Source organism: Psychrobacter sp. A3 (assembly GCF_028823565.1).
Taxonomy (GTDB): domain Bacteria; phylum Pseudomonadota; class Gammaproteobacteria; order Pseudomonadales; family Moraxellaceae; genus Psychrobacter; species Psychrobacter celer.
In genome coordinates, this window is sequence record NZ_JAPEHS010000004.1 from 1 (window position 1) to 57,671 (window position 57,671).

At 47.7% G+C, this 57,671-nt stretch carries 41 protein-coding genes (1 of these 41 running past the window's edge); 28 read left to right on the top strand and 13 right to left on the bottom strand.

Translation table 11 applies throughout. From position 1 onward, the window contains the following. Positions 1-114: 114 nt before the first annotated feature. A complete protein-coding gene (locus NK638_RS01405) occupies positions 115-1,596 on the bottom strand; it encodes an ATP-binding protein (RefSeq protein WP_274631638.1) in 1,482 nt (493 codons plus the stop codon). Then, the gene (locus tag NK638_RS01410; RefSeq protein WP_274631672.1) at positions 1,593-2,303 is read right to left on the bottom strand and encodes a heavy metal response regulator transcription factor; all 711 of its coding nucleotides are present in this window, start codon (positions 2,301-2,303) and stop codon (positions 1,593-1,595) included. Before NK638_RS01410 ends, NK638_RS01405 begins: the two co-directional genes overlap by 4 nt. A 264-nt stretch (positions 2,304-2,567) precedes the next feature. Between NK638_RS01410 and NK638_RS01415 the strand changes: the two genes are divergently transcribed. From NK638_RS01415 to NK638_RS01435, 5 genes are all read left to right on the top strand, one after another. Next, entirely contained in the window at positions 2,568-3,167 is a 600-nt protein-coding gene (locus NK638_RS01415; RefSeq protein ID WP_274631639.1) for a DUF411 domain-containing protein, read from the top strand. Positions 3,168-3,292: 125 nt separating this feature from the next. Next, positions 3,293-4,996 (top strand): copper resistance system multicopper oxidase, encoded by a 1,704-nt coding sequence (locus tag NK638_RS01420; protein ID WP_274631640.1) that lies wholly within the window; start codon positions 3,293-3,295, stop codon positions 4,994-4,996. Between the two features lie 24 nt (positions 4,997-5,020). Next, complete coding sequence (locus NK638_RS01425; RefSeq protein WP_274631641.1) at positions 5,021-5,968, top strand: copper resistance protein B; 948 nt, start codon at positions 5,021-5,023, stop codon at positions 5,966-5,968. 126 nt (positions 5,969-6,094) lie between these two features. Further along, entirely contained in the window at positions 6,095-6,565 is a 471-nt protein-coding gene (locus NK638_RS01430) for a DUF305 domain-containing protein (protein ID WP_226940946.1), read from the top strand. A 106-nt stretch (positions 6,566-6,671) separates the two neighbouring features. After that, the gene (locus tag NK638_RS01435) at positions 6,672-7,412 is read left to right on the top strand and encodes a MauE/DoxX family redox-associated membrane protein (RefSeq protein ID WP_274631642.1); all 741 of its coding nucleotides are present in this window, start codon (positions 6,672-6,674) and stop codon (positions 7,410-7,412) included. A gap of 326 nt (positions 7,413-7,738) precedes the next feature. Here the strand turns inward: NK638_RS01435 and NK638_RS01440 are convergent, their stop codons facing one another. Both NK638_RS01440 and lptD read right to left on the bottom strand, forming a co-directional pair. After that, positions 7,739-9,124, bottom strand: coding sequence for a peptidylprolyl isomerase (locus NK638_RS01440; RefSeq protein WP_274631643.1), 1,386 nt, complete (start codon positions 9,122-9,124; stop codon positions 7,739-7,741). Between the two features lie 174 nt (positions 9,125-9,298). Further along, complete coding sequence (gene lptD / locus NK638_RS01445) at positions 9,299-12,553, bottom strand: LPS-assembly protein LptD (protein ID WP_274631644.1); 3,255 nt, start codon at positions 12,551-12,553, stop codon at positions 9,299-9,301. A 398-nt stretch (positions 12,554-12,951) separates the two neighbouring features. On the opposite strand from lptD, the gene NK638_RS01450 reads away from it, so the two are divergent. Both NK638_RS01450 and murU read left to right on the top strand, forming a co-directional pair. Continuing rightward, positions 12,952-14,034 (top strand): aminoglycoside phosphotransferase family protein, encoded by a 1,083-nt coding sequence (locus NK638_RS01450; protein ID WP_274631645.1) that lies wholly within the window; start codon positions 12,952-12,954, stop codon positions 14,032-14,034. A 102-nt stretch (positions 14,035-14,136) separates the two neighbouring features. Beyond that, a complete protein-coding gene (gene murU / locus NK638_RS01455; RefSeq protein WP_274631646.1) occupies positions 14,137-14,880 on the top strand; it encodes an N-acetylmuramate alpha-1-phosphate uridylyltransferase MurU in 744 nt (247 codons plus the stop codon). 116 nt (positions 14,881-14,996) lie between these two features. Here murU and NK638_RS12485 read toward each other — a convergent pair whose 3' ends face one another. From NK638_RS12485 to NK638_RS01485, 7 genes are all read right to left on the bottom strand, one after another. Continuing rightward, entirely contained in the window at positions 14,997-15,113 is a 117-nt protein-coding gene (locus tag NK638_RS12485; RefSeq protein ID WP_372046312.1) for a DUF2474 domain-containing protein, read from the bottom strand. 280 nt (positions 15,114-15,393) lie between these two features. After that, positions 15,394-16,410, bottom strand: a complete 1,017-nt coding sequence (cydB, locus tag NK638_RS01460) for a cytochrome d ubiquinol oxidase subunit II (RefSeq protein WP_274631647.1) — start codon at positions 16,408-16,410, stop codon at positions 15,394-15,396. Then, positions 16,410-17,906, bottom strand: coding sequence for a cytochrome ubiquinol oxidase subunit I (locus NK638_RS01465; RefSeq protein ID WP_446739793.1), 1,497 nt, complete (start codon positions 17,904-17,906; stop codon positions 16,410-16,412). Before NK638_RS01465 ends, cydB begins: the two co-directional genes overlap by 1 nt. Before the next feature lie 509 nt (positions 17,907-18,415). Then, a complete protein-coding gene (locus NK638_RS01470; RefSeq protein ID WP_274631648.1) occupies positions 18,416-20,881 on the bottom strand; it encodes an esterase/lipase family protein in 2,466 nt (821 codons plus the stop codon). A 178-nt stretch (positions 20,882-21,059) separates the two neighbouring features. Next, positions 21,060-22,232: a hypothetical protein gene (locus tag NK638_RS01475; protein ID WP_274631649.1), complete on the bottom strand. Its 1,173-nt coding sequence runs from the start codon at positions 22,230-22,232 to the stop codon at positions 21,060-21,062. Between the two features lie 230 nt (positions 22,233-22,462). Next, a complete protein-coding gene (gene coq7, locus NK638_RS01480; protein WP_192993828.1) occupies positions 22,463-23,107 on the bottom strand; it encodes a 2-polyprenyl-3-methyl-6-methoxy-1,4-benzoquinone monooxygenase in 645 nt (214 codons plus the stop codon). Between the two features lie 115 nt (positions 23,108-23,222). After that, positions 23,223-24,554: an MFS transporter gene (locus NK638_RS01485; RefSeq protein ID WP_274631650.1), complete on the bottom strand. Its 1,332-nt coding sequence runs from the start codon at positions 24,552-24,554 to the stop codon at positions 23,223-23,225. 331 nt (positions 24,555-24,885) lie between these two features. Between NK638_RS01485 and NK638_RS01490 the strand changes: the two genes are divergently transcribed. Both NK638_RS01490 and NK638_RS01495 read left to right on the top strand, forming a co-directional pair. Next, positions 24,886-28,503, top strand: coding sequence for a BamA/TamA family outer membrane protein (locus NK638_RS01490; protein WP_274631651.1), 3,618 nt, complete (start codon positions 24,886-24,888; stop codon positions 28,501-28,503). A 67-nt stretch (positions 28,504-28,570) separates the two neighbouring features. Continuing rightward, on the top strand, positions 28,571-33,565 hold the full coding sequence (locus NK638_RS01495; protein WP_274631652.1) for a translocation/assembly module TamB domain-containing protein: 4,995 nt from the start codon (positions 28,571-28,573) through the stop codon (positions 33,563-33,565). A 193-nt stretch (positions 33,566-33,758) separates the two neighbouring features. Here the strand turns inward: NK638_RS01495 and hemP are convergent, their stop codons facing one another. Beyond that, positions 33,759-33,917, bottom strand: coding sequence for a hemin uptake protein HemP (hemP, locus tag NK638_RS01500; RefSeq protein ID WP_227672156.1), 159 nt, complete (start codon positions 33,915-33,917; stop codon positions 33,759-33,761). Positions 33,918-34,240: 323 nt separating this feature from the next. Between hemP and NK638_RS01505 the strand changes: the two genes are divergently transcribed. From NK638_RS01505 to NK638_RS01595, 19 genes are all read left to right on the top strand, one after another. Continuing rightward, positions 34,241-35,392: an NUDIX domain-containing protein gene (locus tag NK638_RS01505; protein WP_274631653.1), complete on the top strand. Its 1,152-nt coding sequence runs from the start codon at positions 34,241-34,243 to the stop codon at positions 35,390-35,392. A 525-nt stretch (positions 35,393-35,917) separates the two neighbouring features. Next, complete coding sequence (locus tag NK638_RS01510; RefSeq protein WP_274631654.1) at positions 35,918-37,150, top strand: lipocalin family protein; 1,233 nt, start codon at positions 35,918-35,920, stop codon at positions 37,148-37,150. Positions 37,151-37,342: 192 nt separating this feature from the next. Next, positions 37,343-38,788 (top strand): glyceraldehyde-3-phosphate dehydrogenase, encoded by a 1,446-nt coding sequence (locus NK638_RS01515; RefSeq protein WP_274631655.1) that lies wholly within the window; start codon positions 37,343-37,345, stop codon positions 38,786-38,788. A gap of 247 nt (positions 38,789-39,035) precedes the next feature. Further along, on the top strand, positions 39,036-40,244 hold the full coding sequence (gene cgtA, locus NK638_RS01520; RefSeq protein ID WP_198336484.1) for an Obg family GTPase CgtA: 1,209 nt from the start codon (positions 39,036-39,038) through the stop codon (positions 40,242-40,244). Positions 40,245-40,322: 78 nt separating this feature from the next. Further along, entirely contained in the window at positions 40,323-41,495 is a 1,173-nt protein-coding gene (gene proB / locus NK638_RS01525) for a glutamate 5-kinase (RefSeq protein WP_201584713.1), read from the top strand. A 264-nt stretch (positions 41,496-41,759) separates the two neighbouring features. Next, positions 41,760-42,896, top strand: a complete 1,137-nt coding sequence (gene hemE, locus NK638_RS01530) for a uroporphyrinogen decarboxylase (RefSeq protein ID WP_274631656.1) — start codon at positions 41,760-41,762, stop codon at positions 42,894-42,896. Between the two features lie 180 nt (positions 42,897-43,076). After that, on the top strand, positions 43,077-44,144 hold the full coding sequence (gene argC / locus NK638_RS01535; protein ID WP_274631657.1) for an N-acetyl-gamma-glutamyl-phosphate reductase: 1,068 nt from the start codon (positions 43,077-43,079) through the stop codon (positions 44,142-44,144). A gap of 221 nt (positions 44,145-44,365) precedes the next feature. Then, a complete protein-coding gene (locus tag NK638_RS01540) occupies positions 44,366-45,133 on the top strand; it encodes a hypothetical protein (protein WP_274631658.1) in 768 nt (255 codons plus the stop codon). Positions 45,134-45,259: 126 nt separating this feature from the next. Then, positions 45,260-45,658, top strand: a complete 399-nt coding sequence (locus NK638_RS01545; protein WP_201584720.1) for an ATP-dependent Clp protease adaptor ClpS — start codon at positions 45,260-45,262, stop codon at positions 45,656-45,658. Between the two features lie 649 nt (positions 45,659-46,307). Beyond that, positions 46,308-48,863, top strand: coding sequence for an ATP-dependent Clp protease ATP-binding subunit ClpA (gene clpA / locus NK638_RS01550; RefSeq protein ID WP_274631659.1), 2,556 nt, complete (start codon positions 46,308-46,310; stop codon positions 48,861-48,863). A 224-nt stretch (positions 48,864-49,087) separates the two neighbouring features. Continuing rightward, positions 49,088-49,825: a uracil-DNA glycosylase gene (locus NK638_RS01555; RefSeq protein WP_274631660.1), complete on the top strand. Its 738-nt coding sequence runs from the start codon at positions 49,088-49,090 to the stop codon at positions 49,823-49,825. 6 nt (positions 49,826-49,831) lie between these two features. Further along, entirely contained in the window at positions 49,832-50,476 is a 645-nt protein-coding gene (gene tadA / locus NK638_RS01560; protein ID WP_274631661.1) for a tRNA adenosine(34) deaminase TadA, read from the top strand. Between the two features lie 202 nt (positions 50,477-50,678). After that, the gene (gene cmk / locus NK638_RS01565; RefSeq protein WP_274631674.1) at positions 50,679-51,458 is read left to right on the top strand and encodes a (d)CMP kinase; all 780 of its coding nucleotides are present in this window, start codon (positions 50,679-50,681) and stop codon (positions 51,456-51,458) included. A 293-nt stretch (positions 51,459-51,751) separates the two neighbouring features. After that, the gene (rpsA, locus tag NK638_RS01570; protein WP_274631675.1) at positions 51,752-53,434 is read left to right on the top strand and encodes a 30S ribosomal protein S1; all 1,683 of its coding nucleotides are present in this window, start codon (positions 51,752-51,754) and stop codon (positions 53,432-53,434) included. Between the two features lie 340 nt (positions 53,435-53,774). Further along, complete coding sequence (locus NK638_RS01575; RefSeq protein WP_075100701.1) at positions 53,775-54,080, top strand: integration host factor subunit beta; 306 nt, start codon at positions 53,775-53,777, stop codon at positions 54,078-54,080. Positions 54,081-54,214: 134 nt separating this feature from the next. Further along, a complete protein-coding gene (locus tag NK638_RS01580; RefSeq protein WP_274631662.1) occupies positions 54,215-54,619 on the top strand; it encodes a lipopolysaccharide assembly protein LapA domain-containing protein in 405 nt (134 codons plus the stop codon). Positions 54,620-54,748: 129 nt separating this feature from the next. Next, positions 54,749-55,447 (top strand): orotidine-5'-phosphate decarboxylase, encoded by a 699-nt coding sequence (pyrF, locus tag NK638_RS01585; protein WP_274631663.1) that lies wholly within the window; start codon positions 54,749-54,751, stop codon positions 55,445-55,447. Positions 55,448-55,630: 183 nt separating this feature from the next. After that, positions 55,631-56,428 (top strand): metallophosphoesterase, encoded by a 798-nt coding sequence (locus tag NK638_RS01590; protein ID WP_274631664.1) that lies wholly within the window; start codon positions 55,631-55,633, stop codon positions 56,426-56,428. 126 nt (positions 56,429-56,554) lie between these two features. Then, complete coding sequence (locus tag NK638_RS01595; protein WP_198336506.1) at positions 56,555-57,391, top strand: histidine phosphatase family protein; 837 nt, start codon at positions 56,555-56,557, stop codon at positions 57,389-57,391. A 199-nt stretch (positions 57,392-57,590) separates the two neighbouring features. On the opposite strand, the gene rpsT is transcribed toward NK638_RS01595, so the two are convergent. Continuing rightward, positions 57,591-57,671 carry the 3' end of a 30S ribosomal protein S20 gene (gene rpsT / locus NK638_RS01600; protein WP_105243814.1) on the bottom strand. The gene runs 186 nt beyond the window's last position, so the window shows 81 of its 267 coding nt (coding positions 187-267); the start codon falls outside the window, past its right edge; its stop codon occupies positions 57,591-57,593.

Here is a 57,671-nt window from a genome sequence, read left to right on the forward strand (position 1 = left end):
ACGATTAAGTTTAAGCAAGTTTCGCCTCAAACATTAGATTGTTTGAGGTTTTTTTGTGTCTGCAAAATCTGTTGGTAAAAGACAAGTATCCATAGCTGATGTGTTTGGACTCCACTATACTTGTGCCAGATACAGCTTAACACTCACGGCAAAGTACTCATGATCTCTGATGCGAATGCTGACAGTACCGTCATGGGCTTGGGCGATGGCTTGTACGATAGATAGCCCCAGCCCTGATCCAGCATGCATGTTGGTAGTGGTATGATGACGATGAAAGCGCTCGAACAGCTTGTCTGCTTCTGCTTGACTGATAGGCTGCGCCATGCGATTGGTAATGGTAATGATGAGCGCTGACCGATGAGCTATACTGATGTTAGAGGGTTTGGTAGGTTGCAGCTCCGATGGGTCTTCGATGGCAGCGTCGACGCTAATGACGCTGTCACTGGCGGCGTAATGTATGGCGTTTGACATAAGGTTGGCAAACAGTCTTTGTAGCAGACCTTCATCGCCCAATACCACCTCAAAACTGCCTGTTTTTTTAAAGAGTAAGTGGCGGTCTTCGGCTATCAACTCAAAATAATCCAGTAGTTTTATGATCAACTCCTCAGTATTTACTGGCGCAAGCTGTGAGTCATTTAGCCCTTTTTGGGTTTTGGCAAGCAGCAGCATATTATTGATGAGACTTGATAGCTGCTGGAGTGTGTCGTGCTGATGGTGTAGCTGCTCGATGTATTCTTCCGTATCTCGGGTCTTACTCAGCATGACTTGGGTCTGTGTGCCAAGGGTGGCCAGCGGTGTGCGCAGCTCGTGGGCGATATTGTCCGAAAACCGCAGTAATGAAGCAAAATTACCCTCAAGTTTACTCATCATGAGGTTGTAAGACTCGGCCAAAGGCCGTAGCTCGCGCGGCATGTCACTGACGCTCACTCTTTCATCCAAGCGCTCTGGATTGATGCCTTGCATCTTTTGTACAATGGTGGATAAAGGCGCAAATCCCCAATAGACACTTAGGGCCGCAACAGAAACCAGTAACAACGTAATCGCAAGTAAAATCAGGCTTAGCTGACGATTGAACTGTAAAAGGTACTGATGATGGACATCGATTGGTAAGGCAATCAAGGCGAGGATCTGCTCGTCTTTGATGAGCACTGCGCGGTAGTTTCGGTCGTTGATTTTGGTGACAAATTGCTGCTCGTGATGCGTTTGCCATAATGACCAAAGGTCAAAGTCCGCGGGCAGCTCATGGCTAAAGCCACTTGGCGCACTGGACAGTCGATGCCCTTGTCTGTCAATCACTAGGATTTTTAGATTATAGTCTGACCATGAGGCGTGCAGGTCATCAGGATAAAGTGGCGCTGAAGGCGTAGAGGACAATGGCAAAGTCGCCGTCGTGCGTTCATTGAAATAATCGGCACGTTTGCGCAAATTAAAGGCAGCATGTGTGATGATCTCTGAGTCCATTTGCTCAAAGTGGCCGCTGACCGAGCGTTGTACCCAAATATAAATAACGATTTGGGAGATGACGACAACGATCGTCAATAAAAAAATCGTACGCCATAATAGTGGTAAGCGCCGATTATCAAAGCGGTATTTCATCGCGCGTTATCCGTCTCTGCTATGGTAGTATCTGTCGCATCTAAGCGATATCCCATGCCGCGCACGGTGTGAATCAGCTTGGTCTCATAGTCATCATCGATTTTGAGCCGTAGGCGTCTGATGGCCACATCGATGACATTGGTATCACTATCAAAATTCATGTCCCATACTTGTGAGGCGATGACAGAGCGCGGGAGCACCTCACCTCGGCGCTCTAATAAAAACTGCAACAAAGCAAACTCTTTGGCCGTCAGCTTAATGGCTGTATCGCCTCTATGCACAGTGCGCTTGGCGATATCAATCTGTAGGTCTGCTATCTGTAATATCGTGCTGTTATAGTCTGCTTGATTGGCGCGGCGCAAGAGGCTTTTTATACGCACGATCAGCTCGGCAAAGGCAAAAGGTTTGGTCAAATAATCATCGCCGCCGATCTCGATGCCTTTGACTCTATCGCTTAACTCGTCTTTTGCGGTCAAAAACAGCACAGGCGTCTGCTTGCCGGCAGCGCGATAATTGCGTATCAGCTCAAAACCGCTGATATCAGGCAACATGACATCCATCAGCACCACGCTATACTCATCGGTCATGAGTGCATGATAGCCATCTAGACCCGTCGTATGATGCTCAACGACAAACCCCGATTCTGTCAGTCCTTTTTTTATATACTCACCAAGTTTGATCTCGTCTTCTACCAATAATACCTTCATCATCCCACCTCGCAGATTAGGTTCATAGCATAAGGCCATACTAAAGGATTCTGTCTGCTATGAACATCGAGGGTGGCAAAGATGACAGGATTGTCATCTGCATGTCATCTGCCGGTCAGAATGGGGTCGCTAGTATATAGGCTATGAACGGCATCGGCGGCCGCTGCCTTTATAACGGCTGTTGACTTAGTAAAAGGCCGCCCGCTTTACAGTATTATCTGATACAAGGCAATAGGATAAAAAAGGATAAAAAAGGATAAAAACATGAGGTTTAATACAGACCATAAGTGGTTGGGTGGCGTTGTTTTATTGACGGCGAGCGTTGGGCTGATGGCTTGTAGTCAGCCAGATGTCGATGCAGCTGATAAGCAAACGACGGCGAGCACACAAGTACCAGTAGAGGCTATAAGCCCAGCGTCAAACACAAAGGCATCAGACCTGCAGCCGTCATCCACCATTTTACAAAACGTCTCGGCCACCGTCTACAAAGATGCCAATTGTGGCTGCTGTAAAGAATGGATCGGTCATGCCGAGGATCATGGTATGACGGCAGATGGTCAAGACGTCACCGACTTAGCGGTATTTAAACAGCGCTACGGTGTACCTAATAATATGCGCTCTTGCCATACTACAGTGACGAGTGATGGTTATGTGTTTGAAGGTCATGTACCAGCCAAGTACATGGCACAGTTCCTAAAAAATCCGCCAAGCGAGGCGATTGGTCTTGCGGTGCCGGGTATGCCTATGGGCAGTCCAGGTATGGAGTATCAAAACAGATTTGATCCGTATCGAATCATGCAAATTAACAAAGACGGTAGCAGCACGGTTTATGCACAAATTGAGTCGCCGCAGCAGCAACTATAGTTTGAAGCGTTTTTAGAGATTTTAGTATTTATTAATTCCTTATTACGAGTCATCTTATGAATAATAAAAATACGCTCAACCGTCGTCATATTGTATTTTATTAATTCCTTATTACGAGTCATCTTATGAATAATAAAAATACGCTCAACCGTCGTCATTTTTTGACAGGATCGTCTGCCTTGGTAGGGGCGTCCATGTTATCTAGCCTGCCAACGATGGCAAATAGTGCGCTTGCAGGCTCGCAAAGCAAGGCGGTCATTAATAGCGATAGACCCGATCATCAAGTGCCTATCTTGTCGGGTGATGAGTTCGATCTGTATATCAGCAAAAAGTCTGTTATCGTCAATGGTAAGTCGAGTATAGCGACGCTGATTAATGATTCCTTACCGGCGCCAACGCTGAAGATGCAAGAGGGCGATACAGTCATCATCCGCGTGCACAATCAGATGGGTGAGCCGACTTCTATTCATTGGCATGGTCTGCTCGTACCTTTTGAGATGGACGGTGTGCCGGGTATTAGCTTCGATGGCATCCCTGCCAATAGTACCTTTACTTATAAGTTCAAACTCAAACAATCAGGGACTTATTGGTATCACTCGCATACAGGCTTTCAGGAGCAAACGGGTATGCGCGGCGCGATCGTCATCGAGCCAAAAGGAGCGGAGCGCTATCCGGTGGCAGAAGATCATGTGATTTTGCTCAGTGATTGGACGCATCGCGATCCGCATACGTTACTCAAACTACTCAAGCAGCGCGCTGACTTTGATAATTATCATCTACCCGATTTTAAAAAGCTCCTCTCGGATATCGCTGCCACCGATTTAGAGGCGGCCTTTGATAAGCGCAAGATGTGGAATCAGATGCGTATGATGCCGACTGATTTTAGTGATTTATCGGGTGAGAAAACCTTTACTTATCTGATCAATGGTAAAACCACTGTCGCTAATTGGGCGCAGCTTGTCAAAGCAGGACAGCCGGTCAAGCTACGCTTTATCAATGCTTCTGCGCAGACGATATTTGATGTGCGCATACCCGGTCTTAAGATAAAAGTCGTCGGTACGGATGGCAATGATGTCGCGGCAGTAGAAGTCGATGATTTTCGTATTGGCGTTGCTGAGACTTACGATGTCATCGTCACGCCAACTAATGAAGCCCATACTATCTTTGCGCAAAACATCGATCGCACCGATTATGTGACCGCAACATTAGCCACTAAAAAAGGCGGGCGCGCTGCCACGCCTAAGATGGACAGCATTGAGTGGCTGACGATGGCCGATATGATGGGGGCGATGGGTGACAAGGGTTATGACGCGCACCATGCCAAGACCGAGTATGATTTTAAGACCGATATGCGCGTCGATAGTGCGCGCATGAATCTCGATGATCCTGGGATTAATCTGCGTAACATCGATAGAGAGGTGCTGACGTATAGCCAGCTGCGTTCTGTCGGCAATGAGATAATGAGTGAGCAGCGCACACCTACGCGTGAGATTGAGATTCATCTAACAGGCAACATGGAGCGCTATATCTGGGCGCTCGATGGCATCATGTTTAAGGATGCGCCGCCTGTCAATATTAGGCCGGGTGAGCGCGTGCGTATTACCTTAGTCAATGACACCATGATGAGTCACCCGATGCATCTGCACGGTATGTGGAGTGATTTGCGCGCGCCTAATGGCGACTTTCAAGTACGCAAGCATACTATCTTAGTGCATCCTGCGCAAAAGGTGAGCTTTGATGTGACGGGCGAGGCAGGACGCTGGGCTTGGCATTGCCATCTGCTTTATCACATGGAAGCAGGTATGTTTAGAGAAGTTGCTGTCGTTTAATGAATTGTGGAATGTGAGTTTGTTATGAAAACAATTAAAAAAAGTCTGCCATTCATTGGCGTGTCATCATTCGCATTGCTAGCGTCACCCTTAGTATCAGCCGAAATGAACATGTCAGATATGGAGCACAGCAGTATGGACATGTCGAATATGAACCATAGCGGTATGGATATGACAGATGATATGGCGGATATGGATCATGGTGATATGGACATGTCAGGTATGGATCACAACAGTATGGATATGTCAGGTATGCAAGGTGGCGAGCCGGCTGCTGATGCGCGTAGCCCTGATTACTCCAATGGCATAGGCTATGGCGAGCATGGTAAGCCGGTGATGATGGGTAGTTTGCCGACTTGGGGTATATCGGTAGATAATTTGGGCTATCAGTTTGAAGAGGATGTCGTCAACTTTGAGATCGAAGGCTGGCATGGTGACGATAGTCATCGGGTAAGGTTGCGTACCGAGGGTAGCGCCAAGACCAAAGACGATAAAGCCATCGATAGCCTAAGCTCGCTGGCTTATTGGCAACCGCTTGGTGTCTTTTGGAATGGCGAAGCGGGCATCGCTTATAATACTGAAAATGACAAAGCGGCGCTAATGGCGGGTATCGTCGGCACTGCGCCTTACTTTATTGAGACGGATGCTAGAGCCTATATTTATACCGACGGTCAAGTCCAGCTTGATCTTGGTGCAGAGTATGAATGGCGCTTGGATCAGCATTGGGTGGTCATACCTGAAGCTGGGTTAACGGTATTTAGCAAGGATGATACTGACAATAACATTACCAAAGGCTTTAATGAGTTAGAAGCTGAAGTTCGGCTCACCTATGAGATGCTCAGTCGTCAGCTGTCCCCTTATGTGGGTTTTAGCTACGAGACAGCATTATCAGATGCAAGAAACTTACGTCGCCAAAACAACGAAGATGTTGATACCAGTAGCGTCACGGCAGGGGTAAAATTTTGGTTTTGATTTAGACTCGTACTTCAGTCTTAGTCTATCAGTTTTGTAAAGACGTGCTTACTAACTGCCTTAAGATTAATATAACGATCATTACTGGCATTTATCCATATAGGTGTCATTTATGGAGATAATCACATGGATATGAATAATAATAAATCGCAAATGAACCCGTATCTGAAGTTTTTTTTGATGATACTTACCTCGACCATCGTCATGTACATCATGATGTACTTTAATACGTATAAATGGGATCACGTCTATTTTAGTGAGACCCGTGCTTATATGGCGCTATATATGGGTGCGATGATGGCCGTTATCATGCTTGCTTTTATGGGTAATATGTACAAAAAAACCAAAGTCAATTTGATGATTTATGGCTTAAGTGTCGTGCTATTTGCCTTTGGTCTTTGGGGCGTGCGCTCACAACAAACCGTCGATCAAGTCGATTGGATGCAAGCGATGATACCGCACCATTCAATCGCTATTTTGACCAGTGAGCGTGCCGATATCGATGACCCGCGTGTTCGTCAATTGGCAGATGACATCATCAAAGCTCAAAAGCGCGAAATCGGTGAGATGCAGCAGCTGATAAAAGAGCTAGAGTAGCCGAGCAAAGGCGGCGGGTTTGACCGCTAATGTGTCCATATTCGTACTGACTACAACGTTTGCACACTGAGCTATCGGTGAGAATAAAGTGAAGGGAGTATTGAGCATGAAAACAGCAACCGTCTACCGTCTGGTAAAAGCCGATCACGTTTGCCCCTTTGGATTAAAGGCGCTCGATTTATTGCAGCGTAAAGGCTATGAGATTGAGGACAAACCTTTAAACAATGATGCTGAGACGCAAGCGGTCAAAGACAAATTCAATGTCACTACCACCCCGCAAATACTTATTAATGGCGAGCGCGTAGGTGGCTATGATGACCTGCAAGCCTACTTTGGTAAAAAGGTTGCTCAAAAGGAGGGCTTTAGCTACACGCCGGTGATTGCCATATTTGCTACCACCGCGCTGGCCAGCCTTTCGCTGACTTGGGGCATGAGCGATACGCTATTGACGATACAAACGCTTATTTGGTTTATCGCCTTATCGATGATTGTGCTTGCCATTCAAAAGCTACAAGATTTAGAAAGCTTTACCAATCAGTTTTTGGGCTATGATTTATTAGCACGCAAAGTTGTACGCTATGCGTATGTTTATCCTTTCGCCGAGGCTTTTGTCGGTATTGCCATGCTCGCAGGTGTGGCATGGCTGAGTATCATAGCGGCTGTCGTTGCGATAGTTATCGGCGGTATCAATGGCGTCTCGGTGTTCAAAGCAGTGTATATAGACAAGCGTGAGCTTAAATGTGCTTGCGTGGGCGGTAACTCAAATGTACCGCTTGGTTTTGTGTCGTTGACCGAAAACATCATGATGGTCGCTATGGGGATTTATATGCTGGTTAGGTTTTTATAATCGTGTTTGTAATCGATTGAATTGATAATAGAAATACAAGCGTTAGGTGTGTTTCTTACGATAATCTGCCGCCTACTAAGCAACAAAAAAGGGTACAAGCGCTGGCATATACCCTTTTTTTTTGACAGTGGTGTTTTTGTCGATGTTTATACGACAGCTTATGTTTATATAGTCGATTCTAAATAAAACAGATACATTATATATCAACGTGGAACTGGTATAAATTTTCCTTGCGTGCTTTGCCTGCGCCGACAGAGGCTGCGTAAAATTTATCCCAGTCCCACTGTATCGTTTTTATACTGAACTCACTATATACCGATAGCCACTTAGCCAAGCACTTGGATATAAGCGCCCGCGCGTAGCTCTTGGAGCCAGTCTTCTTTTGCTTGCGGCGCTAGGCGTTGATACAGGGCTTGACGTGCCATATTGCGGCGATATTCGTCGCTGACGTCTTGCTGACGCTTGCCTTCGACTTGCAGGATATGCCAGCCAAACTGCGTTTTAAAAGGAGCAGAGTAGTCGCCCACGGTGGTGTTTTTCATCATGGCTTCAAATGGGCCTATCATATCGCCTTCACTAACCCAGTCCAAATCGCCGCCGCGTCCGGCAGAGCCTGGATCATCTGAGTAGGTCGAGGCTAAGCTTGCAAAGTCAGCACCACCGCGTAGCTGCTCATATAGGTCATTGATTTTTTGTTCGGCGAGGGCGTCTGTCTGCAGCTCATCGACTTTGACGAGGATATGACGAGTATGCCACTGCGGTACCAGCATGGTGTCACTGGCTTTTTTGTCAGCCAGTTTAATGATATCGATACCCTCTGGTGTGATGAGCGGTGCACTGACGGCGCCTACATCGAGTTTGGTAATCTCGCTAGATAGTTCTGTCGGTAGAGATGCTGCTTTATGGAAGCCCATATCGCCACCTTGCAGCGGGATAGGGTAGCTGCCTTGACTGGCGGCGATGGCCTCTGTGACATCGACATTTGGCGTAAGCAGGCGCGTACGTAGGGCTTGAGCGACTTTTAGTGCTTCTTCGCGCTGCACCTCGGATAGACGGCTATAATCGTCCATATAAGGCACGCGCACATGAATGGTTTGGTACTCACTTTGGTTTAGACGTTTGGCTTCAGGTGAGGCCAAAAACGCATCGATGTCTTGCTCACTGATGCGTACGCGGCTACTGATTTGGCGCTGCTGCAGTGCCTGAATAGCGGCGTCTTCGATCAGTTGCGCGCGCAGAGCAGCATAGCTACCAGGTTGGGCGGCATCTAGGCGCTGTTGCAAGGCTGCGATACTATCTAAGCCTTCAGCCTGTGCGATTTGGCCAAGACGCTGATTGATAGCCGCGTCATCGGGCGTCAGGCCGATGCGTTTGACCATCGATAGTTGTAACTCACGCAAGATAAGGGCGTTTAGTACTTCAGACTGTAGCTGTGCTGAGTTGGCTATCGGCTCGCCCGCGGCTTGGGCGCGCGCCTGAGTTTGCTGAATGGCCTCAACCAACTCGCTTTTTAAGATAGCGTTTTCATTGACCAAAGCGATGATGCCGTCGGTACTGTTTGCTGGTGTTAAACGACTGGTGCTGGTTGGGTCAGCAGCTTGGACGCTCGCAGGCTTGACGGTTGCCGCTTGAGCACTCAAAATGAGCGCAAGGCTGGCACCCGTAGATAGCAGTACCGCGCGGCTGGTCTGACGTACAGAAAAAAATCTCATGATGCTCCTCATCAATGTCATCGCATCGGATGGTAGTCGGTTAACTCTACCCAATACACTTAATAATCAAATAATAGACAGGGTTGTCCCTAAAAGCCTAAAAATACAGGGTTATAAATATCGGTACTATAGCCCTACAGTATCATTGCTGCGTCACATAGTACCTATCATGTCTTAGTCTTTCCAAGCGTTTTGTACAGGCTCAAAACCTAAGATTTTGTCAGAGAGCAGGCGGGTCAAACGGCTGCTACCACTGCCCAAACCATTTAGTCTAATCTCAGCCATCACCGCTTGGGTTGGTTCGTCCTTTACATTGAGGTCATTATAGTAACGACGACCATAAACTGCAAAACCAAAACAGCAGTCTTCGTAATCGACACCGACTAAAGAGTCGAGCATTTTATCACGGTTATAATCGTATTGACCCTGTGCCAATACTCGCCAATTGTTGTTGATAGGAAAAATGGCGGAGGCGGTAAAGGCAGACAATGGCAGTTGATCGGTGTTTTCGTCACGTTGACGCTTGACAAACCCGACGTTAAACAAACTATTGTCCGACGGCTGATAACGAAGCTCAGTGGTCACATAGTTTAGGTCATAGTCATTGGTCAAAGCACCGCTGACATCGACCCAAAAGTTGTTATAAGGCTGCGTACTGGTATTCCACACCATCCCAGAAGACGAAGAGGTAAAGACTGGCTGCTCATTCTCTAAGGTTACGCGTCCATTGTCGATATAAAACTGCTCTGCAATGCTACCATCAAAACGTGTCACACCCGTTGCATCGATGTAACGATAATTTATACCTGGCGTGATGGCGTGCAAATCTTGCAGACGATCGTGACCTAAAAACCAACTGTCAGAAAATAACTGTTCATAGTTGATAGAGGCAATACGGGTGTTGAAGTTTGGGATGTCGTTTTGATCTTTGTATGGCGAGTAGGTGTACTTTAAGCGTGGGCTGAGCAAACGGTAACCGCCCATGGTCTCATCAAACGCGCCAAATGGTGAGCCTGCTTGATAGAAGTTCAGTCCAGCGTCGATACTGGCCTGCGGTACAAAGACTGACTGGCTACCATCTTCTTTACTCAGCTGATTGTCTGCCAAGCTGTCTTCGTCATAAGACGTATACAGGTGCTGGAGGCTGAGCTTGGGCTTGACATAGCCCCATGAGCTTTCGATAGGGTAGACGGCGCTGATTTTATTATAAAGACGTGTGCCACTTTTTTCGTTTTCTGAGCCATCATCGATGGATTTTTTGAAATAAGCGGAGTCATGGACACCAGTTATATCAAAATTATTAGCAGTGGGCAGGCGATAGTTTACGCTTAGCTGAGGTAAGCGTGAGTATGGCTTGTCCTTATCTTGCAACGCCTCGCCATCACCATTGAACGCATCGAGCGTCTGAAAAGTCTCAACTTTTAGCTCGCCACTGACATAGTCGTTATAGTAGTTTAGGCGCGCCCGTCTTGGTAAGTTTACTGTACTATCAGATAAGCCGAGGGTATCAAAATCATCGAGATAATCTGAGTCTGACACGTAGCTGTATTTGGCATCGCCACTCAACCGCGGAATGCTCTTAGAAGACCATGCATGATCATAAAAAAAGCTACTGCGATCTTCATCACCATACTCTCGATCGCTTGGCAAATAAGAGCCATTAAAGATACCTTCGCCGTAGTTTTCGGTCAAATAACGAAACTCACCTGATAGCATAGGATTGCGATCGGTATAGATGTGCGTGTTGAGCGTGGCATCATAGTTGGGCGCTAAGTTAAAATAATAAGGCACATCAACTTCTAAGCCGTTTTCACTACTGACACTGGCGCTGGGTAACAAAAACCCGCTGCTACGCCGACTGTCGATCGGGAAGTTAAAATAAGGCAAGTAAAATACGGGCACATCGGCGACACGAAAAGTCGTGTTATACGCCTCGCCGCGACCGGTATTGGTATCTAAATCGATGTTTTTAGCGTCAAATTGCCATTTGCGATTGGTCGGTGGACAGGTGCTAAACATCACCTCATCGAGCTCATACTGCGTCTCATTGGGTCTGTTTAGCTGCTTGGCATAGCCATGAGCTTGTAATTCGACACTGGCAAACGCCACGTCTTTGGCAGTGGATTGGCCTGTTTCGGTGTTGTAATTGAGGCTATCGGCCACCCCGATGAGGCCGCCTTGCGTCGCTTTGTCTGTCAAATTGACTTGGGTTTGGTTTGCCTTGCGCTGCGCTGCTCGCCTGCCAGTTGCCTTGTCCGTAAACATGACTTTGCCTTGCGCTGCCGCCACACCGCTGCCCAAATCCAGCAATACTTTGTCAGCTTCGATATGCTGGCTGCCTTGGTTGATAATGACATTGCCTGATAGCTCAGCATAGTCGACGTTGTCATAATAGCCGTAGTCTGACTCTGAAAATAGCGGCGCTTGCTGGTTTGGTATCTCACTGACATTCGGTGCGGTTTGTCCATTGATGCCGCCTGCTTCATTGACTGCCCGCTGATAATTGGGGTTGCGTTTAGGATAGACCCATTGACCCTCACAGCGCTGGGCACTATCGATTGCTCTAGGTAGCAGCTCTAGATTGCGACCAACCTTTGGAATGGTTTGTGCACTCGGCATGAGCGCCTCTGGTAGCGCATTTGTCCCATCGTCTGGCAGACTCATGCTGCTATTGGTGTTTGGTGCCGCTGCCTCAGTCTCAGGTGTAAGCTCATAAAACTCAGCCAACCGTTTGAGGCTGTCTTGAATACTCTCGTCGCTGTTAGTGATATCAGTACCATTATTATCGTTATGGGTATCAGCGCCAGCGTTGTTGTGGATACTGTTACTGGTATCAACCTCAGGATTGACATGATGATCTCTAGTGGCTGTGGTATCGATATCTAGAGTGCTGACCGCTTGCTCAGGCGTTTGCATGGAGGCATTGTCGGTATTGTTGGTGCCGGTAGGCTCATCAAAAAAAGTGTCGCCGCCATACTGCGCATCGAGCGTGTCGGGTATTGCAGGGGCTGGCACAAATGCTGGCGGCAAGACAGAGCCTGAGACGCTACTGTCGTCATTGCTATTGCCGTGGTTATTGATCGCTGTTGTCCCAAGTGACGGGCTTGGCGTACTGTCGCTATCACTCGATGCACGGGCATTGTTTGCATGGGTATGGTTTACAGTTGGATTTTTTGCGCTGGGTGGCACGGTGCTTTGAGGATAAAGGATATCTTGGTCAAAAGCATGGTGGGTGTCTTTTGCCACACGACTGGCAGACTGATTTGCTGCCAGATAAGCAGGACGGTGCGCGCTATCTGCAGACAGGGGCTTGGTCGTTTGTGTCTGTGGTTCTGCCTCGCTGAGTGTGGCATTGACCGCAAGGCTCGATAAACCTAACGCGCCAAATAAGATCAAACGAATGCTTTGGTAGAGCGAAGAATATAGCAAGGGCACACCTATGATTGCAGAGCCGGTTAGATTGCGATACGTAATTGAGTAGCTGTATCTTTTAGATACTGTTATACATCAGCGCCGACAGATTGACCTTATTATGCTAAATGGTGCCAACAGTCAGGCGGTTTTACATATAATGACGACTAATCATAGTCAAAAAAAACCAAATCAGCTACACTATTTACCAAAAATTATAAGATGAGCACAGGCTGCTGCATTTATGCTCAGTAATAGCCATCGCGCCACACACGCGCTTATCTACCGATAAAAGCGATGATGACCAAGATAGGCGTCACTATTTTAGCAAGGTTTTGCCAGACTTATCACTACTTTAGTTGTTGATCACCGACATTTACTTTTTTATACCTGATAATACGATTTTAGAGAGCCCTATGACCCAGCCGCTACCCAACAGCCGCCAGCAGCAATTGCACGACTGGCTACAAACAGTCTTTACAGAGCAGACCTTTGATTTACAGAGTCTGCCAGGAGATGCCAGCGCGCGTCAGTATCATCGCCTGCAGCTGACAACAGAGCCTCAATCGCAAGCGGCACGTTATATTGTCATGGATTCGGCTGATGAGCAAGACGCTATGCGTCAGTTTATCAATGTCGCCAAATTGATGGCACCTGTGATCAATGTACCAACGCTGATCGCGCAGGATGTGGCAAAAGGCTTTTTGGTGTTACAAGACTTTGGTACGGTAGAGTTTGCTCATTTGCTGGTTAAAGCCACACCCGAGCAAGTCGATCGCCAGTATCAGCTGGCCATGCAGACGTTGGTCGCATTACAAACACTCTCTGTTGAACAAGCAAAATCTGAGCATCAGCTGCCTGATTATGACAGTGCACTGCTAGACCGAGAGATGGATTTGTTTAGTGAATGGTTTATGCCATATATCGGCGTGGCAGTTGATCCAAAGCTGTGGCGGGCCCTAAAAGCGGTATTGATACAAGAGATTTTGCAGCAGCCAGCAGTCGTCGTCCATCGCGATTATCACAGCCGTAACTTGATGCAAGATCAAGCCGATCACTCACGCTTGGGGGTGATTGATTTTCAAGATGCGGTGATTGGCGCTTATACTTATGATTTGGTATCGCTGCTGCGAGATGCTTATGTGGAGTGGTCTGAGCCGCAGATATCTGCATGGACACGTGATTTTTGGCAATTACAAAAGCAAGCAGGTGTGAGCACAGCTGCCGATATCGCGCAGTTTGAAAACGATATGAATGTCATGGGTGTCCAGCGCCATCTAAAGGTGCTGGGAATCTTTGTCCGCCTATCGCAGCGCGATGGCAAAGACCGCTATTTGGCCGATATTCCGAAAGTGATGCGCGATTTTATGGTTGAGCTAGAATGGTTGGAGGCGCATGGCAGCCTGCAGATGCAGCAAGCGGTGGCACCTTTTAATGACTATCTAAGAGAGCACATATTGCCAGCGTATCAGCGTCAGTTTGTGCAGCAATATATTTAGGCCATTTTTAGCCCATTTAGATAATTATCGAGTGAATTGAAGGCACACCCTAGGCAGTATTTAGCAGTATTAAAAAAGCAATAACAAAAACACGGAGCGCACATGTCTGAGACCAACCAAGCAACGATTACCCAAGCAATGATTTTGGCAGCTGGCAAGGGTACGCGTCTGCGGCCGCTGACTCTTGAGACACCAAAACCACTCGTTGAAGTCGGTGGACAGCCTTTGATCGTCTGGCATATCAAGGCACTACGAGCGGCTGGTATTACCGACATCACCATCAACGCCTCATGGCTTGCCGATACCCTGATAGAGAGGTTGGGTGACGGGGCACAATATGGCGTGACCCTGCATTGGTCGGTCGAAAGCGATGAGCCACTGGAGACGGCAGGAGGGATATTTCAGGCGCTGCAGGCAGCCAAACTACGAGATGAGCCGTTTATTTTAGTCAACTCGGATGTGTGGACGACTTACGATTTTTCGCAATTGATTGATTATAAGCTGGGGGCGGACCAGCGCGCGCATCTATTGCTGATTGATAATCCAGAGCATAATAGTGGCGGAGATTTCGCCATTAACAATGGTCTTGCCAGCGAGCAGCCGATTGATAATGCGGACAAATATACCTTTGCTGGTATCAGCGTGATGTCGCCAAGACTGGTCGATGGGTTGGCCTCAGGTCAGCCAGCGGCACTGGCACCGCTGCTCAAGCAGGCGATGATGAAGTTTCAAATCACCGCCGAGGTGATAGCAGATAACTGGATAGACGTTGGCACACCTGAACGTCTGACGCAAGTCAATGAGTTTATCGATGATAAAGGAGCCGCCAGTCATCAAGGCGCTTAGCGCTCACTGTTTATAGGACAATAAAAAAGCAGCGACCATTTGTGGCGCTGCTTTTTCGTTTGCTAAGGCACGATAAGCCATAAAGGGTGGGTTACCCAACGCTAGGCAACTATGAGCTAGACACCCATAGCCAGCTTAATCAATTGGGCAATGGTAAAAATCACCAAAAAACCCGCGATATATAGACCAATAAACCATGCCCATTGTGATTGCTTTTTACTGAGCTTTTTCATATTCGTCTCCTACCTTTTTATAGATACGCCATACGAGCGGGCGTAGTGACCGCCACCTTTTGCAGTGGCCTGTCACTTTTTAGCTGTCATTTTTCTGGTGCTACTTGTTTCTCATACTACTTGTTTCTCATACTACTTGTTTCTCATACTTGCTACTTGTTTCTCATACTACTTGTTTCTCATACTACTTGTTTCTCATACTACTTGTTTCTCATGCTACTTGTTTCTCATGCTACTTGTTTCTCATGCTACTTGTGCTGACTTAGCACATATACTACGCCTAGTACATATGCTCATGATCTGTCTTGCCCTTAAAAGTATAGTAGGCAAAAGCGGTATAACTTAAGATAATCGGTAGCATGATAGCGGCCCCAATCAGCATAAAGGATAGCGAGGTGTCCGCTGCTGCTGCTTCATAAATCGTCATTTCATACGGGACGATATAAGGGAAAACGGCAAAACAGACCCCGATATAACCCATCAAAAATAACGCCACCGTCAAGAGAAATGGGCGGTATTCACGCTCCGTCTTTAAATCTTTACGCATCAAAAAGAACAATAGAAGCGCGATAATCGGCATGGGTGCCAAATATAGCAAGCCTGGGAAGCTAAACCAGCCCTCAAGCGCCTTGATATCAGAAAAATACATAAAGCCTGTGACGACGACCATTGCGATGATCAGTGCCAATAGCATCCAGCCTGAAACCTTGCGTGCCCATACTTGTAAAGTGTGCTCGGTTTTGATAATGAGCCACGTAGAGCCAAGTAGCGCATAGCCGATAATCATGGCAATACCGCAAATGATAGAAAAAGGTGTGAACCAATCAAAAGGCCCGCCTGTATAGAGACGATTGCTTGCCTCAATCCCTTGTATCAACGCGCCCAACATCAGCCCTTGGCAAAAAGTCGCCACCACGGAGCCGATGAAGAAAAAACTGTCCCATACGTGACGACGTGAAGAGGCTTTAAAACGAAACTCAAACGCCACGCCGCGCATGATCAGGCCAAACAGCATAAAGATGACCGGCAGATACAAGCCTGTCATGATAATGCCATAAGCGACTGGGAAGGCTGCGAATAAACCGCCACCGCCCAGTACCAGCCACGTCTCGTTGCCATCCCAAAAAGGCGCGATAGAGTTCATCATGCGGCTACGGTTTTTGTCTGAGCCTGCAAAAGGAAATAAAATCCCGCAGCCCAAATCAAAACCATCAAGCAACACATAAATAAAGACAGATAAGGCAATCAAGCCGCCCCAGATCAAAGGTAAGTCTAATACATCACCGTAGTTAAACATTAGCGTAACCCTCCATCATCGACATCATCAGCAGGTGTATCGATATTTTCTTTTGTACTTTGATCAGGACTGCTATCACCGCTTAGTGTCCGTCCCTGACTTTCTGTGACTGAGTGCTCATAGAAGTTGTCCTCAGCGGGATCTTCAAACGGTTTTGGCCCCTGCGCGATCAGTCGCAAGATATAAAAACTCCCTGCGCCAAAGACAAACACATAAAGCACAATAAAACCAATCAGTGTCGTGGCGACTTGCTGAGCGGCGAGGGGTGACATACTCTCAGCTGTACGTATCACGCCATATACCGTCCATGGCTGACGTCCTGTTTCGGTGACAAACCAACCAGCCAGCAGTGCGATAAAACCAAGCGGCGTCATCATCATCCAAGCACGGTGAAACCAGACACTTTGGGGGTCATACTGTTGTTTTTTAAAGTATTTATACAGACTAAATAAGCCGGCCAACACCATCAGCGTGCCAATACCGACCATAATACGAAATGCCCAAAATACAATAGCCACAGGGGGCTGATCTTCAGGTGCCCAGTTTTTGAGACCCTTAACCTCACCATCAAACGAATGGGTGAGAATCAAGCCTGAAACATAAGGGATGGCTACCTCGTACTTATTGGTTTGGTTTTCTTGATCAGGCAACGCAAACAAGCGCAGAGCCGCGCCGCGCTCATCTTCCCAGATGCCTTCCATAGCAGCGACTTTGGCTGGCTGATGCTCTAAGGTGTTAAGACCGTGCTCATCACCAATCAACACCTGTGCTGGCGCGACAAATATCGCCATAATCATCGCCATACCTAACATGACACGGCCATGCTGACGGTGCTCTTTGTGCTTTTTAGATTGCAGGTAGTAAGCACCGATGCCGCCAACGACAAAGGCGGTGGTCAAAAACGCCGCCGTCATCATATGGGCATAACGGTAAGGAAAGGAGGGGTTAAAGATAATCTCAAACCAGTTGGTAGGATATAAGATGCCATCCGCGCCCAGCATAAAGCCCTGCGGCGTCTGCATAAAGCTGTTGGCAGACAAAATCCAAAATCCTGAAATTAGCGTACCGATGGCAACGATGGCTGTCGAAGCAAAGTGCATCCGCTTACTCACGCGGCCCCAGCCAAACAGCATAATCCCCAAAAAGGACGCCTCTAAGAAAAACGCGGTCAATACCTCATAGGCAAGTAGGGGACCTAAAACGTTACCAGCCTTGTCCGAAAACACCGCCCAGTTGGTACCGAACTGGTAGGACATCACCACGCCCGAGACCACCCCCATACCAAAGACCACGGCAAATATTTTGACCCAATGCTTATAGACTTCAGCATAAATAGGCTCGCCGGTCTTTAACCAACGGAACTCAAGCACCGTAAGCCAGCTGGCCAGACCAATAGAAAAGGCGGGGAAAACAATATGAAATGAGATAACAAAAGCGAATTGGATACGCGCCAGCATCAGCGCATCGAGCTGGTCAATCATAAACGTAGCGAACATAAACGGTTACCCTTATCTGTTAGCTGAATAGCGCAGGCTTCCCTCAAACGCTCAAATAACAGTCTGCATACTGTCTTTATTTATATATAGGCAATAGGCAGATTGTGTTTCAGTATGGATTAGCGCGCGACCTAAATGATACATGGTGGCTAAGCTAACGACTGTTTAGCTGAATTAAGTAATTTACATCCTTATAAATTAATACATGACTGTTATGTGCTTTCAATATATTATGCGCCTCCCTCGGTACACACGCAAGCGATGCAGCACCCTGATGGCCTACCTAGTAGTCACGAGTATTTGTGCTAAAAAAACAGACAATTTCTTTAAAATAACAGTAAAAACAATTAGTTGTTATAAAGTTTCTCACTACTATCAGGGCGGCTATTATGCCTGTCTATCATCGAGTGAGGTACAAATCTGCAACATGTTATCAGTTTGTAGCGCTTCTACATTTCCTTACAATCAGCACAATCAGCTGCTCATTATCTGCGGCAACGGCTTGAGTGTTATTCTTGTAATTGCTTATGCAAGATCCGCCGTAGCGTCAAGATGGTCTGGGGGTTGCTCTGAATACTATGACCCCCATTTATAATGGTCTCAGAAGCTGCACCGTCTAAGTGCGCACTGGTATAAGGTACGATGCCGTCTGATAGACGTTCAGTCAACGCTTGACTGATGTTTTTATCGACGGTGACTGCGGCCACCAGCGGCTGTGTTGATGCTTTATCGTTAGCAGCGTCGGCGGTACTGTCTTTCTCGTCTTTTATGGCTTGTGACAAGTCGATTTTGGCATTGCCTGGCTGCATCTGTGCCAGCCCTTTGGTGATATCTGAATCGTTATTAGCGATAATGGAGTGATAGGTAATACGATCGTTAATAGAGATATCTTTGGTTAGTTGGATAAATGAGGATTTGTCACTCAATTGGCTGGCACCGTTTTGTAGGTATAAAGCGCCAAGTGGGTTTTGTGCCAAGTCGCCTTGGGTGGCAATGGTCGCCAGATTGTCTGTGACCGTCTTGACCAGCCCAACGGGCAGATACACAATGCGGCGTAGCGCACGGGTAAACCAGCGGTCTGCATAATCGGTGCCGCGAAACGGTGCTGATAAAAACACCGCTGTATCCACTTGCGGTAAGGTTGTGAGCTCAAAGCGCTCTTTGAGCTCGGTCTCACCAAATGAGGCTTTAAGAGCATCGCGAATTTGCCGCTTTTCGCTATTAGAGAGCAGGTTTTGATCGTCTAAGCTGTCTAAATCGTCGACCAGATTGTCGTCTGATAGCATCATACGGGCGATGACAGCGCCCATGCTGTGGCTGATAATCACGCTATTTTTACTGGCGCGGTTCTGTCCTTGTGGGTCGGTTTGGGCATAAGTGCTATTGATCAGGCGCTGAATTTGATAGCGGTTTTCTAAAATCGGTAGATTGGTGGGATAAAATATCTGCCAGACTTGATAGTTATCACGCAGCTTATCATCGTTTAAGATATCGTTGGTCAAATTGACCCACGTTGCAGGACTAGAGGCGAGGCCGTGCAGCATAATCAGCACGCGCTTATCAGGGTCATAGGGCTCGAGCATAAACAGCTTGGGCAGTCGGGCTTCAGGCTGGCGAGTGATGAGATTAAGATAACCGACACCATCCAGCTGGTTTTCTGCCAACCAAAGACCATAGCCTGCTGAAAAATTGGCTGCGATGGGGTGGTTATCACCCAAGATATTGACATGCTCTGTTTGATACGGGTTATAAAGATGGATATCGAGCGTGCGGCTGCTCAGCGTGTCTAAAACGCTATTGCCGCTGGGCTTGATAAGACCGGTCAATAACAAATGGCCTGTAGGATAGATACGCGAGCTTGGGTCGCTCTCATTCTCATTGACGCTGTCGCTGTTTTGCTCAGAGGACAAGCGCCCCGCCAACGACGACGCCAATAGTTGCCGAATCGTTGTGGTATAACGATCATCTAACGATGCCACTAGGCTGATGCCCAGCCCCGGACGTTTGCTGATAGAGTTTAGGCCAGAGAGGCGCAGCTCGTAAGTGGAGACTAGGTCAGCAAGTGCTGAGGCTTGCTTGTGCGCATTTTGTAAGTAGCTGGTTTCGTTTGGCAGATAGACGCCAAGCTGATAGTCATCGACGGCTATTTTCATCACTTTGATTTGGTCAGTGGGTTTGCCTGTGAGCGGTGATAAATTGGCGATGGCTGCTTGCTCGCTGCTATCACGCTTGCCTGAGGTGATGGGGAGGTATTCTATCTGTGCCTCGCCCATCAGTTTGTCCGTGCCATCAGCGGACTTGTACAGCTGAGTGATGATATCGTTGCTGGCCGCGTTATATATGTCTTGGGTCTGAATATCCGTATCATTGGGAATACGGTTTTGTTGCTGCGACTGTCCGCTGGCCTTATCCGCTCCCTCAAAATCGTGTACGAGCGCGTCATAAAATAAATAGGTGTAGCTCGATTTTACTGCATCAAATAGCCGCTCTTGATAATCATTGAGACAGCGACTGGTGTTTTGTTGCTGGGCTTTGGCGTCTTCTACACTTAGCGGCGCATTGGCATAGTAGGGATCAAGCGGCGGACGAGACAAGGCGTCGCGGCAAGCTTGCGAGCGTGCCAACTGACGGGCTTTGGCATAGTGTAGCTCGGCAAAAATCGCTAAAGCAGGGCGGTAGTGTTTATTTAGTATGCTATCGGTCAGCTGCGTCAAGCACAGATCAAACTGCTGAATACAGGCTTGCTCGTTTAGCCCTGCAGATAGCAGCGCTGAGGCGGTGTCACTACTCAGTTTTTTGTCAGTGACGATATTGCCGCGCTGGTCGGTGATGGTCTTTGCGGAGGTTTGTTTGTTGACAGAAACCGTGCTGCAGGCAGGCAGTAGCGCTACTGCGGCAAGCAAGACTGCTAGGGTCGTCGACCGCATTTTTTGGTTGGTGTGCATCATCGGTTTGATAAGGCTAAGCGGTGTCATAAGTCAATCCCAAAAACGAGTGTCAAAAAGGCGAACGAGTGCCGGCAGGCGTGCAGATAAGTGTAGCGTAACTTTTGTGATTAGACTATTTATTATCCAACAAAAAACGCCTTCATTTTTAGTGAGAAAATGAAGGCGCTATAGGGGCTATCGGTCAAACAGGCTGATGTACAGCAGATTAGACGCTTGGTTTGACATTGATGTCAGGGGCAGGAATATCCCAGATATAAAACTTACCTTCTTCGATAAGTTTGATTTGCTGAGGAATAATGTCGTTGTCGGGGTTCTGACTTTCGAGGCGACGCAGACGCTCCAAGGCTTTGTCACGGCGATCGCTAAGAAGGTCTGATTGTGCCAAGCTTTGCTCTGCTTCGGTGTAGCCCAACGAGACGGCACGGTCTAAGTACTTTTGACCTTCTTTAAACCCGCCACCTTCTGAGAGCATCATGCCATACAAGAAGTTGGCTTCGCCGCTGTCTGGCTGAATTTTGATGGCGCGATCTACATACTGCCCACCGCGGATGGTATAGTCCGAGCCTAAGTCTAGGTTGCGGCCCATGCCATTGAGCTTCGCTGCTCGAATCAGTACATCATAAGACGCGTTTGGCTCTTTGGCGTAAGGCTCAATCCACTCTGCCAACACCTTGATTTTTTCGCGGGTGTAGTGACGCTGTGAGCGGTTGGGGAAGTTGGGTGGGTAATGACGAGCGTTGGGTGAGACATCTTTGATAAAGTCATCGAGTAGGCTGACATCAAGCTTGTCATTATTATCGCCCGTCTGCTGCGGAATCAGTACCGTTGGTACAAAGCTGACATCAGACAGTTGTGCTTGCGGCGTGGGGATGTTGGTCAGCTGACCACTACGAAGGTCGATGCCAGTGGCATTCATCGGACCTGGATCGTAGACACGTGTGGTACCAGTGAATTCAGGCGTCGCTGGTGGCCTGACGTCTTGTGGCTGCAACGTACTCATCGGCGGGCGGTTTTGTACGGTGGGTGGCTGCGGGGCGGTGACGGTTTGCGGCGCGGTAGCTTGAGGGGCTGGTGCATTGTTTGTGCTAGCCGCGTCGGTGACGGTTTGCGGCGCGGTAGCTTGAGGGGCTGGTGCATTGTTTGTGCTAGCCGCGTTATCCGCCTTTGGCTGAGCCAGACGAATGACACGTTTGCTTGAGTCGATGGCGCTCGGTACAGAGGCGGCGTTAGTGGCATCAGTCGCGCTGCTCGCAGCTTGTGCTTCGGCTGCATGAGCAGGCGCAGAGAGCATCATGGCGCAAGCGGCAGCAACGGCTGTCAAAGTTGCCAGCGCTGGCGCCTTGGGAGATACGCTGGTCGATAATGTAGTGGTTTTCATAAAAATAAATACCTTATTAGTAAGTCAATATTAGTAAGTTAGTGTTTATTAGTATTCATAGGTCGGTTGTTGTATGATTTTATAATGTAGCTGCTGAGCAGTATTTACTCATCTGAAGATACCAGATACCAGATACCTGGGACATCTCAGGGCAAAAGCGTACAAATTTTTTATACCCTAGCAAATTAAACTGAGCGCTATCAGTAGTAGGATTGTTAATACGATAGCTTTTATAAGTGGTAAGCGGTGGCCTTCATACGGTTGGCCATCCAGCGCATCGTCTGGCGTACAGCAGGTGACAGCGCCGCACCCCCATTTTCGAGCGCCAGCTCACGGTGATGCAGCTCTTCGATATCCATTTGTGCCAATATCTCTTTTGAGCGCTGGTCTTGCTCTGGTAGCTGGGTGATATGATCTTGTAAATGCTCGCTGACTTGCGCTTCTGTCTCGGCGACAAACCCCAAGCTAAACTCATTGGAGATAGCACCTGCCACTGCACCCAGACCAAAAGACATGCCGTACCACAGCGGCGTAAAAATACTGGCATGGCTACCCAGCTCGTCTAGCCGAGTCTCACACCATACCAGATGGTCGACTTCTTCTTCGGCAGACTGCTGCATGGCTTGTTTGACACCGTCGTCTTTTGCGCTAAAGGCTTGACCGTGATACAGGCCTTGCGCGCATACTTCGCCTGTGTGATTGATGCGCATCAGCCCTGCGACATGACGTGCCTCGGTGATGCTCAGCTCAGGAATCTCATCACTACTCACCGGTAAGGGGCGCGTGCTAGGATTTGAATGTGGGACGACAGCTCGTAACGCCTTATCGACCCCAACTAACAACTGGTCGACTTTGGATAAAGGACGCGGGGCCATAATTCACTCCTCATGACTTATAATCAAAAACAACAAACATTACTATAGCAAACAATCCAAAATATCAGCACCACTATTTATTATGCACGTGCCTACATATCGTCTGCGAAATGTATTATAAAACGCTCGCATCATGGGTTTGGATGACCGCCGCTTTGATATGTTTATGCAGCTTGATATACAAAAACACGCCAAAGACGATATTTAGCAGGCCTGTCACCAAAAACAACTGCGGTAGCGTCAAACCCAAGGTGTTTAAAATAACAATCGAAAAAATCGCTGAGGTGACCATAAATATCGCATTAAAGATATTATTGGCACCCACGATACGAGCACGATGGCTTTTTGGCGCATATGCCTGCATCGACGCATACAGTGGCACGATGTATAAGCCGCCACTAAACCCCAAAAAGAATAAGTCGGCAAAGACGCGCCACGTGCCACTCATCCCAACCAACTCACCAATACCCAGCAGTGTGCCATCAGCGACAGCCATATTTAGGCTAGATAAGGACCAATATAAATCGACAGCAAAAATACTCAAACCTGCGATACCAAACGGCAGTAGCCGCAAGCTGACTTGGTTTTTGGTCAGTGATTTACATAGTAGCGAACCGATCGATACGCCAACTGAAAACAGCGTTAATAAAAAAATCACCACCGACTCATCGCCGTGCAAGATGATCTTGCTAAACTCTGGCGTCTGCGTCAAAAACGTCGCGCCATAAAACCAAAACCAGCTGTTGCCAAGAACGACAAAAAACAAAAACGGCAAGGAGTATAGATAGCGTACTGTACTCAAACTGGTGGTAAAGATATTCCAGTTGATTGTCAGCGCCGGCTGCATTGCAGGCATCAGCGGGATAAAGCGTGCGGCCAAATAGCCGAGCATAGCCACCAACAGCACCGTCGCACTGATCCAATAAAGCGATGCGGAGAGCTGCGTCAATACCCCAGCGACGATCATCCCCAGTAAAATCGCCAGTGAAGTGCCCATCTGAAACAAGCCATTAGCGCCGACCAGCTCATTTTCTTTCATCGCTTGTGGCAGATAAGCGTACTTGATCGGCCCAAAAAACGTCGAATGCGTGCCCATCAAAAACAGCGCCACAAACAGCAAACCATACCATTCAAAGACAAAACCCACGGCTGCCACCGCCATAATCACCAGCTCAAGCAATTTAATAAACTGCGTCAGCTTGGATTTTTCAAACTTATCAGCGATTTGGCCTGCCAATGCTGAAAATAAAAAATAGGGCAAAATAAACAGCATGGCGGCCAAGTTGTTTAAGATACTGACTTCCATACCCAGCTGGCTTGCCGCCGTATACGTCAGTACCAATATCAGCGCTTGCTTAAAAATATTGTCATTAAAGGCGCCCAAAAACTGCGTAAAAAACATGGCGCTAAAACGGCGATGCTTAAATAATTGAAACTGATTTGCCATGAAAATTCCTACCGATGGGTCGCGGTTGCTGAGTAAAAAACCGTCAAATAAAACAGTCGGATGATTTTGATTGTTATTAATATCAATAGCTTATAAAAATATAGCATAGGGTTTGTAGCTGTTAAGCCGTATAATAGCAAGGCTTTGCCAAAAATACATGCGTACAACGCTATGATTTCATAATTATCTAAGTTATGATTTGTAAATTTATATGGCTATATTGACAAATATAGTGATAATTCAGACCACTGCGATAAGTTTATTCACCGGTAATGCTAAACAATGGCCATCGTTGTTGATACGGTACCGCGTGAGCTGATAGGAACCAATCATGAAGCACCAGCCATCAACTCTAACGCACAACGTATCGCTGACGCCGCAGGATACCTATACTCATAGCGTGAGTAGTCATAGCGCGAGTGCCAGTACGGCTATCTGTTCTGATAACAGCGCTCGACCTCACGCCGTGTGCGCGCACTTTACACGCTCAGCATTATTTACCGCGCTGACGACCAGCTTGGTGGGTTTTGGGGTAGCGCCTACGGTATGGGCTGATGCGCCGCCTACGGTCATGGTCAAAGCTCCTGCCACTCAGTCTGCTAACAGTCGTGCAAGCGCTAGCTCAGCGCCGCGTGAGCCGTTAGAGGACGGCTCGCAAGTAGATGCTGCACTAGACGCGCTACGCCTAAAAAAAGCGGTGGAGCAAGGTATTGTCGATCAATCTGTGCTCGATGAGTATAGTGAGCAAAGTCTAGGTCTCAAAAAATCAAACGTTAAAAAATCAAACACTGAAACGTCAAATGCTGTAAATAATAACTCTTCAATTAACGACCCCTCAAACCGATCGAATAACCAGACGAATAACACAAATGGCGCTGACCGTCATCAAATAAATCAGGCCAGCATGATAGATGGTGTCGACAACGATGCGCTGAATAACAACTCAATTAACGACAATTCACCTAACGACAATGCCCTAAATAATGATGCGCTGGCTAGTGATATGTCTAATACAGGCGCGAACGACAATCTGTTGCAGCAGGCCGCTGAGGTACAGCAGCAGGGTTATCAGATGATGACGCCTGAGCAGATAGAGCGTGAGCTGGCAGCTATTAATCGTCAAAACAGTGCCATGCTAGAGAGTAATAGCACGGTGACTGGCAATAGCAATGTCAGCCCCCTTGACGGTGTTGGCCGCTATGACAGAGACTTTGACGCTCCGATTGCCAGTTTGGACGATACCACTCCGCCTGTGGGTTTGGATATGGCGCTGGATGCCACCAATTTGCCAACCCCAAGTAACTTGGAGACGCTGGGTAAAAATGAGAAAGATGAGCGCGCGGCAACACAAGCGCAGACAGACGAAGTGATGTCGCGTCCGATCGATGTTAGTGATTCGGTCAGCAGTGGCCGCACTAATGAAGCGACTGATAGCGAGATTGTGGCCAATACCAGCGCCGCTAATGGAGAAAGTGCCGCAGCACAAGACATCAATCCTGATGACTATTTGCCAGATTATCAAACCGATACGCAGGCGGTCAGCCAAAGTATCGAGCAAGCTGATGAAAAAAGACCGCTAGCCCGTAACAATGGTAATATCATCAAGCGGCTTTATAATCGCCTGTTTAATGGGGGAATGAGGGCGTTGCCGCATGTCGACACCACTGTCTATCTACAGCAGGCAGCAGATACAGGCGATGGCAAACCAAAGCTCAAAAAAGCCGATGACGATACCCAACCGATAAAAAACATCAAAGCGGCGCTGGATGATACGACAGTTCAGTCGGTCGTTGACTTTACCGCAGCTTTGCCTCGCCTGCGTCAGACGGCATTAGATGCGGCAAAAGCGGTGGGGTATTATGATGTGACTTTGCGCTTGCGTCAGCCTAACAGCGATAGGATTGATGTCATCATCGAAAATCTGGGAGAGCCGGTGCGTGTGGACAGCCGCATCGTCGAGATTCGCGGTGAGGGCGGTGAGCAGCCGGAGTTTGCTGCGCTCGAAACGGACTTGCCACCACAAGAGGGCGATATCTTTAACCACCGCGTCTACAAAAACAGCAAAGCGGCTTTGGAGTCGTTGAGTAACACTTATGGTTATTTTGATGAGTATTGGCTAAACAAATCGGTTGATATCATCTTGCCAGACAACACCGCCGACGTCGCTTTGGTTTATAACACAGGCGATCGTTACGAGTTTGATGACGTGGTGTTTTTTACTTATGATGAAGCGACCAACACCCTGACACGAGACCCTGACAAGCTGCCTGTTGAGATGTCATTGTTACAGCAGCTCATCGGCTTTGAGCCGGGCGACAAGTTTTATCGGCCAGCGGTGACCAAATTTAGTAACGATTTGTCGGCGACCCGTTATTTTAACACCGTCAACGTAGAGTCCATTTTGCCACCTGATGAGAGTAGTGAGGCGAGCACGTTGGCTTTTGACAATGCGCCTACTGCCAATAGCGATGAGGTGTTGGACAACGATGTCAATGACAATGATGTCAATAATGGTGCGATCAACAATACCGCTACGGCAGCCAGCACAGTCAGTAATGACGGGCGTATGAGTGCAGGAAACGGCGGTGTCGCAAGCGAAAGCTCGGCCAGTAATAGCGGTGCGACGGTCGACCCTGCCGATATCGCGACCATCGAGTTTGAGGCAGACGAAGCCACGCTGGATAAGCTACAAGCCATCAAACAAAAAGCTGAGCGTTTAAGCCGCTTGCCAAACGATCGCGTACTCGATGAAAAAGACCAAGAGGCGGACAGCATCTTGGGTAAAATCAGTGACTCCATCAGTAATGTGGCACAAAAGATATTTCCAGATGAAAAAAACTTACTGGCCGACGAAAACTTTGTACCGCCCACGCTGGCAGGACGTAAAACCCCGCAAGACGTGGCTGAAAGCAAAAAAGTACCGCTGTATGTTTTTGTGTCCTCCAACAAGCCGCGTGATGCGCAAGTCGGTCTAGGTTATGGGACAGACACAGGTGTCAGGGCCACTGCCAAAATAGATTATAATTTGCTCAATCGTCAAGGCTATCAAGCGGGCGCAGAGACTGAGGTTTCGAGAATCACGAAAAATGTCGCTGTCTATGGCAGCAGGCCTTGGAAACATCCGCTCAATGATAAGTTAGATGGGCGTCTGACCTATGAAGAAGAGGTTATTGATCAAGGCGAAGGTAACTTTGATTTGTCCACCAAAACGCTAAAAGCGGCCATTGCCCGTAACATCCGCCGCGACAGTGGCTGGAACCGCAGCTACTCTATGCGTTATCGCTTAGATGAGCTAGAGACGGGCGTAGATGAGACAGAGCTTGATGATCTGCCCATTCGCTTTACGTCTTCTAAACCCAAACAGCGAGCATTACTGTTTGGCTATGGCATGAACAAAACCGACGTGGACAGTACGACCAACCCGACTCGCGGTATCCGCCAGTATTACTCGCTCGAAGCTGGGACTGATAAAGCGCTGAGCGACACCGATTTGGCCGTCGTTCGCGCTGGTGTCAGTGGTATTTATAGCTTTGGTGACGATAAAAAACATCAGGTATTAGGCAGTCTCAATACAGGCTATATTTGGGCAGATGATTTTTATGATGTGCCTTATAAGCTGCGTTTTTTTGCAGGCGGCGACCAAAGCATTCGCGGCTACGACTATGAGAGTTTATCCCCGCTAGATAAGGGCTACTTGACAGGCGGGCAGGTGCTGGCAGTCGGTAGCGCTGAGTATAACTATGAGTTTAGACCAGGGTTTCGCGGTGCTTTCTTTACGGACGTGGGTAATGCCTACGACAAAGACTTTGAGACAGATACCAAGGTCGGCGTCGGTGTCGGTATCCGCTGGGCTTCCCCCGTCGGTGTGGTACGGGTGGATGTCGCCGCGGGTGTGACAGAGGAGAGTATTCCGGTTAGACTGCACTTCTTTATTGGTTCGCCCTTATAGCTTTATTGTCATTTTTCGTATTTATCGTGCCATTGCTGGTCATCATTTTTTAACGTAGTTGAGTGTCATGCTGACAAAAAACACCCCGCCCAATAACGCACCAGATGAAGACCCAGCACAGCGCGATGCTCGTGCTGTCAGGCGTTGGTATCCGCTGTCTTTTTTGCTCAAACTGCTGGTGCTCATCACCATCGTCTTGGCGATTATGTTGGTGGCGTTTTTTTATGCTGCAGGTACCGAGTCGGGCACGAAGTTTATTTTAGAAAAAATCAGCGCTGAGACAGGCATTGATTTCAAATATGGCCGTGGCAATCTGCGCGATGGTATTTGGGTCAGCGATATCGATATCAACGCGACTGACGACCTTGAGATTTTGGTCGATAAGGCGTATGTCAAAATAGGCTGGCGTGCGGTGTTTGCCAAAGAAGTGCATCTGCGCGATGCAGACATTCATACCATTGAGATCATCAACAACCAGCCGCCAACGGGCGAGCCATTTGATTATAAAACCCTGCAACTACCAGTGAACCTGCGTTTTGATCAGGCCAAAATAAAAAACATCATTTATAAACAAGTGACCAAAGAACCTATCGTGGTGCATGATATCGCCGCCCGTGATTTGACGTGGGTTGGTACGCAGGTCGCTTTGGGTCGCGGCGACTTGCAGTATGCTGATATCGTCAACGTCAGCGCATTGCAAGGTGAGATTGAGTTGCAGGGTGATTACCCGCTAGATTTGAGCGCTATCGTAGAGGTCAGCGCGCTAGAAAAAGCCTATATCGATCCGCTCAATGTCACGGCCACAGGTACGCTAAAACGCACCGTTGGTAAAGTGCGTAGCCGCTATAACGACAGCGACGTCAGCGGTAGTTTTGTCGCTCAGGGCTTAGATGACGGCTCGCCGTTTCAGGCAAAGCTGCAATGGGATGATATTTTGATTCCGTATGCTGAGAGCCAAAACATCCGCCTACAAAGCGGTACGGCGACAGCCACAGGGGTCATCTCCGAAATACGTCTGCGCATCAATACCGAGCTGACTGCCAAAGATATCCCATCAGGACATTATCAAGGCCGCGGTATCATTGCCAATAGTCAGCTGCGCGTCGATCGCTTAGATGCTCAAGTACCCGCGGGTAATCTTGTATTACAAGGCATCTTGGACTGGCAAGACAGCTTTGATGCCAAAGTGCGCGCCACTGGCAGTAACTTTGATATTCGCCGTGCCATTCCAGATGACTACGCCGACTTTAAAGCATATGCACCGCAAAAACTAAATGGCAGACTGTCAGTCCATTATCAGCAGCAAGACAGTAATGGTAATCTACAGATAGATGCTGATTTGCGCCAGCGTGATGGCGAGCATGTCAACGCCAATATCGCGCGTGGTAAAGTATCGGCCAAATCCACACAAGCCGCGCCTTGGTATATCGATGCCAATTGGCAAAACCTCATCCGCCGTGATGTACCAAGCATCGGCAATATCGACAGCCCACGTGGGCAAGCAGACGTCATCATTCGCGGCTCGCGTCTGTCGGTCGATGCCAATGCCACCATCAATGAGCTAAACGCTACCCCTAAAGGCAATTATGATGTACGCGTGCGTAAAACTGGCGACGTCATTGATATCAATCGCCTCAACTACAATGGTGTGGTGGGCGACTTGTCTGGCACCGGCCAGATCCAATTGGCGCGCAAAAACCGTCCGCTGACATGGCAGATAGATGCACGTACCAATGGCTTGCTACCAAAAGCGTATCGTAGCGACTTGCCGCTAGAGCGCCTGACTGGCAGTATCAGCGCGCGCGGTCGTTTGCTCAATATCAATAAGGGCGGCGCGCGCGGCCAGCGTCATATCGTCACCCTAAACAATACTGACTTACAAGCAGCGCTCGATACCACACAAGACGGCCGTCGTATTGGACTGGCAGGCACAGGCGATGCCAGTGTCGATATCGTCGGAGGTGAGCTGTCGGTGTTTGACGCTCGTTTTGCTGGTCAAGTCGATACCACTGATGTACCAAAAGGTCGCCTCTCAATTGACGCAGCGGGCACGCCAAAACTCATCAGTATTCGAAACGTAACCTATAACGGTGAAGCAGGGGCGGTCAATGCCAAGGGTGTCATCGACCTGCGCAACCATATCGGCTGGACAGTAGATGGTCGTTTTGACAAGTTTAATGTGGGGTATTTTTTACCCAATAATGCAGCGATTGTCACAGGCGACTTGACCACCAGCGGTGCGTGGCAAACGGCTGCCAAAAACAACCCCAACGCCTCAGGAAAGCTGCAGAGCTTTGCCATAAACTTCGATGGTGTGTTAGACGCCGAGCAGCTGCCAGCGGGTCAGCTGACGATAGATGCCAGCGGCGATGCTCAGTTGATTCGTATCAAGCGTCTGCGTCATATAGGCGCTGCGGGTAGTATCGATGCGACAGGTACGGTTGATGTACGTCAAGGCATCGCGTGGGATATCAAGGCGGTCATGGATCGTTTTAATATCGGATACTTCCTAAAAGATACGCCAAGCCTCATCACTGGTACGATCGATACGGATGGCCGCTGGGGTGACAATCAGCAAACCGTCAATATCAGACAGGTAGATCTAAGTGGTCGACTAAAAGGCCAGCCGCTTAGTGCCAAAGGCAGCTTGACGGCGAAAATGCGGTTGCCAAAAGATCTAGCAAGCTACTTTAAGCGCTTACAAACGCAGGATGCGCAAGCGCAATATAAACAAGTCAATGCGCTAATCGATAGCTTAAATGCCGATAATTTGGTGCTACGCTGGGGCGACAACTACGTCACTGCTGATGGCAACGCCCAGCAGCTACAAACCAAAATCAATATCACAAGCCTTGATCAGCTATCAGACAAACTTGCGGGTAAAGTCACAGGCGGCGCAACCTTATCGCAGCCAGCAGGACAGGCACTGCCCACCATTTATATCGATTTGGTCGGTGAGCGCATCGCGCTGCCAGGATTTATCCTGCGTCAAGGTGGCGTGCGCGGCAAGCTTGTCAATTTAGCAAACAGTCCAAGCCAGCTTATCGTGACAGCAGAAGGTCTGGATGCAGCAGGGCAAAGCTTTAAAAGTGTCAAAGCGTCCTTTAATGGTACCGAGCAGGCCCATGTAGTCGATCTGGATGTGGCTAATGAGCAGCTCGATATTGGTGCCAGACTCAAAGGCGGCTTTAATCGTGACAAGCTTGTCTGGTCAGGGGTCATCGGTAAAGGGCGTATAAAGTCTAAATACGCTACCCTAAACCAGCTGCAGCCTGCTCAGCTGATTGTCAACTTGCCTCATGAGCAAAACGGCAGTCGCAACGACTTTAAAGTACAGCTGGCCGCACACTGCTGGCAAGCGTCTGACCAAAGTGGCAAGCTGTGCCTACGCGACAACTTAATTGCCTCACCAGACAAAGGCGAAGTCAATATTGCCTTACAAAACCTTGATACCACGCTGTTTTCAGTATTTTTGCCCAAAGATATTGAATGGCATGGCAAGATAAATGGTAAGGCCATCGTCGGCTGGCAGCGTGGTCGTCCACCGACCATCAATACCACGCTATACTCGGACAATGGCAAAATCGGCTTGATTCAAGATGGTGATAGTGCGCCAGTGACATTACCGTACAAACGCGTGTCCCTGATTGCGTTGTCGGTGCCTGAAGGTATCAAGCTACGCACAGATATCAATACAGGGCGCGGCGCCCGTGGCTATGCTGAGGTGATTGTAGACCCCTATAAGACACCCAAGCCAATCTCTGGCGCGCTGGTACTCAATGAGCTGAATTTAGCGATATTTAAGCCGTTTTTCCCCGGCATGCGAGTATTGGAGGGCAATGTCACGATGGCAGGTGGTCTGGGCGGTACATTGGATAAACCGCAGTTTTATGGCGATGTCAAACTGGCAGATGGCCGTATTGCCATGCTTGATTTGCCCGTCAATCTGACCAATGTCAATACTGAGGCTAAAATCCGCGGTACACAGGCAACCATCGATGGTACCTTTAATAGTGGTTCGGGCACAGGTACTTTGACAGGCACGGTGAATTGGCAGCAAAAACTGCAAGCCAAGCTCAGTGTCGTGGGTGAGCGCTTGGTCATCACCCAGCCGCCTTTGCTCGTCGCTGAGATCAACCCTGACATCGATATCATCGTGCGTCCAGGCGATCGTTATGTCGATATCAAAGGGGCTGTGAGCGTGCCGTCAGCGACCATCCGTCCGCCAGAGGCCAGCGAAGATATCATCACTCAGACAGAAGATGCCGTCGTTCTTGACCGCCGCTTGATTGGCAATATCGATGAGGTATTAGCAGTCTCCAAGCCTTGGTCGATCAATGCCGATATCGGTGTCGACTTGGGTGACGATATCAACTTCCGTGGCTTTGGTGCGGTCATTCCTTTGGCTGGGGCGATTAATATCAATCAAACTGGCACTGGTATCATGCGCGCAAAAGGGGTAGTGCAGGTGTCACGTCGCACCAATATCAACGCTTTTGGTCAAAGTCTGGAGCTAAATTATGGGCAAGTACGCTTTAATGGCGATGTGATGAAGCCCAACCTTAGTATCGAGGCGGTCAAAACCATCAGTGGTAAGACGGTGGGCTTACGGGTTAAGGGTAATACAGAAAACCCAAATATCATCGTCTTTAATAATGCAGGACTCACCCAGCAGCAAGCGATGAATGCTCTGGTCACCGGTCGAATCAATAACAAGAGCGCCACCCAAATCAGTGAGCAAGGCTTTAAGTCGCAGGTCACCAACAACTTGGCGGCGGCCGGCTTGAGCTTTGGCCTTAGCGGCACGCGCAGCTTGACCAACCAGATAGGTCAGGTGTTTGGTTTGCAAAGTCTGACCGTAGATGCCTCAGGCAGTAGTGAAGACACCAACGTCAATGTCACAGGTTATGTGACACCGGATCTGTATATTCGCTATGGCGTGGGGGTGTTTAATGCCCAAAACAGCTTGTCTATTCGTTATCAGCTGACACGGCGCATCTACGTCGAGGCTACCTCAGCTGCAGAAAACGCGGTGGATGTGGTGTATAGTTGGCAGTTCTAAAAGGGATATGGTTAGTTGAACATAAAACAGTTATAGATTGAGCGTCGCGGCTGGTATACATTTTCCTTATTTGGCTGCAATCTATCTTACTGCTATCCCTGTTTGTAAAACAGGGGCACGCTGCAATAAAAAACGCCTTTGATACAAGGCGTTTTTTATTATCGGGGATGTCTGATAACAGACAGATATCAATTTATTTGGTCAAAATCAAACGGTTATTACGAGTTAGGCGTAGGCGATACTCTTCGCCTTCATGTTCGATACGGACTTCTTTGGTTAAGGCAAATAGGTGCTGCGACTGCAAAGTAGGCAGACGATTTTCGCGACAGTTTAAGTAACGAGAGATGACCATGCTCATAATAAATTCCTTTTGATAAAGTGATGAAACAGTAAGTGGCAATAGAACTACTACCTTTAACGATAATAATTATCATTTAGATTTAATAATTTTGCAAGCCAATTGATAAAATAAAATGCAATTATTATGTAAACTTATATAAATCCCTTGCTATCAACCACTTTTTTGTGCTCACTGAATATCAAAAACCAGCCGTTTGCTAAAATCAGCGCACCGCTAAAGGCAGTCAGAGCGCAGTTAATATTTCGTCATTAATATCATCCATCACTACTATCATTACTATTTCCAAGTAGCTATTAATGCCCTCAAGGACCCTCATGACCCACACAAACCATCCTTCGCTCATTACCAACACTGCCCACAGGCCTGTCAGCACCAAAGCCAATGCTAGCGCCAACGTTGTCAATGTTGCCGTGGCTGTCATTTATTATAAAAACTGCTATCTCCTTGGGTTTCGTCATGCCGCGCAGCATCAGGGCAGTCTTTATGAGTTTGTCGGTGGCAAGATCGAAGCACAGGAGGGTGCCGAGCGGGCGTTAATACGAGAAGTCGCCGAAGAGACAGGCATCAACGTCGATAATAACTTAATAGTCAAGCTTGGCCGTATCCATCACGACTATGGTGATAAGCAGGTCAGCTTGCAGGTATATCAAGTTGAGCTGACAGCAGGGCAATACGAGCAGCATAAACTGGCTGAGTATGGTCTAGAGGGGCAGGCGCTCAAGTGGGTGGATAAGCGAGCGTTACTGGCAGGTGAGTACCCATTGCCAGCGGCCAATCGTACGATTTTACAGTGGCTGCAGCTGCCACCTGCTATCGCCATCACTTATCCCTTAGCACATTTTGGCGGCCACACCGATCCAGCGGCAGCATGGCTGGCCTACCACCAGCAGCACCTTTTGCCCAGTGCGTGGGTGTATGTGCGGCTCAAAGACGCAAGTGTGTCACGCGCTGACCGCACAATTGCCCAGCTCATGCAGAGGCGACCAGATATTCAGGCTATTTTGCCATTGACTAATGATGGCTCTAGTAGCGCTGAGATCAGGGAGGCGCCCACCTCTCAGGCGCTAATGGCACACCAGCCCATCAGCGCATACCATCTGACTCACACGGAGCTGCTGCGCTGGCAACATAGCCAATATGGTCAGACGGCAGCTGCCGACTCAATACCCGCAGGGCAACCACTTATCGTCAGCTGTCATGATGCCGAGAGCATCGCCGCCGCCAATCAGCTGGCACGCATGCGCATCCAGCAGCAACTGCCGCCCGTCATCGGTATTTTTGTATCGCCCGTCCTGTCTACCCAAACCCATCCTGATACTGCGCCACTTGGCTGGCAGGCATGGTCTGCACTGACCAAACTGGCTGACATGCCCGTCATTGGTTTGGGTGGATTATCGCCGTCAATGATCGATAAGGCCAAGCAATACGGCGGCGTCAGTGTGGCGGGTATTCGTCAGTTTTTATAGGCCCAAAACCGCAAAAACACAACAAATATTAAGTCGGCTAAGACACTGATTTTTTAGCATATTTATCTGCTTGGTAAACATGTATTTATATTGCATCATAAACACATATCTACTTACAAACCGTTGCGTTTCCCTACATTGCGACACTGTTTTTGTGGGGTGGCTGGTCTTAATATATACCGTCTAACAAAGTCAATTAAATACCGATTAAAACGCCCCTAAGCAGCTGACTATTTATCGCTTATCCAAACGATACCTTATTATAAAAATAGTATGGCAGACACAGCATTTAGTAAATAGCGTTTAGTAAAAAAGCGCGCTGATACTTACTGATATTCTTATGTGTTTATACCAGTCCCACGTTGACATATAGTGTATCTGCTTTATTTAGAATCGACGATAGCGCCATTATAGGCTTAGGTTAAGACGTAAGACCATGACTACACCCATTAGGTGTTATCTACAATGTATAAAATTGACAATGTATCAAGCATATTTAACAGACATAATAAATACGGTATATCTATGAAAACCAATAAGTTACCTAAATCAGCTTGGTCTGATTCACAGGAAGCTGGTTCTCAATCTCAGCAGAGCAGTTCATTTAGCGACTGCTATTTACACAGTGAATTGACCAAAAGCAGCGCACAGCAAACAGACAATGTCAGTCATGCTGCCAGCAATGATGCCAGCTATCGTGATGATCTGGTAGATGAGATAGCGAGCAGCAGGTATTCGCAGCCAGCGCCCACTCAGGTGTCTTTACAAGACAATTATTTTGGTTATAAAAAGGTGAACAAAAAACCTGCCAAAATAGAAGACTCTGCCATGATAGATGACATCCAAGCAACCTCGCTGCCAAAAGATAAGCACACAACGTCAAAGTGCCTGACGGGTCATGGACAAACGCCTGCGGACAATACTGTGCAGCAAGACGCTATTAATACCTACGACAAGTCTAAGAAAGTAGGCGCGTCATCAAAGCCTAACTCATCAATAGCTGATGGACAGACATCCTACGTCTCTACGTCTTATACAGACTCATACAGCGAAATACCGGAGCGCGTATTTATGAATGGATTGATCAAGCACACAGGCATAGCATTAGCGATTATCATACCTCTGGCGGCGTTTTCTGCTTATGCTGCATCGCCTGAGACAACCACAGCGGCAAAATCAAGCACAGTGGCAAAGACCAGCAGCGCTGAAATGACAGAGACATTAGCTGTGCAGCCAAGTGATATCATCCATAAATCTGCGACCACGCCGACCACAGTTGATAGTGTGGATCTAAACAAATACGCGGGGACGTGGTATGAGATAGGTCGTTTGCCGATGTATTTTCAGCGTAACTGTGCAGGCGATGTGACGGCCAACTATACGCAAAAAACGGATGGCTCGGGCGTTATCGTCACCAACAAGTGCTTGGATAGTGACGGCGCAGAGATTGTTGCTGACGGTTTGGCCAAGCCTGCCGATGCCACTGGTAGTAAACTCAAGGTTACGTTTTTGCCATCGTGGATACGCTGGCTGCCAGTGGGCCGTGCCGACTATTGGGTGCTGGCACGTGATGGCGATTATAAAACTGCCTTGGTAGGGACGCCTGACAAAGACTATCTTTGGTTGCTGGCACGCTCACCAGATATCGCTCAAGAAACGTACGCCAAATATCGTCAAATTGCCCAGCAACAAGGCTACGATTTAAAAGAATTTAAGCTGACACCGCAGTCCAAACAAACGGTCAACTTGGTCCCATAATCCTGTTCGCGTGGTTAATGACTGGCAAAATAGGGCGTTTTAGGCTAAAATCTAGGCGCTCTACATACTCTAACGCAAATAACCAAAATCGAGAGTCTTGATGACTCCATAAGTGTCAACGCTTAGAGCCTATACTGCCCATCTATTTATTTTTCTTCACACTTTACTGATCATACATTACTGACCATAAGGATGTTTCTCGTGAGCAACGCTGATACCTTACGCCAATTACATCAAGACCACTTGAGCAACTACAACACCCAAGAACAACAAGCCATTGAGCTAATGGGGCTGCTAAATAAGCTTTATAATGAGCAAGACGTACAAGTGACTTTGTTCGGCGAAACGCTAGATACCAGCTCAGTGGGTCAAATATTGGCACTGCATCAAAAAGTAGCATTGCGTGAGCAAGGCGCAAAGACCATCCAGGTCGCTGACACCTTGGCCATGGTAAAAACTTTGGCAGAAAATGAAGGCATTCAAGCCGCTCGTATCGATGTCGGCCAGCTAATCGCCTCTGATACTGACGTACAGGCTGCCCTGCAAGCCGTCAATCACGAGCAAGGGGCGATGAACAGCGCCACTGATGTGGTACTATACGGTTTTGGCCGTATCGGTCGTATTTTGACTCGCCTATTGTTATCGCAAGCATCTAGTGCCAAAGGCTTGCAGCTAAAAGCCATCGTCGTACGTCCTGCAAAAGCAGGCGATCTGGCCAAGCGTGCGTCGTTGTTAGAGCGCGACTCTATCCATGGTAGTTTTGCTGGCGGCGTGACGGTTGATGAAGACAACAACGGCCTGATCATCAATGGTCGCTTTGTACAAGTGATTTATGCCAATGACCCAAGCACCATCGATTATACCGCTTATGGCATCGCTGATGCATTGGTGATCGACAACACAGGTATCTGGAAAGACGAAGATGGCCTTGGTAAGCACTTACAATCTACTGGTGTCAAAAAAGTACTCCTAACCGCACCAGCAGGCGGTGATATCAAAAACGTCGTGTATGGTGTCAACAATGACACAGTCGGCGATGATACTATCGTTAGTGCAGCCAGCTGTACCACCAACGCTATTACCCCAACGCTAAAAGTACTAAACGATGAGTACGGTATCGAAAATGGTCACGTCGAGACCATTCACTCATTTACCAATGATCAAAACCTAATTGATAATTATCACAAATCAGACCGCCGTGGCCGTAGTGCCGTATTGAACATGGTCATCACCAGCACAGGCGCTGCAAAAGCAGTCGGTAAAGCATTACCGGAGCTCAGTGGTAAGCTAACTGGCAACGCCATCCGCGTTCCGACCCCCAACGTGAGTCTTGCGATTTTGAACTTAAATCTAAAAACCGCGCCAGAGAGTGCTGATGCGTTAAATGCGTTTATGCGCAAAATCGCCAACAGTCACACTTGGCAGTCGCAAATCGCTTATACAGACTCGACTGAAGCGGTATCGACCGACTTTGTTGGGACCACTCATGTCGGTATCGTCGATGCGCAAGCAACTATTTTGACTGATAATCATGCCATCGTATATATCTGGTATGACAACGAAGTAGGCTATAGTACTCAGGTCTTGCGTTTGGCTACCCAGATGGCTGGCATTAGCTATACGCAAATTCCTGCATAAAACGTAAGCTAAGCGCTGCAAACTCAAATATAATATAAAGCACCCGATAGTCCGATTGGTTATCGGGTGTTATTGTCATCATGAAGGCTAAGTACCAAATGCTAAGTGCTAAGCGCTCACTACTCAGTGCTAAGCACCAACAATGGGACTTTGGCAGTCGTTATGACAATACCCCCTAGCAAAAACCTAAAATACAGCCGCTGGTTGTAGCCAGTTATAGACTGGATTGTAAATTAAGGAACGTAAGATGCGATTTATTGATGAAGCCGTCGTAACGGTAAAAGCAGGTGACGGTGGTAACGGAATCGCCAGTTTTCGCCGAGAAAAATATGTCCCACGTGGTGGCCCTGATGGCGGTGATGGTGGTAGCGGCGGTGATGTCTATGTCATTGCTGATGACAACACCAACACCCTAGTGGACTATCGCTATACGCGCCGCTATGATGCAAAACGCGGTGAAAATGGACAAAGTAAAAACTGTTCAGGCAAAGGCTCAGAGGATATTTATCTGCCTGTGCCGGTCGGTACGACGGTGGTCGATACCGAGACGGACGAAGTATTAGGAGATTTGGTCGAAATTGGTCAGACGCTATTGGTTGCTAAGGGCGGCGATGGTGGTCTGGGCAATACCCATTTCAAAAGCTCGACCAACCAAGCACCGCGCAAGGCGACTTCAGGTTTTGAGGGCGAATTAAAAGTACTTAAGTTTGAGTTAAAAGTCGTCGCTGATGTGGGATTAGTCGGTTTGCCCAATGCGGGCAAATCCACCTTTATCCGTCAGGTCTCGGCTGCCAAACCAAAGGTGGCGGATTATCCCTTTACCACGTTGGTGCCAAACTTAGGCGTCGTCGATATCGGTCGCCATCGCTCGTTTGTCATGGCAGATATCCCAGGCTTGATCGAAGGCGCATCCGAAGGGGCTGGGCTGGGTATTCGCTTTTTAAAGCACGTGGCTCGTACGCGTCGTTTGCTACACTTAGTCGATGTCAAGCCCGTCGACGGCAGTGATCCGGTAGAAAACGCCCGCGTGATCTTAAATGAGCTTGAGCGTTTTTCTCCTGAGCTGGCCAACCTCCCGCAGATTTTGGTACTCAACAAAATCGATCAGGTCAATGATGAAGACTTAAACGAGCTGTGTACGCATATCGTGGCTGAGCTTGGCTGGACAGGTATGGTCTTTCGCACCTCTACCTTGACTGGGGAGGGGGTAGACGCGGTCAAATACCACCTGATGAACGATATTGAGCGTGAGCGCGAGCGTGAGATAGAAGACCCTATCTTTGCTGAAGCACAAAAAGAGCGTTTCGCGCGTTTAGAAGAAGAAGTTCGCCTAAATACCGAAGCCCAGCGCGAAGCATATAGAGCCGCTCGCCGAGCTGCGCGTGAAGGCATAGATAACAGCGATGATCGCTTAGATGACGACGAAGATGGCGTTGAGGTGGTTTATGTGCCTTAAGCTATGATGCTTAAGCTGATATACTTAAATGTTTAGAGCAACCCCCGTAATCAATTGACACAAGACACAGGAGTTTATATGGCAGATGACATAGCAAATACGACCGAAGAAGCAAGGTTTATTAAGCAAACTCGCAACTTTGATATTCAGCGCGTTATTGTCAAGATTGGCTCATCGTTATTAACCAATAACGGCCGAGGGCTGGATCGAACTGCCATTTACGAATGGGCCAAGCAAATTGCAAAGCTGCATAAGCAAGGCGTGGAAGTGCTGCTGGTGTCCTCTGGTGCAGTTGCCGAAGGTGTGGTACGTATGAACCTTGAGGAGCGCCCACGGAAGCTTGCCGCCTTGCAAGCGTGTGCATCTATTGGTCAGATGGGTTTAATTGAGACCTGGTGGTCGGCTTTGATTCAACACGGTATCCAAAGCTCACAGCTTTTGCTGACACACGATGATTTATCCAACCGTAGTCGTTATCTAAATACCACTGGTGCCTTGACCCAATTGTTGGACTGGCGCGTCCTGCCGGTCATCAATGAAAATGATACCATCACTATTGATGAGATTAAGTTTGGTGACAATGACACATTGGGCGCGATGGCAGCGGCGATGGTCAATGCAGATTTGTATATTATCCTCACAGACCAAGAAGGCGTCTTTACAGACAACCCGCGTGACAACCCCAATGCCAAGATGATTCGCCAAGAGCGTGCGATGGCAGATTATTTGTTTGATATCGCAGGTGATGGTGGCAAGCTTGGGCGCGGCGGTATGCTGACTAAGATCCGCGCCGGTCGCCTTGCTGCTATGGGCGGCTGTCCGACGGTGATTGTCAGTGGTGCGATCGATGATGTCATCACGCGAGTGGTCTCAGGCGAGGCGGTGGGTACGCTATTGACCACCAATGATGAAGACAAAATCATCGCCCGCAAACAGTGGCTGGCTGCCCATCTACGCATGTCAGGCACCCTGATCGTCGATGCTGGAGCGGCCAAGGCGGTGGTCGAGCATAATAAGAGCTTATTGCCTGTCGGGGTGGTAGAGGTACGCGGCGATTTTGATGAAGGCGATGTGGTAGAAGTGGTGCACCAAGACACAGGCGAGCGTATCGCGGTCGGCCAAGTCAACTTTTCATCTCGTGATGCGCACCGTGTGGCTCGTGAGCGAACTGAGGAGTTTGATAAGATACTTGGCAATCATGAAGAGCGCGTGGTCATGGTGCACCGAGACAATCTAGCACTGACCGTCTGATCCTATTTAGCGGTCTGATCGCTATTTTCAATGACCAAGGCGTGTCCTTATTTTTATCGATAGATATTTGATTGAGGACACGTCCTAATAATAAATGGCATTTAAGCTTAAGCTTTGGGCGCTCCTATCAACTCATGAGACGGTTTTTAGTATTTATATGCCGCCATCTATACGTTATCAGCGTTTATCATTTTTTATTCACTTTATTTATCCAGTACAGTATACAAAGAGATATAAATACTGTGCGGTTTTGGAGATTTGTACATGAGTGCTTCAGACAATAATCATTCGGTTCAGCAAACGTTTGCGCCGTTAAAAAACGATAGATTGCTACGTGCCTTACGCTTTGAGCCTGTTGATACCACCCCTGTTTGGATGATGCGTCAAGCTGGCCGTTATTTACCAGAATATAAAGCCACGCGGGCAGAGGCTGGCGATTTTATGAGCTTGTGTAAAGACACTGCGCGTGCCACCGAGGTCACCTTGCAGCCACTGCGTCGTTATGATTTAGATGCGGCGATTTTATTTAGCGATATTTTGACTATTCCTGATGCGATGGGTTTGGGTTTGTACTTTGAGACAGGCGAAGGCCCAAAGTTTAAGTACCCGATTCGTCAGCAGGCAGACCTTGATAGACTGCCAGTGCTGGATATGAATGACTCGCTTGATTATGTCATGCGTGCGGTAACCAGTATTCGTCAGGCGCTAAATGGCCAAGTACCTTTATTTGGGTTTTCTGGTAGCCCTTGGACACTAGCCACTTATATGATCGAAGGCGGCAGCTCAAAGGACTATCGTTATACCAAAGGTTTTTTGTATAGCAATCCTGAGTTTTTGCATCAGTTATTGGATAAGTTGGCTAGCGCAGTGGTGGATTATTTGGATGCTCAAGTGGTCGCTGGTGCTCAGATTTTACAGATATTTGATAGCTGGGGCGGCACGCTTGGTCATCGTCAGTTCGTTGACTTCTCTCATGCCTATAATAAGCGTATCGTCGCTGAGCTAAAGATTCGTCACCCGCAGATCCCAGTGGTGCTATTTACCAAAGGCGGTGGCCTGTGGCTCGATGTGCAAGCAGACAGTCAGGCGGACGCACTCGGGCTAGACTGGACCATGCCGCTAGATCGCGCGCGCCAAGTGCTCAATGAGAGCCAGCGTCAATTGACCAAGCAGCACAAAAAACTACAAAGCAGCAAAGCACTACAAGGCAACTTAGATCCAGCAACCTTGTACGGCTCGCCTGCCACCATCCGCGCAGAAGTAACGGCGATGCTCGATAGAGCCTATGCAGATGGCGAAAAAACAGGCTACGTGGCAAACTTAGGTCACGGTATCACGCAGTGGGTCAACCCTGACAATGCCAAGTTATTTATTGATGCGGTTCATGACTATAAACTTTAGTTTATAGCGTATGAGCCATGCTTTGATGTGAGAGCAAATGCTTATCGCCAGTCGAATCCCGCGACGGGTACTATCAGCGAGCTTGATGAGAGTAGAGCGATACTTGCGTTTGTTTTCTGGCTACTTTATTTTTAGGCATGATGTTACTCAAGTAAAAAAACAAGTAAAAAAGGATATCTTATGATTTCAGCAGCTATTGTCGGCGGTACAGGCTATACAGGTATTGAGCTTATTCGCTTATTGTCTGCCCACCCCAACGTGTCTCTTGATTTACTAACGTCACGTAGCGAGGCGGGTACGCGCGCTGATGAGATATTTCCAAGCTTACGCGGTATATCAGACATCGTTTTTAGTGATTTGGGTGAAGATACACTTGGGGCGTTACAAAAGTGCGATGTGGTGTTTTTCGCGACCCCTCATGGGGTGGCGATGAAGCAGGCCGAGGCGCTCACGCAAGTGGGCGTTAAGGTCATCGATTTGGCTGCTGATTTTCGTTTGCAGTCCTTGACGGATTTTGAGCACTGGTATCAGCAGTCGCATGCTTGCCCTGAGCTGCTAAAAACGGCTGTTTATGGCTTACCTGAGGTCAATCGTGCCAAGCTTGCCGAGGCGCTGGTCGTGGGCAACCCTGGTTGCTATCCTACCACGGCGATTTTAGGTCTCAAGCCTATTATCGAAAAACAAAACACCCAAGCAGATAGGTTGATCGAGCCGCGAATCGTCATTGATGCAAAATCTGGTGTCTCAGGCGCTGGACGTCAGGCAAAACTTGCGCTCAATTATGCCGAAACGACAGATAATTTTAAGGCTTATAGCGTTGAGGGGCATCGTCACCTGCCTGAGATCGAGCAGGGTGTGGCACAGTTACTAGGCAGTCAGTTTACGCATCGCATTCGTTTTTTACCGCATTTGGTGCCGATGATACGCGGTATGCTCAGCTCTATTCATATGGAGATGACAGAGGCTGGGACGGCTATTGACTGGCAGCAAGCCTTCGAGAATGCTTATGCAAGTGAGCCATTTATCGATGTCATGCCCAAAGGCAATTATCCAGATACCCGCAGTGTCCGCGCCAGTAACCGTCTGCGTATAGCGATACATCAAGACAACGAGCGCGCTGAGCTGACAGTGATCGTGGTACAGGACAACCTCGTAAAAGGAGCAGCAGGACAAGCGGTACAAAATATGAATGTCATGTTTGGGCTTGATGAGTCATTGGGATTGAGTTTTGCACCCATTGTCCCTTAAGGTGTTGTTTTGTTCGCTTTTTTCTCACCTTATCATTCACATTTATGGTGCTAGGTATTGATTATAAATTCCGTTATACTAACTTGCCCTTACTATTAAGAGATACTGTCTAAATGCGTATTCAGATTGCACTACGCCTTAGCCCACAGCCAGCATGTGTATCATGCCAAACCTTTGCTCCATGTGATATAGAGCAAAGGAAGCAGTCTTTTAAAAACAGCGTGGCGAGTAATATCGGGCGCACGCAGCAAGGCGCTTCGTCGTTGGTGTTGGCTTTGTTTGTGGTGGTGATTCTGGTCACCGCGATTGTGGGGCTGGTGTTTGGTCACAAACTTGGCTATCAGCGCGGTACTCACTCGATGCAAAACGAAGCCAAGCAGGCGATCATTGATAGAAAAGAGGCTAGTAAAGAGCTGGAGGATTTGCGTCTGAGTAATAAGGTTGCGACCAATCAAGCCGCCACTGCTAAGCAAGAGCTGGCTATTAGCTTAGCAAACTTACATGAACTGCGTGAAAACCAGCAAGCGCTGACAGTAGAAAATCGCCAACTGACGCAGCTAAATGAGGTGTATGCAGAGGCACTCACTGAAAAAGGCGGCATGCCACTAAAAGTACTGGGGGCTAAGATTGAGCCACTACCTGAGAATGCTTTTGAGTATGGGTTTGATATTGGTATGCTCAGTGCGGATGGCTCAGCCAAACGTCTAAGACCAACTTTGACCTTGCTCAATGATGGCGAGCTGGTCGAAGTGCCACTTGAGCCGGCAAACCATATGATAGAAGGTATCGTACGTATTCGTGGTCGCTTTATGATGCCATCAGGCTTTAAACCTCTACAAGTCAAACTCAGCTTGCAAGCAGGCAATCAGCAAGTAGAGCAGCTGTATGACTGGAAGCTGGGCGACAGGGTGGACAATATGCCGCTGTCTTTATTGGATCTGCCTGAGGTGGATGAAAGTCCGATTGAACCAAAGAGTGCGACAGACTAGCGGCCGTCTGTCTGTTCAGATCGGCATCAATAATAGACGATAATAGTCTGCCTGCTTGTTATCACCTTTATCACTTCTATAACTTCAAACTTACCTTATAATTATACTTTGATTATGATAAAACAAATGACACTACAAGATGCGCCAATGGTATGCGATTGGCACTTTCCAAACCTGCCCGCCCACCGTGCCCAAGATGGTGATACAGAAGAGGAAACCTCACCGCAAGCAGACGTACTGGTGGCTGAGCCAGAAATCGCCAAGCCGCCGATGTATGCGGTGGTCATGTACAACGACAACTACACACCGATGGAGTTTGTGGTGTATGTCCTGCAGTCGGAGTTTCGTCATAGTATGGATGCTGCTGTGGAGATTATGCTGACCATTCATAATAGTAGCAAAGGTATCGCGGGCATCTACCCAAAAGATATTGCTGAAACTAAGGCCAAAAAAGTCAACAGTCTGGCTCACCGCGAAGGGTATCCGTTATTGACCCAAATCGAACCACATCAAGGGGAAGGGTAATAAAGGATAATAGCGACGTCTGATGCCAACACCTTTACGTAAGCCTCAAATTAATACGTTTGGTTTTTGATAGTGTTTATCAGTCACTCCCCATCACTCAATCACCATAGTCAAATCCAAGTAACTCAAATATAGGGCTATCAAGTCGCTCAATAAAACAGTGAAAAAATGAAGCAGTGAGATAAAAAAATAGATGTTTTATCTCGCTGTACTGTTTTTATAACCAATTTGCTATCACGTTCCCATTCTTCACCTTACTTCTGTATCTCTGCCTTCTTGTGGTTTGCTTTCTTATCTTGCCTGTTTGTCTATCTTGTTATCTTGCTGTCTTGACGCAATATGCTTCGATACATTTTAGTCGATGTTAATAGATTGACTATGGGTAAATATCGTGTTGAGATAAAGAAAAGCGAATATGAGTCATAATGCCCTGTACTCGACTGCTCGGCGCAGGCTTAATCGTCGATAGATGACTCTTTTTATCGGTAAGGGTATCCAAAACAGGGAGGTTATGGTCCGCATTATTGATTGATATCAAACAATTATGCCGCCATTGCCCTTGAACAATCCATCTATCGCCCTGATTTACTTACTAACTCATTCATAAAGCTATCAGTTATAAAGATAGGTACAACCGTAGGAAGTCCTTATGTTAAGTCGTCATCTTGAAGTTTCTTTGCGTTTAGCAATGACGCTTGCGCGCCAAAAATCGCATGAGTATCTCACTGTTGAGCATCTATTGTTGGCGCTACTAGAAAACACTCATGCCGCCAACACCCTAACCGCTTGTAATGCCAATGTTTCAGCACTACGCACCGAGCTTGAGGCTTATATTAATAAGCACACGCCGACGGTGGATGCTGATACCGAGCAATCCCCGCAGCCGACCCAAAGCTTTGATCGCATCTTGCAGCGTGCTATCTTTCACGTACAGTCTATCGGCGGCGGCCGTCTGGTAGAAGGCTCGGATATTCTTGTGTCGATGTTTTCAGAGCACGACACCTATGCAGTATATTTGCTCAAAAAGCAAGGCATCAGCCGTCTAGAGCTGACGCAGTATCTCTCGCATGGTCAAGATAAAGATGAACCATCAGAGCCACGTGCATCGATGACAGGTGAGCGCCGCGGTGCCTCAGAAAAGACCAGCAAAGATCCGCTAGTCGAGTTCGCGACCAATCTAAACCAGCGTGCCGCGGAAGGTAAGACCGATCCGCTTATCGGCCGCGCGTCTGAGATTGAGCGGGCGGCACAAGTGCTATGCCGTCGCCGCAAAAACAACCCACTATTGGTGGGCGAGCCAGGCGTAGGTAAGACCTCTATCGCTGAAGGTTTGGCGTGGCTTATCATCAACGAAAAAGCGCCAAAGCCATTGAATGGCTGTGTGATTTATAGTCTGGATATCGGCGCGCTTATCGCTGGCACCAAGTATCGCGGTGATTTTGAGAAGCGCATGAAATCCTTGCTTGATGCGCTAAAGAAAAAACCCAATGCGATTTTGTTTATTGATGAGATTCATATGATTATCGGTGCAGGGTCATCGATGAGTAGCAATATGGATGTCTCAAACCTGATCAAGCCGGCCCTTGCCAATGGCGAGCTGCGCTGTATCGGCTCGACCACCTTTACCGAGTATCGTCAGTTGTTTGAAAAGGATCATGCTCTTTCTCGTCGTTTCCAAAAAATCGACGTAAAAGAGCCAAGTGTCGACGATACTATCGATATTTTACGCGGGCTTAAACCGCGTTACGAAGAGTTTCATAATGTTGAGTATAGTGATGAAGCATTGGTCACAGCAGTTCAATTGTCAGCCAAGCACATCCATGAGCGTTTTTTGCCAGACAAGGCGATAGATGTCATCGATGAGGCAGGTGCCTATAAGCGTTTGGGTGTCGTCCCTGATGCTGATGATGTCGCAGCAGAAGAAAGCTTCATCGCTGATTTAGAGCAGGATTTTGATACACCAGTTGCAGCAACGGACGATGCTGAGACAGACTATAGCAGCGAGATGCAAGCGGAGGCAAACACTGCCAAAGCCGATGATCAAACCCACGCGAATGAGAAGTCTGATGAGGACTCTCAAGCCACTGAGGTGAAAAAAGCACCGATGAAAATCGATGTGGCAGATATCGAAGCCATCATTGCTAAGCTTGCCCGTATTCCGCCCAAGTCGGTGTCCAGTGATGATAAGAGTATCTTGGAGCACTTGGATCGTGACCTCAAGCACTTGGTGTTTGGTCAGGATGAAGCCATCACGACTTTGGCAGATGCCATCAAGCTGTCGCGAGCTGGGCTCAAAGCACCAGATAAGCCAATTGGCTCGTTTATGTTTGCCGGCCCAACAGGGGTAGGTAAGACAGAAGTATCACGTCAATTGGCCAACCTGCTCGGCGTGGAGCTGGTACGTTTTGATATGTCAGAATACATGGAAGCGCACACCGCATCACGTTTGATTGGCGCGCCTCCTGGCTATGTTGGCTACGATCAAGGCGGTTTGCTGACCGAAAAAATCAATCAGCATCCGCATTGTGTGCTGCTACTAGATGAGATCGAAAAAGCCCACCCTGATGTCTTTAACTTGCTACTACAGGTGATGGACCATGGTACGTTGACGGATAATAATGGCCGCGTTGCTGTCTTTAAGCAGGTGATTATCATCATGACGACCAACGTCGGTGCGGAGAGTATCAGCCGCTCGTCCATGGGCTTTACCCAGCAAGATCATAGCCGTGACAATACTGAGGCGTTAAAACGGGTCTTTACCCCTGAGTTCCGTAACCGTTTGGATGCGATTATTCAGTTCAACCCATTAGATACCTCGGTCGTGGTATCAGTGGTCGATAAGTTCTTGGTTGAGCTACAAGTACAGCTCGATGACAAACAAGTGACATTAGAGATCGACGATGACGTACGTGACTATCTGGCGGACAAAGGCTATGATCGTCTAATGGGGGCGCGTCCGATGCAGCGCTTGATACAGGATGAAATCAAAAAGCCGCTTGCGAGTATGATTTTGTTTGGTGACTTGGTCAATGGCGGGGTCGTACATCTGACCTTGGCACCTGAGGCACAAGATGAAACAGACGAAAACGCTGTCGCATTAGAAAAAGATCAGAGCGCCAATACAGGCTCGGCAGACAGTCGTATCGTGCTGACGGTGGTGGAGACGCACGAGCCACACCCAGACTCTGAGTCATTAGCCAGCTAAGGCTTTGCTACTAAGATAATAAGAACGGTTACCATATTCGTGCGGTAGCCGTTTTTTTATTGTTATAATTCATCAACTCATTTTTATTTATGTTGATTGATTTTACTAAAAGTAAGGGTCTTGTAGGTAGTAGCCAGCCAACTTTCATAGATAGTGAACCCATTTAGATAACTATCGATTGAATTGAAGACACGCCCTATATAACAACTAAAAAAGGACACAGTATGGAATCTCTCGATGCAAAGGCGCCAAAAACAGCCGCACAAAAAAAAGCCATCTTAGACAAAGTACGTTTGCCAGAAGACTGGAAGATGGCCTTGGCAGATGAGCTGACTTCTGAGAATATGGACAACCTACGGGCTTTTTTAAAGGAAGCTTATCAGTCGCCAGATAACATCTATCCACCAGCGCCACTAATGTTTAATGCTTTTAATCTCACGCCATTATCTCGCGTTAAAGTGGTCATCTTAGGGCAAGACCCTTATCATCGCCCAGGTCAGGCCATGGGGTTGTCGTTTTCGGTACCCAAAGCCATTCCAAAACCGCCGTCACTCAATAACTTGCTAAAAGAGATGGCCGATGATATCGGTGTCCAGCCATCAGCGCATGGGGACTTGACTTACTGGGCGCAGCAAGGTGTATTACTGCTAAACAGTGCGTTGACTGTGAGAGAAGGTGAGCCAAACAGTCATCAAAATCAAGGCTGGGAGCAATTTACCGATGCAGTGATCGATGTGATCAACGAACAAACAGAGCATACGGTGTTTATTTTGTGGGGTAGTAAAGCCCAGAAAAAAGGCAAATACATCCATGCTGATAAACATTTAATTTTAACCGCTGTCCACCCATCGCCGCTGGCGGCAAACCGTGGCGGATTTTTTGGCACCAAGCCGTTTTCGAAGACCAATGATTATCTCCGGCAGCATGGCCGTACCCCCATTGATTGGCAGTTGCCACAGTAGTTATCTATGACCATTCCTTTTTTTGCCGCAGAGACACTGCAGGCACATCATTGTTGTCTGCCTGATGGTATTAGTTACCACTCAAGCCCTGATAGCTTGTCTGTGGACGTTGCTGGTAGCCGTGCTCGACATCAGCTTGAGCTGAGCACCCAGCAGTTTTGGACGCTAGAAGATGTACAGTGGATGTATCAAGCATTGGCATTGGCTCAGCGTGGCGCTGAGCTGGGCGAGGTGCCAGTTGGCGCGATACTGGTACATGAGCAGCAGATGATTGGTAAAGGCTTTAATGAGCCAATCGGTCGCCATGATGCCACCGCTCATGCCGAGATAGTCGCTCTAAGAGATGCCTGTAGCCACCTAAAAAACTACCGCCTACCATCAAACACCACCTTGTACGTGACCTTAGAGCCTTGCACCATGTGTATGGGCGCGCTAATCCATGCGCGAGTGGCGCGGCTGGTGTATGCGGCAAATGAGCCGCGAGCTGGCATGGTGGGTAGTCAGATGGATCTATCGGCACAAGATTTTTATAATCATATCATTACCGTACAACGGGGTTTGTGCAGTGAGTATAGCAGTCAGCTACTTAAGCGGTTTTTTCGAGCGCGTCGTCAGCTGGCCAAGCAAAAAAAATCAGATGTTAAAAAATAAGGGCTTTTGCGTCGCTACAAAACATACTGCCTGCAAATATAAGCATCAGTTATGGTGATGATAGGGTTTTCTTGCTATAATATCGCCCTATTTGGCGCTGCGATTATCAGATGGCTGTTAAGCATTTGATAAGGTGGTGAATATCGCGCTGTCCTTGCTAGCAGTGGGCGATATATGTTGTTTCTATAATTGAGTAAACATGATGACTGTCTCTACACCTGACTTTACGCCTGATAATGCTTTGCAGGATTGTGATCCCTCTGAGCAAGCGGTACAGCGTTATCCCGTGATATGTATTGATGGTCCAAGCGGGGCGGGTAAAGGCACAGTCACCTGGCGCTTAGCGCAAGCATTGGGTTATCAGTTATTAGACTCAGGGGCGCTATACCGCATCGTCGGGCTCAAAGCCTTTGAAGCAGGATTGCTCGGTGCCGATGGCTGTCAAGACATTGATGAGCAGGCAGTACTGACATTAACCCAAGGCTTAGATATCGTGTTTGTGCCCAATGAGGCATCAGGCCGCGTAGACATCATCGTCAATGGCGATGCCGTTGGCGAGCAAGTGCGTAACGAAACCGTTGGCGGTTATGCTTCAAAGATCGCGGTATTCCCTAAAGTGCGTCAGGCGCTGCTCACGCTACAGCAAAAAATGGCCAGTCGCTCAGGGCTGGTCGCTGATGGCCGCGATATGGGAACAGTGGTATTTCCAGATGCGGATGTTAAGGTATACTTGACAGCCAGCGCCAAAGCGCGTGCTGAGCGCCGTGTCACGCAGCTACTAAGTGCAGGACAAACCGCAGATTTTGAGGCGATTTTAGCAACGATCAAAGCGCGTGACGAGCGTGATGAAAACCGCGCGACAGCACCGTCGAAGCCTGCCAAAGACGCTTTATTATTAGACAGCTCATGTTTGGATGCCGACAGCGTATATGCACAAGTCAAAAAATACTGTCAGGACAAAGGCATTTGTTTTAATAGTTAATAAAAACAATACAGTAACTACCAACTCACTACCAAAAAATTTGCTACAGGCTTTGGTTTTAGTATAAAATTGTATAAGTAGAGATGTGCAATAAGCCAACATTAAACTAAGAGTAGAAATGTGAGTGGGCAGTAAAGACAGTTGTTGCTAATGAGTGTGATGAGATGCTCGCTTATTAGCAACAAAGGTTTTTTATATGACTGCATAAGATATAAAACCAGTATTCTCGTTTTATGCAATCATAAATTTGATCCGTACTGTGCTGGACAGGATACGGCTATACAAAGGTAGACATAATGGAATCATTTGCTGAACTATTTGAAGCGAGCATTGAAGAGCAGGGTCTGGATATCGAGCGTGGCTCGGTTATTACAGGTACTGTTGTGGCCATCGATAGCGATTGGATCACAGTAGATACTGGTCTTAAATCTGAAGGTATCGTCGCTCGTGAAGAGTTTTTAAGCGAAGAAGGCGAACTTGAAGTTGAAGTTGGCGATAGCGTTGATGTCGTGGTTGAAGCGGTTGATAATGGTATGGGTCAAACCCTACTATCACGCGAAAAAGCCAAGCGCGTCGAGACGTGGAATGTCCTTGAAAAAATCTATGAGAACGATGAGATCGTAAAAGGTATCATTTCTAGCAAAGTAAAAGGTGGTTTTACTGTAGACGTGGGTTCAGTACGCGCGTTCTTACCAGGCTCATTGGTTGATGTACGTCCGATTCGTGACACCACACATCTTGAAGGCAAAGAGCTAGAATTCAAAGTCATCAAGCTTGACCAAAAACGTAACAACGTTGTGGTTAGCCGTCGTGCAGTAATGGAAGCTGAAAACTCAGCTGAGCGCGAAGAGCTATTGAACAAGCTTGAAGAAGGTATCGAGATCGAAGGTATCGTCAAAAACCTAACTGATTACGGTGCGTTCGTTGATCTTGGTGGTATCGATGGCTTGCTACACATCACTGACATGGCATGGCGCCGTATCAAGCACCCATCTGAGGTGGTTGAAGTTGGTCAAGACCTAAAAGTTAAAGTATTGAAGTTTGACCGTGAGCGCAACCGCGTAAGCCTAGGTCTAAAACAACTTGGTACCGATCCTTGGGACAACGTTGGCGCTACTTACCCAGTTGGTAGTATTGTTAAAGCTCGCGTTACCAACCTGACTGATTACGGCTGCTTTGCTGAGATCTCTGAAGGTATCGAAGGTCTAGTACACGTATCAGAGATGGATCACACCAACAAAAACATCCACCCATCAAAAGTTGTACAAGTGGGTGATGAAGTTGACGTGATGATCCTAGATATTGATGAAGAGCGTCGTCGTATCAGCTTGGGTATCAAGCAAACCCTAGCAAACCCATGGGAAGAGTTTGATAAGAAACATGAGCGTGGCGATAAAATCACTGGTACTATCAAGTCAATCACTGACTTTGGTATCTTTATCGGTCTAGATGGCGGTATCGATGGTCTGGTTCACTTGTCTGATATCTCTTGGAACGAAACGGGCGAAGAAGCAATCCGCAACTACAACAAAGGCGACACCGTTGAAGCTATGGTATTGTCTGTAGATGCAGAAGCGAACCGTATCAGCCTAGGCGTGAAGCAGTTAAGCTCAGATCCATTCAACGAATATCTAGTCGCTAATGACCGCGGTGCGGTAGTTACTGGTAAAGTGAAAGAAGTAGACGCTAAAGGCGCTACTATCGAGCTTGCTGATGAAGTTGAAGCGTACTTACGTGCCTCTGAGATTCAGCGTGATCGTGTCGAAGATGCAACCAAGCATCTAAGCGTTGGTGATGACGTTGAAGCGAAGATCATCAGTGTGGATCGTAAGACTCGCAACATCAACTTGTCTATCAAAGCAAAAGACGAAGCTGAAGAGCGTCAAGCGATCAAAGATCTAGGTAGCAATGCGCCACAAGCAGCTGATGCTCAACCAAAAACCATTGGTGATTTGATTAAAGAGCAAATGCAGTAAGCGATAAGTTATTGATCTAAAAGTAATATAAAAAAAGCGACTCCGGTCGCTCTGTTTGGTATGCGTTACATCTTCAAGGTTTTTGCGAAAAACAAAGCAAACTCTTATTTCCATTTATGATAATATCCGCTATCATTTGCAACATTGAGTAACGAGATGTAAATCACTGCTTACTGATGAGAGCCGTATTAGCACTATTGACCGTTATTTTGCTTTTTGTTTCGATTTTCAGTATGGTCTTATACGGCTATATGAAGGGTTAAAACCTTTAAAAACCTTTAAAAAATAGTAACTTGGTTTACAATCATCTTATCCATCAATTAACAAGGCAAGCGTAACAATGCAGCAAGCGATTAATAAGTCTGAATTTATTAGTAATTTGAGTGCGAACTGTGACAATATGACTGATAGCGTGGTCGATGATGCAGTGCGTGAAATATTAAACCTAATGACCGATACACTGGCCAATGATGGCCGAGTAGAAGTGCGTGGGTTTGGTAGCTTTTGTTTACATCATCGCCGTGCCCGTATGGGCCGCAATCCTAAGACTGGGGAGAGTGTACCAGTACCTGCCAAAGCCATTCCGCATTTCAAGCCAGGAAAAGCCCTGCGCGAAGCGGTCAATGACAAAGTAGCTAATGGATAGATAATACGATCATTATGGCAGCGTTGGGTAGTATTCATTAACAGTAGCGTGCCAGTCAAAAAGTAGCATCGCTGTTTGTGACAAAACGCGGTCTTTGAGTCCTTTGCAACCCATCAAACCAAGGTATATGTCTTATGCGCTTTTTACTGTTTGTACTACTGTTTTTAAGCTTCGCTTATTCATTAGGGTTGGTATTGGCCAATAATACCGAGGTTGGCGTAAATTTACTGTTTTCACAAGCGCCGACGATGAATTTGGGCTTACTACTGATTCTGTGTCTGATACTAGGTATTGTAATTGGTATGCTACTTGCGCTGCTGCTCTTTCGTGTTTTACAAAACAAATGGGAAATATCACGTCTACAAAAAGCCAATGCCAATCTGCAAGAACAACTGACGCAAGCCAATGTGGTCATCGATCGTCAAGCGACTGCGCCTTCAGTAGAAGAGGCAGTGTATGGTTCGACAGCGACCAACGTGCACGATAATCACACCGCTCAAGAGGAAGCGGCGACACTGACCAGACAAAAACGTGACTAAATCTGACTAAGTCTGAATAGAGCGTCAGCTAGGCACCTTATGATACAAACTTGCGAGACAGGTGAGTTGATAGCCATGCGTTTGGTCGCTATTTGGTTTTTTTAACTTCGATATAAATGTGGCAACTCTATGAATAATGCAATCAAATCTCCTGTCGTTGTCGCCTTAGACAATATGACAATGGAAGCGTCGCTCGCGTTGGCTGACAAGCTCGATCCAGCGCTGTGCCGTTTAAAGGTAGGCAAAGAGCTGTTTACGCGCTGTGGCCCTGATATCATCAAAGCCCTACATCAGCGTCAATTTGAGGTGTTTTTAGATCTTAAGTTTCATGATATCCCTAATACTACGGCACAGGCGGTGCTCGCGGCAGCTGATTTGGGTGTGTGGATGGTCAATGTGCATGCGAGCGCAGGCTTAGAGGCAATGTCGCTTGCCAAACAGCGCTTGCTGGATAATAACTTAGATACCTTGCTGATTGCGGTCACGGTGCTGACTTCTATGGACAATCAAGCATTGATGCAGACGGGTATTACCGATGGGCTGGATACACAAGTCAGTCGCCTAGCACAGCTGACCAAGCAAGCAGGTCTCGATGGCGTGGTCTGCTCAGCACAAGAAGCTCAGAGCCTAAAGGCGCTATGTGGTCAGGATTTTAAGCTTGTGACGCCTGGTATTCGCCTCGCTGAGGACAATGCTGACGACCAAAAACGCATCTGTACGCCCGCACAAGCGCTACAAGATGGTGCTGACTATCTGGTGATCGGACGTTCTATCACGCAGGCGGCCGACCCAGCGGCCAAGCTGCAGCGGATACTTGAGGGTATCTAGCCTGAGTCAAAAACGAAGACAAGAGACAGCCTAAGTTGCTGTCTTTTTGCTTTTTGCGGGTAGATAAAAAGGTGCTACACTACTTAAAATTTATGTTGATATCTATGACAGAAAATACGCTATGCTTCTATGCATCGTTTGATCGATTTTTGTCCTTGATGTCCTAAGACACTATTGGAAGATATGAAATTACAGATTTTAAGTGACTTGCATATTGATAGCTATGCGCGTCAGTCGCATCCGATGGGACATATCCCCAAGACTGATGCCGATGTGGTGCTGGTCGCAGGCGATACGGCCAATAGCGACAGCGGTATGCCGTGGTTACAAGCGCAAGCGGCACGTCTGCAGGTGCCTTTGATCACCATTGCAGGCAATCATGAATACTTCAATGAAGACGTGCTGCATTTTGATAAAAAGCTGGCCATTTGGGATAACTATGATGCCAAGTCGCAGCAAGGCGTGCGGGTTTTACAGTGTCAACACATCGATATTGGAGACGTACGTATCTTGGGCTGCACCTTATGGACGGATTATCAGTATCAGGCCAATGAAGAAACCATGGCAGCTGCCAAGCGTTTTATGCGTGATTATAAACAAATCTATGCCGGTAGCGAGTTGTTTTCCCCTGAGGTGTCCATGCAACTGCATGCTAAGCAGCGTCAATGGCTACAGCAAGCATTAAAAACCGCCCAATCGCTTGGCAAAAAGACCATCGTCATGAGTCATCACAGCATCAGCCCGTTGTCGGTATCTGAGAAATATGCCAATCTACCCAGTAATGCCGCTTTTGTGAGTGACTTGTCAAGCTGGATGCAGGAGGAATGGGCGCCAGCGCTATGGGTGCATGGCCATACCCATGAAGCCTTTGATTATAGTATTGGTCGTACCCGAGTGGTTGTCAATCCACGTGCGTATCCCAACGAAGTCAGTAGTACCGAGATCGCATTTGCTTGGGATAAAGTAATTGAGCTTGATTAGATAGCATACTCTTGCTTGAGATAAAGTGCGTAGCAGTGCTGGGCGGTTTTCATTTCGGTTTTGCTTATTTGCAACTGAATTTATATTTTGTTCATTCTTCACAAAAAATCTGCTACGCTTGCTGGCATGAGCAAATACTTCCACAACACTTTATCGAAACTATCTGCAGAAAGGCGTGCCAGTCATACGCCAAGTGCACCCGCGCCGTCGCACCTGCCTGATAGTATGATCTCTTCAGTGAGCCTTTTGCCTGAAGACAAGCGCCTGATTTTATTTACCAGACACTCCCTGCGTGAGCGCTCTGACGGTAACGGCTTTGCCAGTTATCAGTTGCCATTGACTCCTAAAGGTCGCGTCTTGGCCAAGTCTTGGGGGCGCTGGCTGGCAGGTCATCTGCCATATTCTCTAGACGTGGATAGCATCTCAAGCCCTATCGGCCGCTGTATTGATACTGCGCAGCTTATGCAAGCAGGTGCAGGGTTACAGCGTGACATCATGCACCAGTCGCTGCTGGTAGAGCCTGGGAGCCTTGTCACTGACCCTGAGATTGCCAATCCAGTATTTAAAGAAATCGGCGTGCTCAACTTTATCAATCGTTTTTTACAAGGCAATCTTGCTGGCACCAAAAACGCCTATCAAGGCGGGCTTGATATTTTATCGTTGTTTTATCAGCATCAGCCGCAGCCTGGGCATCTTATGCTGGCGGTCAGTCACGATACGTTGCTGTCGGCATTTTTGGCGGTGATGTTTGATGTGGTAGAGATTGATTGGAATGATTGGCCAAAGATGATGGAAGGGGTGTTTTTGTGGTTTGATGATAAGCCATTTGAACAAGCCAGTGCCCACTTCGTCTGGCGCGGTGAGGTCTATATACGGCCGATTGTGACATTGTTAGAAGGGTACCGCGCAGCAGGGTTTCATCCAAATACATTGCTGTTGCCACCAGAGGTGAAGTGGGACTAAGCTTAGCACAGCCATGGTTTTTTTGTTTATCGCTTTTTACTCTGTGACTGTTTACGGTTGCTTAATGTTTATTTTCTATAGACAAGGCGTTGTTTTTATGGTTTTTTGGGCATAAAAAAACCTTGCCTCAGCATAAGAGCTAATGACAAGGTTTTGATCATCACCCAAACAGAGTAATGCGGTCTAAACGCAACCTATCTTAAGCTTGTAAGCCTTTGATGGTTTTGTTTAGGCGGCTCTTACGACGAGCAGCTTTGTTTTTATGGATGATGCCTTTGTC

Bases quoted from the DNA above. Each gene is read 5' to 3' on its own strand.
- NK638_RS01415 (WP_274631639.1), top strand. From the start codon at position 2,568: ATGAGGTTTAATACAGACCATAAGTGGTTGGGTGGCGTTGTTTTATTG.
- NK638_RS01595 (WP_198336506.1), top strand. From the start codon at position 56,555: ATGAGCAAATACTTCCACAACACTTTATCGAAACTATCTGCAGAAAGG.
- NK638_RS01485 (WP_274631650.1), bottom strand. From the start codon at position 24,554: ATGGCAAATCAGTTTCAATTATTTAAGCATCGCCGTTTTAGCGCCATG.
- NK638_RS01470 (WP_274631648.1), bottom strand. From the start codon at position 20,881: ATGACACCGCTTAGCCTTATCAAACCGATGATGCACACCAACCAAAAA.
- NK638_RS01590 (WP_274631664.1), top strand. From the start codon at position 55,631: ATGAAATTACAGATTTTAAGTGACTTGCATATTGATAGCTATGCGCGT.
- proB (WP_201584713.1), top strand. From the start codon at position 40,323: ATGGCAGATGACATAGCAAATACGACCGAAGAAGCAAGGTTTATTAAG.
- NK638_RS01575 (WP_075100701.1), top strand. From the start codon at position 53,775: ATGCAGCAAGCGATTAATAAGTCTGAATTTATTAGTAATTTGAGTGCG.
- NK638_RS01430 (WP_226940946.1), top strand. From the start codon at position 6,095: ATGGATATGAATAATAATAAATCGCAAATGAACCCGTATCTGAAGTTT.
- tadA (WP_274631661.1), top strand. From the start codon at position 49,832: ATGACCATTCCTTTTTTTGCCGCAGAGACACTGCAGGCACATCATTGT.
- coq7 (WP_192993828.1), bottom strand. From the start codon at position 23,107: ATGGCCCCGCGTCCTTTATCCAAAGTCGACCAGTTGTTAGTTGGGGTC.
- cgtA (WP_198336484.1), top strand. From the start codon at position 39,036: ATGCGATTTATTGATGAAGCCGTCGTAACGGTAAAAGCAGGTGACGGT.
- NK638_RS01405 (WP_274631638.1), bottom strand. From the start codon at position 1,596: ATGAAATACCGCTTTGATAATCGGCGCTTACCACTATTATGGCGTACG.
- NK638_RS01490 (WP_274631651.1), top strand. From the start codon at position 24,886: ATGAAGCACCAGCCATCAACTCTAACGCACAACGTATCGCTGACGCCG.
- NK638_RS12485 (WP_372046312.1), bottom strand. From the start codon at position 15,113: ATGAAAAAGCTCAGTAAAAAGCAATCACAATGGGCATGGTTTATTGGT.
- NK638_RS01440 (WP_274631643.1), bottom strand. From the start codon at position 9,124: ATGAGATTTTTTTCTGTACGTCAGACCAGCCGCGCGGTACTGCTATCT.
- pyrF (WP_274631663.1), top strand. From the start codon at position 54,749: ATGAATAATGCAATCAAATCTCCTGTCGTTGTCGCCTTAGACAATATG.
- NK638_RS01425 (WP_274631641.1), top strand. From the start codon at position 5,021: ATGAAAACAATTAAAAAAAGTCTGCCATTCATTGGCGTGTCATCATTC.
- NK638_RS01475 (WP_274631649.1), bottom strand. From the start codon at position 22,232: ATGAAAACCACTACATTATCGACCAGCGTATCTCCCAAGGCGCCAGCG.
- NK638_RS01465 (WP_446739793.1), bottom strand. From the start codon at position 17,906: ATGTTCGCTACGTTTATGATTGACCAGCTCGATGCGCTGATGCTGGCG.
- NK638_RS01495 (WP_274631652.1), top strand. From the start codon at position 28,571: ATGCTGACAAAAAACACCCCGCCCAATAACGCACCAGATGAAGACCCA.
- NK638_RS01510 (WP_274631654.1), top strand. From the start codon at position 35,918: ATGAAAACCAATAAGTTACCTAAATCAGCTTGGTCTGATTCACAGGAA.
- NK638_RS01435 (WP_274631642.1), top strand. From the start codon at position 6,672: ATGAAAACAGCAACCGTCTACCGTCTGGTAAAAGCCGATCACGTTTGC.
- argC (WP_274631657.1), top strand. From the start codon at position 43,077: ATGATTTCAGCAGCTATTGTCGGCGGTACAGGCTATACAGGTATTGAG.
- NK638_RS01450 (WP_274631645.1), top strand. From the start codon at position 12,952: ATGACCCAGCCGCTACCCAACAGCCGCCAGCAGCAATTGCACGACTGG.
- NK638_RS01515 (WP_274631655.1), top strand. From the start codon at position 37,343: ATGTTTCTCGTGAGCAACGCTGATACCTTACGCCAATTACATCAAGAC.
- NK638_RS01555 (WP_274631660.1), top strand. From the start codon at position 49,088: ATGGAATCTCTCGATGCAAAGGCGCCAAAAACAGCCGCACAAAAAAAA.
- clpA (WP_274631659.1), top strand. From the start codon at position 46,308: ATGTTAAGTCGTCATCTTGAAGTTTCTTTGCGTTTAGCAATGACGCTT.
- NK638_RS01545 (WP_201584720.1), top strand. From the start codon at position 45,260: ATGACACTACAAGATGCGCCAATGGTATGCGATTGGCACTTTCCAAAC.
- hemP (WP_227672156.1), bottom strand. From the start codon at position 33,917: ATGGTCATCTCTCGTTACTTAAACTGTCGCGAAAATCGTCTGCCTACT.
- NK638_RS01505 (WP_274631653.1), top strand. From the start codon at position 34,241: ATGACCCACACAAACCATCCTTCGCTCATTACCAACACTGCCCACAGG.
- cydB (WP_274631647.1), bottom strand. From the start codon at position 16,410: ATGTTTAACTACGGTGATGTATTAGACTTACCTTTGATCTGGGGCGGC.
- hemE (WP_274631656.1), top strand. From the start codon at position 41,760: ATGAGTGCTTCAGACAATAATCATTCGGTTCAGCAAACGTTTGCGCCG.
- cmk (WP_274631674.1), top strand. From the start codon at position 50,679: ATGACTGTCTCTACACCTGACTTTACGCCTGATAATGCTTTGCAGGAT.
- NK638_RS01420 (WP_274631640.1), top strand. From the start codon at position 3,293: ATGAATAATAAAAATACGCTCAACCGTCGTCATTTTTTGACAGGATCG.
- NK638_RS01410 (WP_274631672.1), bottom strand. From the start codon at position 2,303: ATGAAGGTATTATTGGTAGAAGACGAGATCAAACTTGGTGAGTATATA.
- NK638_RS01580 (WP_274631662.1), top strand. From the start codon at position 54,215: ATGCGCTTTTTACTGTTTGTACTACTGTTTTTAAGCTTCGCTTATTCA.
- murU (WP_274631646.1), top strand. From the start codon at position 14,137: ATGTCTGAGACCAACCAAGCAACGATTACCCAAGCAATGATTTTGGCA.